Below are 51,342 nucleotides of genomic sequence, written 5' to 3'. Positions count from 1 at the left end.
GATGGGGAGGGTGGGGACGCGACCGGATCGTCCAAGCGGCCGGCTGAAGCCGGACCAATCCCAATCCTAGTTGGACACGCTACTGACAGTCGTCACGCGCGTGTCTGCAATACCTGTCCACTGCACGGGCGAGCTGGCGGACTGACGCTTGATGTAACGGTAGGGTGTCGAATACCAGGGCAGCACCGCCTCGATCTGGTTGTCGAGGATCATGTCGCCATGGTCCGTACGTACCGTCAGAACGGCATGACCCGAGTTCTGGGTATCTTTTGCAACAGTGATCAGAAGGGCGCTTTTCGGCCAGCCGGCTTCGATCAGGACCCGCTGCTTTTCAAGGACGTATTCTTCGCAGTCACCGTATCCGTTTACCGGATAGGTCCAGTATTCTTCCTGGCCGAACAGGTCCTGGTCGGTCATAGGATGAATCCGGCGATTGACTTCCTTGTTGATTGCAATGAGTTCGTTCCAGCGGGCTTCGTCCAGCTTCACGACAACCGGCTTGTATGTTTCCTTCGGACAAGCCGAGACGTTGTCACGGCAGAACTGGTCATAGCCGACGGGTGCCTTGACAACCATTTGCATGTCCATGAAGCGACCGGGTTCTGCCTGTGCAACCGATCCCATGACGGTGCAAGACAGCAACATTGCAGATGCGAGTAGAGTTCTGTGAAGTAATTTCATCGTAACGCCCTCCCCAAGGCTGACGCAACGATGACCCAATGATTTTTACTTGGAGAAAATCTCCAAAGTAAAACTGTATTTGTATTTTATGTGTGTTTGAGTTTCTTTTTATCGTTATTTGAATTTACTTTAATTCAAGTTGGAGGAAAATTTTCGTAAAATTTGATGCATCCTCCAGAAGTCATTGAATTAGCGAGAAATTGGGGTTTTTCGAGTGGTGCGAAATCGGTTTTCAATCGCCTGGTTTTCGGTTTGGAGCGGGTCTTGTGCCCGTCCTCGAGGGTGAGAAAAGGGCACGAAAGTTTTTGATTTTTTTGGTTCTGGCCACCAGAAAAGAAACGCGACTACCCGGAAAATTGCGCAGAAACGAAAAGACCCGGCAAAAAGCCGGGCCTGTCTGAATGGTTCTAAGCACTTGCGATTGATGAGAAAGCTAAAGTCAGCTTTCCTCTGGTGCCGATATGTGATGTTCCAGCAATTCGCGGCTTTGAACAGCAGCAAATTCGACGGCTATGCCACCTTCGATGCGGCGAATGACACGTGCATGCATCTTGCCGAGCGTGATGGCGTCGCCCATCTCCGGCACGATGTCCGTGGCGATGGCCGCGCCGGACAGGGATACGTCTATGATGCGGCAGACATGTTCCGAGCCGTCCGGCAGGATCATCTTCGTCATCGGGTTTTTGGGCACGAAGCGGTCGTGGCGGCGGTCTTCGGGAAGATTGAGTTCGTCCCGGTTCGCAAGCCACGTCAAAACATTGGCGATCTTGTCGCGTTTGCGGACCGTATTGCGCAGCTCAACCGCAAAGCCACCATCGATCAGGCGGGAAATCCTGCCTTCGACGCGGCTCAGGTGGTCTAGATAGGCAATCACGCGTTCGCCGACCCTGCCGGTGACCGGTGTAATCATGGCCATGCCGCCCGGCGACATGTCGATAACCTGACAAGGATATTCGCGCCGATCTTCAAGCATGAAGCGGCCCAGTATATTGACCTGGACCCGTTGATGGCGCCGGCGGTCAGTGACTTGAAGCGATCTGCTTCCTTCGGTTGCTGTTGCCACTCCGGCGCTCATGCCTGTTCTATCCAAAACGGTGCGCAAATCGCATTGTCCCCGGCTGAGATGCGATTCAAAAGACGTCTTTCAAAGCACTTTAGGTAGCTGGGGTTAACGATGTGTAAGAGTGTAGCTCAGAAGGCGCACAGGTCCAGACTTGTGATCGATAAAAATGCGGGTACGGCCGTGATGTTCGGAATTCGAGCGTCCTCTGGCGAGAAAGCACAATAACGCGAGAGTAAAAATCCGGAAGGAAGGACTTCTTTTCAGCTGAATATAGGCTGCAAAACAGCCGGTACCGGACATGAATTCGGGCCAGCTGATTCTCGGCCGGCCCGAATTCGCAGGTGAACAGGGATGTTACCAGACTTGCTATGTTGTGCGGATCAGGTCTTGCCGCCGGAATAGACGGTCAGATGTCCGACCTTGCGCTCCGCACCGCTCGGCAGGGGCGGTGTCGGCATGGCGATGCCCTCGGCGGTGAAGCGCGGCAGGATCGGGTTGAGCGTGGAAGCAGGGGAATCCACGAAATAGGGGCGCTCGTCCGGCCAGACCAGGCGCAGGCTGCTGATCGACTGGCTCAAAATGGGATGCAGGCCGATCCAATAGGGTTTTTCCATCGGAGTACAGCTTCCCAGGACACGGATCCTGCCTTCACCTGGAACATTCAGCGGTACCAGCAGCATTTCCATCTGCAGGATCTGTCCGCGTTCCGTATGGCCGTTGATGCCGATCACGGCCGCGGCCGCATCTTCGGTGATGGCGGCGATCAGGCTTTCCAGGGCTTCACGGTCTTTCACGCTCCAGCCGCGCAGGAAGTTGCGGCCCTTGAGTTCACGGCAATGTGCAGAACACAGACGTGTGCCGGCGAGGCGGTAGCGCACATCCCTCGAACCGTTCGTCTCCAGAATGAAGGTGTCACCAAGAAGGCCGCGGATCTCACCCGGATCGACTTCGCTGCGGTTCGGTGCAGGACGGGCGCCGCGAAGATTGTCCCAGTAGTTGTAAAGAGTTTGCGTTACGCCGTGTTTCATCTGGTTCGCCTCTTTGCCATTCTTGCGCCCGGTGTTTCGTCTCAAGACAGTTCTTGTTTCAAAACGGGACGAAAATGCTTCCCTGTTGGTTTTTGACCTTTACAAAGCAGGGCGCGTGCCAAGTGCTTGTTGGCGCGAAAGCTTGAGAGGCGCTCAGAAATTAAGGTTAATTTTCGGTAAAGCTTGTATTGGGGGCGGTTGCCTGTCAGCTTAACACTCAGTTCACATAGACAGCGGGTGGGAGGAACCTGTTGTTGCAGGTCAGGCCGCGGGCCGATAGGTACAGCCGCCAAGAGCTGCCTCGGTAAAACAAGCGCCGGCCAGAGTGAACAACTGTCCTGAACGGGCGTCGTGGGGACGCGACCGGTTTTGGGGGGCATCGCAAAGCGCTGGTCACCTTTAGGTGGCCGGCGCTTTGTATTTTCAGGCTTTTTGGGGATTGTGACCGGTGAAGTCGGAGTCACTAATTCCCGGTTTCGGATGTTCTGGCGGTCGAACCACTCTTGTTTTGTCTTCGATCTGGCTTAGAAGAAAGACAGGAAAGGCAGAGGGTCCATGAACGTTTACCGCATTGATGAAGAACGCGCCCGGCGCGAAAAAGCCCAGAAGGAACAACCTCCCCAACGGCCGTCCGGTCCGCCCGTGTTCAATCTGCCCGGGATCATCGTCTGGCTTGGCGGTATCCTGATTGCGATCCACGTTCTGCGTGTGATGGTCCTTCCGGCAAACCTGGACAATCTGATCATCGAACTTTTTGCATTCTGGCCGGTAAAATATGCCTATCTCGGCAGTCTCCCGCCTTTTGATCTTCTCTCCAGCCTCTGGGCCTTCGTCACTTACAGCCTGCTGCATGGTGGCGCCATGCACATTATCTTCAACCTGCTCTGGATGGCGATTTTCGGCAGTGCGGTTGCCAGGCGGTTTGGCGTGGGCCGGTTTCTGTTGTTTTCAGCGGCCTGTTCCGTTGGCGGGGCGCTGGCTCATCTTGCCACCCACTGGGGGGAAGGGGCGCCGATGATCGGTGCATCCGCCGCCATTTCCGGCCAGATGGCTGCGGCCATTCGTTTCGTTTTCGAGCGTGGTGGCCCGCTGGGTGCGATCCGCAGCAACGATCCGACAGCCTATTTCGTACCGGCGCAGCCGCTTGCGGAATGCCTTCGCAATCAACAGGTTCTGGTTTTTGTCGCGGTATGGTTCGGGCTCAATCTGTTCTTCGGTCTGATGAGCGGTCCCGTTGCGGGACAGCCGGCAAGTGTTGCCTGGCAAGCTCATATTGGTGGATTTGTCGCCGGACTTGCCCTGTTCCCGCTGTTTGACCCCATGCCGCAGCGGCGGAATTCCTGACGCGGAGCGAAAGTGCGTTCAAGACGCAAGGTCAACAGTTTGCGCGATCTGATTTTTTTGCCATGATACCTGACGACTGGAGGTCGTCCTGTCGGATTCGAATGGACGTCCGGCCCCAGTCGGTGCGAAAGTGGTCGAGCAGCAGGAACATCTCCTTCCGGAGACCGGCTGGCAGACTACATTAAGGTCGATCAACTATTGACGTTTGATCGCTTCCGATTGAGCGTCGGTTGATCTGGTCCGGTAAAACGGACCGATTGATGCCATGGGAGGTGATTGAATGACCGTAGCCGCTATCCTGAGTGGGAAAGGCCACGATATTATCACAGCGCGCAGCGACGCGTTGCTCAGCGAAATTTGTGAAACCCTGGCAAAACACAAGATCGGTGCCGTGGTCGTTTCCGACAAGGAAGGTGCCGTTGACGGCATTGTGTCAGAGCGGGACATCGTTCGCGTGGTCGGTACGCAAGGCGTGTCGGCGCTGAAAACACCGGTTTCCGGTGTCATGACCAAGAACGTGGTTACCTGCTCCGAAGAGAACAACATCAACGAAGTCATGGCTCGCATGACACAGGGCAGGTTCCGCCATATGCCGGTCGTGAAGGACGGCAAGCTGACCGGTGTGATCTCCATCGGCGACGTCGTGAAGTTCAAGATTGCGCAGGTTGAACTCGAAGCCGAGCAGATGCGCAGCTACATTACGATGGCCTGACATGAAAAAGGCTGGCTTGTAGGCCAGCCTTTTTGTTTCGACGTGTGATTTATCAATCTTGCCGTGTTGCCAGAAACGCGGTGGCTTCCTTCAGCATTTTTTCGGGTTTTTCCCCGTGCCATGCCGACTGGGACATGTCCGGCAAGCGATGCGCAATGCCCTTGTGGCAATCGATGCAGGTCTTTTCACCCGTGAACAGGAAGCGTTGGTGTGCCTCAGAGGCCCTTCCGCTCTGACGGGTGATGTCCATGGAATCGGCGGAATGGCAGTTGCGGCATTCCAGCGAATTGTTCGCCTTGAGCCGGGCCCATTCGTGCTGGGCCAGTTCAAGCCGGTGTTCCAGAAACTTTTCTCGCGTATTGATCGTCCCGAAGATCTTGCCCCAGACCTCTTTTGAGGCCTGCATCTTGCGGGCGATCTTGTCTGTCCATTCATGGGGGACGTGACAATCCGGGCACGTGGCTCTCACGCCCGAGCGGTTGGAGTAGTGGATTGTCGTTTTAAGCTCGGCAAAGACGTTGTCGCGCATCTCGTGACAGCCCGTGCAGAACTTCTCGGTATTGGTCAACTCCAGCGCGGTGTTGAAACCACCCCAGAAAATTATGCCCATGATGAAGCCGCCGAGGGTCAGAAAGCCGAGGCTGTAGTGCACGCTCGGGCGGCGGATGGTGGTCCAGAGCCTTTTGAGGAAGGCCAGCATCATTTGGCCCCCTCTTTGGATTTCACATATTCGAGCACTTCATCGACATCGACAAAGTCGTTCTCGACCAGAGGCCGGGCGTCGGTCTGCGGCACGTGGCACTGATTGCAGAAGTACCGCCGGGGTGTGACGGACGCCAGGAACTGGTTGTCCCGGTTCATGAAATGCGTGATCGACACCATTGGCGCCTGGCTGACTTCAATGGCTGTACGGGAATGACAGCTCAGGCACTTGTTGGAGTTCTTGTCGATCTGATAGCCCTCGATCGTGTGAGGGATCAGCGGTGGCTGCTCGGGATAGTTACGCACCTGGCGAATGTCGGAGTTCACCGGCTTTGGCATGGGGGCAGGCGTCCCGTTTTCCGCCAACGGCGTTGCGGGGCGCATGGTGGCGATGTGTTCCTGGGCGGCTGCGGCAGCTGCGGCAACCAACAGGGCGGCGCAGGCAAGGCCGATTGCAAAGCGTTTCATGGCTCACCTCACACTGCTTCTACGCGCACGGCGCATTTCTTGAAATCGGTCTGCTTCGACAGCGGATCGGTCGCGTCCAGCGTGACCTTGTTGATCAACTGGCGGGCATCGAACCAGGGCACGAAAATCAGCCCCTTGGGCGGTTTGTTGCGGCCTCTGGTTTCGACGCGGGTGAGAATTTCCCCACGTCTGGATTTGATGCGCACTTCCGCACCGCGCCTCAGGCCTAGAGCCTCGGCATCGTCCGGATGCATGTAGCAGAGGGCATCGGGCACGGCCTTGTAGAGTTCAGGCACGCGCTGCGTCATCGATCCGGAGTGCCAGTGCTCCAGAACCCGGCCGGTGGACAGCCAGAAGGGATACTCCTCATCCGGGCTTTCCGCGGGCGGTTCAAAGGGCAGGGCGAAGGCGACAGCCTTGCCGTCCGGTTTCCCATAGAAGTCGAACGCGGCTCCCTCTTTCACATAAGGGTCGTATTTGCCGTTGTAGCGCCAGCGGGTTTCCTTGCCGTCCACCACGGGCCAACGGAGCCCGCGCACCTGGTGGTAGGTGTCGAAATCCGCCAGATCGTGGCCGTGTCCGCGGCCGAACTGGGCGTATTCCTCAAACAGGCCTTTCTGGATGTAGAAGCCGAACTCGTCGGATTCGCGGTTTTCGTAGTCTTCCGCCCGCTCGCTGTTGGGGAAGGCGTTGACGTTGCCGTTTTCGAACAGAACTTCGTACAGCGTCTTTCCCTTGTAATCGGGATTGTCGGCCAGAAGCTCGGGCGGCCAGACTTCGTCCGTTGTGAAACGTTTGGAAAATTCAACCAGCTGCCACAGGTCGGACATTGCCCCTTCCGGTGCGTCGACGAGCTGGTGCCAGAACTGGGTGCGGCGCTCGGCGTTGCCGTAGGCACCTTCCTTTTCCACCCACATCGCGGTTGGCAGCACAAGGTCGGCGGCTTCTGCCGTCACAGTCGGGTAGGCATCGGAAACGACGATGAAGTTTTCCGGATTGCGATATCCGGGCAGGCCTTCTTCCATCATGTTCGGGGCGGCCTGCATGTTGTTGTTGACCTGCACCCAGTAGCAGTTGATTTCGCCGTCCTTGAGTTTCCGGTTCTGCAGAACGGCATGTGCACCGATCCATTCAGGAACGGTTCCTGCCGGCAGTTTCCAGATCTTTTCGGCTGTTGCCCGGTGCTCCGGATTTGAAACCACGAGGTCGGCAGGCAGGCGGTGAGCGAAGGTGCCGACTTCGCGGGCGGTGCCGCAGGCAGACGGCTGGCCGGTCAGGGAGAAGGGGGAATTGCCGGGTTGGGCAATTTTACCGGTCAACAGGTGGATGTTGTAGATGAGGTTGTTCATCCACACACCGCGGGTATGCTGGTTGACGCCCATGGTCCAAAGGGACATCACCTTGGTGTCCGGATCTGCGTAAAGCTCAGCGATCTGCTGAAGCCGCTCCTTTGAAATGCCGGACTTCTCCGCGGCGAAATCCAGTGTGTAGGGTTTCACGAATTCGGCGAATTCCTCGAGAGACATCGGCTCGGAATCGCCGCTGCCGGCATTCGCTGCAGCGGCTTCAAGCGGATTTTCCGGTCGCAAGCCATAGCCGATGTCCTGTGCGCCCTTCCGGAAATTGACGTGGTTTGACACGAACTCCTCGTTGACCGCGCCGGACTGGATGATGTGGTTCGCAATATAGTTGGCGATGATCAGGTCCGTCTGGGGAACGAATACGCCGGGAATGTCCGCCAGATCGAAGCTGCGATGTTCGAAGGTGGAAAGCACGGCAACCTTGACATGGGGATGGCTGAGGCGCCGGTCGGCGATCCTGGTCCACAGGATCGGGTGCATCTCGGCCATGTTGGAGCCCCAGAGAACAAAGGCGTCGGCGTTTTCAAAGTCGTCGTAGCAGCCCATGGGCTCGTCAATGCCGAAGGCACGGATGAACCCGACGACCGCAGACGCCATGCAGTGGCGAGCATTGGGGTCGATATTGTTGGATCGGAAGCCGGCCTTCATCAGCTTGGAAGCCGCATACCCCTCCCAGACCGTCCATTGGCCCGAACCGAACATGCCGACAGCCTTTGGGCCCTTGGCCTTCAGTGTCGCCTTCCATTTCTCGGCCATGATGTCGAAGGCCTCGTCCCAGGACACCGGTTCGAAGTCTCCGTCCTTGTCGAACTTGCCGTTCTTCTTGCGCAGGAGAGGTGTCGTCAGCCGGTCCTTGCCGTACATGATCTTCGACAGGAAGTAGCCCTTGACGCAGTTGAGGCCCCGGTTCACCTCCGCTTCAGCGTCGCCGTGGGTTGCAACCACGCGTCCTGCCTTGGTCGCGACCATGATGGAGCAGCCGGTGCCGCAGAAGCGGCAGGCAGCCTTGGACCACTTCAGGTCGGTCAGATGCGCATGGGTAACAAGGTTCTGTGCGGCCGCAGGCACGGGGAGTCCCGCTGCCGCGGCGGCGGCCGCCACAGCCTGCGCCTTGATGACATCACGTCTGCTTATTCCGCTCATTGTGTGTCTCCTTGAAGGGAGGTCGGTGCCGCCTCGGGCGCACCGTCTGTCTGGTGGTAAACAAGGGATGCGCTCACAACGCCTGTGAGCAGCTGGATATCCGTGAGAGCCTGTACGATTTCCGCTTCGTTCGCGGTTTCCAGTGTCACGATCAGGCGTCCCTGATCATCGGAATGGGCGATCTCGGCGCCGCCGAGTGCAAGAATGTCCCGCTCGACATCGGATATCGCTTCGGTCCGCGCATGAACGAGAAGACTGGCTATGTGGACTGTTGTGCTCATGCTGTCTGGGCATCCTCTTTGGGATGGACAATGGCCAGTGCATCCTGCGGACAGACTGGGAGACAGGCTCCACAGCCCGTGCAGGCATCTGTTTCGATGCGAAGCCGGCCAAAGGGGCGTTTGGTGAGATCTATGCGGATTGCCGAAGTGGGGCAGATATCCCGGCACACCTGGCAGGCAATGCCATGATCCTGCAGGCAACCCGGCTGAAATTCAGCCTTCATCGGCCAGGCCGGCGTGCGCTTCGTGTCAAAGACGTCCTGTGCGCAGGCTTCTGCGCATTTGCCGCAGAAAGTACATTCGCCGCCGTCGAAGACAACTTCCGGCCGCCCGGTGTCGTCCGGCCTCAAGATGGATTCGGGGCAAGCTTCGCTGCAGGCGTTACAGCTTGTGCAACGCGCGGCAACAAGAGGTTCGTCCGTCCAGGGTGGGCGAAGTCTCTGGATCTCCGGTTGGCTGGGCAGTTTCAGGAATGCTCTGCGGCTGGCCGAAAAATGAGGGTCGGGAGACATGGCTTCAGCCCGTCGGCGGCCCAAGGACCAGCTGTGACATCCAGATGATAAAGCCGTAGCCGCCAACAATTGCGACGGAAAGCGCCGGGGCAAGCAAAACGGCCAACAGGATGAACGCAATCCGTTCGTCCCGTTTGCTTGGAACAGTGTTGTCCGCCATAGCCTCTCCCTCAGCTTGCGGTCGATAGGGAATCAGGCACGGGATTTTGATCTTGTTGTTCGCGCCTAGTGGAAACTTAGGCACAAGAGAGAGGGTGGAGATATACGGGATACTACTTAAAATTTTGTTTCAAGAATTCGAAAATTAATATGTTTCAATGGCTTGCGGATAAGCCCCGCTCAAGGCTGGAGGCTCTACTGCCGGGCTCAACCCTTGCCGTAAACTTCGTCGGGATCATAGACCCTCTCGGTTTCCACGCGCTCCAGACGCACAGACCCGTCGTCACCTTTGATGGTTTTACGATAAAAACAAGAGCGATATCCCACATGGCAGGTTGCGCCATTGCCGGCAACCGAAACCTTCAGGACCAGGGCATCCTGGTCGCAATCGGTCAGGATTTCATGCACGGTCTGGATCTGGCCGGAGGTTTCGCCCTTCTTCCAGAAGCTCTGGCGCGAACGGCTCCAGTACCAGGCCTCGCCGGTCTCGATCGTCCGCTTCAGGGCCTCGGCGTTCATGTAGCCAACCATGAGCACTTCGCCTGACGCCACATCGGTGACGACAGCCACAATCAGGCCGTCCCGGTCAAACTTCGGCATCATCAGATCGCCGTTTTCGACCGTTGCCTTGTCGCCGCGCTCAGTCAGGTGGGTATTGCACATGGGAGGAAAGCCCTTGTCGTCATTGATAACGCAAGGGCTGAAAAGTCAGAGACCCTTGCCGCGTACCAGAGACATGAATTTCGCCTGTTCGGCGGGATCGTCCTGGAATACGCCGGTAAACTGGGTGGTGATCGTGGAAACACCGGGTTTCTGGACACCGCGCATGGTCATGCACTGGTGTTCGGCTTCCAGCATCACGGCCAGGCCACGCGGGGCCAGAGCGTCGTCAATGACCGATGCGATCTGCGCAGTCAAGTTTTCCTGCGTTTGCAGACGCTTGGCGTAGATGTCGACAACACGTGCCAGTTTGGAAAGACCAACGACGCCTTCTGCCGGGTAATAGGCGATATGAGCTTCGCCGATGAAAGGCAGCATGTGGTGTTCGCAATGGGAATGGAACGGGATGCCGCGCACAAGGACGATATCCTTATAGCCGCCAACATCTTCGAACGTCCTTGCAAGATGCTCTGCCGGATCTTCGAAGTAGCCACTGTAAAGCTGGCTCAGCGCCTTGACCACGCGCTTCGGTGTTTCCACCAGACCTTCGCGGTCCGGGTCGTCGCCGGTCCAGGCCAGAAGCGTGCGCACTGCAGCTTCCGCTTCTTCACGGCTTGGCCGATGCAACTGATCCGGTGACTTTCTTTCGAAGGTTTTTTCTACCGGCTTGAGGACAGCGTCCATGGGGATCCTCGCAATTTTACCCTTGTCACTCGTCATACGGCGCCCGCTGGTGCACAGATCAGATGGTTCGGGCTTTTCAAGCCGCGGACCCTTATCATACTCCAGGCAAAAAGCGAACGCACAGTTTCTGAGCGGGAGGAGCCGGTTTCTAGCGTGCAAACGTCATGCGAAAGACCAACTGCGACCACTCTGCCCCTTGCGAATTTGCCGTGGCGTCTGATGTATATATATGAAAGCAGTGCGCCATCAATGTGTCGCGCATCACAGGCATTCACGAAGAGGCGAGTTATGCTCGACGACATTTATAACGCGAAGATCCTTGAATTCGCCGGAAATATCCCGCGGATCGGCCGTCTCGAGCATCCGGACGCAAGCGCAAAAGCTCATTCCAAATTGTGTGGCTCCACCGTCATTGTCGACCTTTCCATGAAGGACGGCGTCGTCACGGATTTTGCTCACGACGTCAAAGCCTGCGCGCTTGGCCAGGCGTCTTCGTCAATCATGGCTCGAAATATCATCGGCGCGCGCGCAGATGAGTTGCGCGAAGTGCAGCAGACCATGCGCGCCATGTTGAAGGAAGGCGGCGAGGCCCCCACAGGCCGCTTCGAAGACCTGAAGTTTCTGGAACCGGTTCGCGAATACAAGGCGCGCCATGCCTCGACGCTATTGACCTTTGATGCCGTTGTCGACGCGCTTAACCAGATCGAGGCAAAAGCCAAGGAAGACAGTGCGGTCGCGTGACCGCAGTTCTGCGTCCCATGTGTTCTTGCCATAACGAACCGCGAAAGCCGGATAGCCGATTGTCACCAATCGGATATGCAGCGATAGGGCTTATCTGGCTTTACCGCCATTCCCTGTCGCTCTTCATGGGGCGCACCTGCCGCTACGCGCCGACTTGCTCCGATTACACCGAGCAATCCATTCGCCGCTTCGGCTTTTGGGCCGGGGGGTGGGTTGGCTTGTCCCGGGTTCTTCGGTGTAACCCCTGGGGCTCCTCTGGTTTTGACCCGGTTCCCGATACCTTGCCGCCAGATGCGCACTGGTTTTTGCCCTGGCGTTACGGTCATTGGACCGGCAAGCACATACCGCCGGAACATCGTCTGGACTAATCGCTCCTCTGATCTGTTATTGACCCAACGTCAGGTTGGTGCAACGCTTGCCTCTCATGCCAGAAGGCGGAGGGAAGAATGAGCGGACGCGACTTCCATTTCGTGATGATCAAGCCGACCCATTACGACGACGACGGTTATCCGATCCAGTGGCTTCGCTCTGCAATTCCTTCCAACACGCTCGCCAGCCTGAACGGGCTCGCAGAAGCGGCCCGCAACCGTCAGGTTCTCGGGAAGGATGTCCGCATCCATCTTCATACCTACGATGAAACCAACAAGCGGGTTCGTCCGGAAAAGATTGCCCGGGATATCCGAAAAGCAGGCGGAAAGGCCCTGATCGCGCTGGTCGGGGTTCAGTCAAACCAGTTTCCCCGGGCGACCGACCTTGCCCGCAGGTTTCTCGGTCTTGGTCTGCCGGTTGCCATCGGCGGATTTCATGTCTCCGGCTGCATATCCATGCTGGATGAAATGCCGGAAGAGATGGTTCGGTTGCAAAAGGAAGGTGTCGTCTATTTTGCCGGCGAGGCCGAGGACGGGCGGCTGGACGATGTCTTCCGCGATGCCTTTTCCGACGATCTGAAGCCGCTTTACAATTTCATGGCGGACTTGCCGTCGCTGGAGGGCGAGCCGACCCCGATCCTGCCCACCCAGCACATTCGCTTCACGGCCGGATCGCATTCCAGCTTCGATCTTGGCCGCGGTTGCCCTTTCCAGTGTTCCTTCTGCACCATCATCAACGTGCAAGGTCGCAAGAGCCGGTTTCGTTCCGCCGAAGATCTGGAGCAGATCATTCGCGATAACGTTGCACAGGGGATCGACCGTTTTTTCATCACCGACGACAATTTCGCCCGCAACCGGGAATGGGAGCCGCTGTTCGACCGCTTGATCCAGCTTAGGGAGCAGGAGAGTTTCGACATCAAGTTCATCATCCAGGTGGACACGCTCTGTCACCGAATTGACGGTTTCATCGAGAAAGCGACGCGGGCAGGGGTCAACCGGGTCTTCATCGGGCTGGAAAACATCAATCCGGACAATCTCATGGCGGCAAAGAAGCGGCAGAACAAGATCACCGAATACCGGGAGATGCTGCAGAAATGGCGGGCCCACGGGGCAACCACCTATGCCGGTTACATCATCGGTTTTCCGGGGGATACCAAGGAGTCGGTCCTGCATGATGTCGAGATCATCAAAAAGGAGCTTCCGCTCGATCTGCTCGAGTTCTTTTATCTGACGCCGCTTCCGGGATCCGAAGATCACAAGGTGCTTCTAAGCAAAGGCATCTGGATGGATCCAGACCTCAACAAGTACGATCTCAATCACCGGGTGAGCCATCACCCGAAAATGAGCGATGAGGATTGGGAGGAGGCCTACCGGCAAGCCTGGGCAAGCTATTATTCGGATGGCCACATCGAAACGGTGTTGCGCAGAGCCGCGGCGCATCGCAAGGGGCGTCCGGGCAACAAATTGTTCCTGATGATGTGGTTCAAGCTGATGGTCGAATGCGAAGGCGTTCATCCGCTTGAGGGCGGATATTTCCGCCTGAAATTCCGAACAGACCGACGCGGTGGGCTGCCGCTTGAAAATCCGCTGATGTTCTATCCGCGGTATCTTGCCGAAATCGTCGCCAAACATTGGGTCTATCTATCTGCCGTCTGGCGGGTTTACCGGATCTACCGGAGGGTAAAGGCATCGCCTGGCAGGCGGACGTATTCCGATCTTGCCATTGCCCCCATGAACCGGAGCGAAGAAGAGGATCTGGCGATGATCCGGGAAACACGCGGCGGCGCGGAAGCGGTTGCCAAACAGCTTCGCGATGCCGCGCTTTCGAAGGCCGGAAAAGACCGGGCGAAAGCAGCTTCGGCCCTATGATGGAGAGGCCGTAGCCTTGCGCCGAAGCAGCCGCCAGCCGAAGGTCATGCCCATCGCGGCAATGATGATCGCGGCCGCTCCGACAAGCTGCAGCGGTTTCAGCTGATGGCCGAAGGCAGCATAATCGACAAGGATCGCCACCACCGGATAAATGAAGGAAAAGGCACCTTGCAGATAGGTCGGCAGCTTCTGCACGGCGCCATACATGAGGATATACATCAACCCCGTGTGAACGGCGCCAAGCGTGACAAGCGAACCCCAGGCCATTGTACCTTCCGGCAGGGCGTTCCAGCTGACGAAGGGGGCAAGCATCAGGATGCCGACACAGACCTGTACCAGCGCGATCAGCTGTGGAGGCGTTCCCGTCAGCTTCTTGGTCAGCAGGGCTGCGACAGCCCAGAAAAAGGCAGCGCCGAGCGAGAGTGCTATACCGAGTGCATAATTTGAACCGGCATATTCGACAGCGCCGGGTTTTGCCTGGACGATCAGCAGGACACCGGCAAAGGCAATGACCAGCCAGCCGAGCTTGTTGACGGTGATCCGTTCTCCCAGAAACAGAATGCCGAAGCCGACCAGGATGAACGGCTGGGTATTGTAGACAGCGGTTGCCACGCCGATGGATGCCTCGGAATAGGCAGTGAAGAGCATTGCCCAGTTCACGACGATGGCAACGCCCCCTATGGCGGCAACGGCCAGTTTCTTCCAGGTCAGGTGCCGGTGGAGTAGGTCCTGGGCAGAACAGATGACAAGCAGTGCCACCGCACCGATGGCGCAGCGCCAGAACACAACGTCGATGGCGCCCTGGCCGGAAAGGACCACGAAAAGTCCTATCGTTCCAAGAATGGTCATGGCGGCGATCATTTCGGTGGCGCCGCGCAATGTCTTGTCCATTTTTGCCTCCAAGCGTTTCAGGATGGCCTTCATTCTGCCAAGGAGATGGATGCGAGTACTTTTGATAAATCAACAGAAACTGGTATTGTTTTGTGAAATGTAAGCTTATCTGCCGATTGGTGTTTCGAAATGAAGATGGATGAGACGGATATCAAGATCGTTGAAGCCTTGATTGACGACGCGCGCATGTCGTTGAAAGACCTGGCCACTCACGTGGGATTGTCGTCGCCCGGTGTTTCGGAGCGGATCCGCCGTCTGCAGGAGCGCGGCGTCATTCGCGGTTTTACCGTGGATATTGATCCGAAGGTGCTTGGATACAGTCTGCAGGCGATCGTGCGCATTCGACCACTGCCTGGAAAGCTGCACATCGTGCAGCAACTCATTCAGGAAATTCCCGAGTTTTGCGAGTGCGACAAGGTCACGGGAGAAGACTGTTTCGTCGCCCGACTTGCCATTCCTTCCATCGATCAGCTCGACGGAATTCTGGACCGGATTTCGGACAAGGCGGAAACCAGCACCTCGATTGTCAAATCCCAGCCGATCCGCCGCCGTCCGCCGCCCTTGGCTGTGCCTGAGAAGGCCTCTTGAGGCCCGCATTTCCGGGCCGTTAAGGCCTGAATGCAAAATGTGTTGCCGCAACGAAAATTCTCAAAGACAGCACCTGCAAATCGGTGTATTCCGCAAAGGCCGCCGACCGGTCCGTGCAGTCTCTAAACTGCCTCAGGGCCGTCGCCAATGTTGGATGGAGACCGGGTGCGGCGCACCGGCCTTTGGGTCTTTCAAGGCACCATGGACAAGGCTTCGCCCCAGGCCGAAACCGGGGATATTCTCATTCGCACTGCCGAGCCCGGCGATCTCGCCGAGCTGTTTCGCATTGAAAACGCCGCCTTCGCCGGAGATCGCATTTCCCGGCGAAGCTTCAGGCGATTTCTGGAGAGCCCTCGCGCACGCCTTTTGGTCGCAATCGGCGCAGACGGACTGGTTGGGTACGCGCTGCTGCTCTTGCGCCAGGCAACCGCGCTGGCGCGGCTCTATTCGCTTGCTGTGGATCCGGCCTGCCGGGGGCAGGGGCTTGGCGCAAAGCTGCTGGAAGCGTCCGAAGTTGCCGCTTTCGACAGCGATCGCATTGTGCTGCGGCTTGAAGTGCGTGCAGACAATGAGGCGGCCATCGCACTCTATCAGCGCAGCGGCTACCGGATGCTGGGCAGGGTAGAAGCCTATTACGAGGATGGCTGCGCAGCGTTGCGCATGGAAAAGCTGCTCCATGGTCCGGTGCTGGGCACCGGCAACGCGCCTTATTACTCGCAGACAACCGAATTCACCTGCGGCCCGGCCTGTGCATTGATGGCGGCCCGGCATTTCGACCGCTCGGTTCCAGCAGAGCCCTTGACGGAACTCACCCTCTGGCGGGAGGCAACGACGATCTATCTCGCCTCCGGTCATGGCGGCTGCGGTCCCTTCGGCCTGGCCAATGCGCTTGCGCGGCGCGGGCTTTCGGTCGAGGTCAGGCTGTTTCCCGACGAACTCCTGTTTCTCAACTCCGTTCGGAACCCGGAAAAGCGCAAGGTTCTGACCCTGGTACAGGAAGGCTACCGATCGGAAGCCGCACAGCTTGGTGTTGCCCGTTCGGAAACCCCCTTGGAAGCAACAGCACTGGCGACCGAGATATCAGCCGGTACGCTCGCGATCGTGCTCATTTCCGGCTACCGCATGTTCGGCCAGAAAGTGCCACATTGGGTGCTTGTGCATGATGCGGACGATCGCCACCTCATCATTCATGACCCGTGGCTTGAGCGCGAGCGCCATGAAAGTCCGGCAGATGCTGCCAATCTTCCCATTCCCTTTGCCGAATTCGACCGCATGGCCCGCTGGGGCCGCAGCGCGGTACGTGCCCAAATCCTGATACGAAAGGACGCCTGATCCAATGTCTTCCTGGGTCATTCTGGTCGACAACCTCAAAGACCTCTCCAACACGGAAACGCCGCACAAGGTCATGACCGTGCGGGAGTATCTGACGCACCCGAAACTGTTTACCGGTGCCAAGCCGACCATTCTCAATCTGTCGCGCTCCTACGCTTACCAGGGGGCAGGCTATTACGCGTCGCTTCTGGCTGAAGCACGCCAGCACCGCGTGGTGCCGGTTGTCGAGACGATGATCGAACTGTCCCGCAAGCAACTCTATCAGCATGCCTTGCCGGAGCTTGAAGATCGGTTGAACCGCTGCCTTCGCAAGATGGCACCGGAGGCTGCTGGTGCGGTCTCTCGGCTGCTGATCTATCTCGGTCAGGTTGGCGACCCTGCACTTGAACCATTCGCGCGGCTTCTGTTCGACTGGTTCCGGGCACCTGTGCTGGAGGTTCTGCTGGAAGAGGGCGAATGGCGCAGCATCAAGCGCATCCGCGTGCTGGCGGTAAATGACCTCGAAGCGGAAGAGCGCGCGCAATTTCTGGCAGCGGTGGAAAGCTATACGACACGTCCCTGGCGGGCGCCGAAACAGCGCGCACTGATGAAGTACGCGATGGCTGTTCTGTCCGATCCCAAGGAAGAGTTGCCGCCATCCTCCATCGCCTCTTTGAAGCACATGGCCAAGGTGGCGGCGCGCTACGGGGTTGAAGTCGTGCCGATCGGCAAGGGTGATCTCGACAAGCTGGCGCAGTATGATGCGCTGTTCATTCGCGAGACCACCAACATCGACAATCACACCTACCGTTTTGCCCGGCGCGCCGTGCAGGAAGGCATGCCGGTGATCGACGATCCGGTGTCGATGATCCGCTGTACCAACAAGGTCTATCTGACCGAGCTTCTGGCAAGTCATGGCATCGCGACGCCCAAGACCATCGTCCTGTCTTCCCTGAAGGAGGCGGGTGACCTGGAAGCCAAACTCGGCTCTCCAATCGTTCTGAAGATCCCTGACGGTTCCTTCAGCCGTGGCGTGTTCCGGGTGACGGGCGCCGAACCCATCAAGGAGAAGCTGAAAGAGCTTTTCCAGGAAAGCGCCATCCTGCTTGCGCAGGAATACTGCCCGACGGACTTCGACTGGCGCATCGGTGTGCTGGACGGAGAACCACTGTTCGCCTGCCAGTATCTGATGGCCAAAAAACACTGGCAGATCGTGCGGCACGAGACCGGCAAGAAAGCCGTCGAGGGCGGGTTCAAGACCGTTTCCATGGCTGAAACGCCACCGGCGGTGATCGACATCGCGGTTCGCGCGGCGCGGCTTATCGGTGATGGTCTTTACGGCGTCGATCTGAAAGTGATCGGCGAGCGGGTGGTGGTCATCGAGATCAACGACAATCCCAATCTTGATCACGGGGTTGAGGATCTTGCCGAAAAGGACGCTGTCTGGGATCAGCTTATCCGCTGGTTCGTACGCCGCCTGGAGGCGCGCTAGGGCAACATCGCCGGCCAAATCAAGGGAAATGCTTCGGAAAAGGTTGCCGGATTAGTTTGAATCCCGTATGCCCGGCCCGTTCCATTTCCTTTGAACAGCTTACCTGCCTTGTCTGCAGGAGTGAGCAGGAGAAAACCGATGATTGAACTTACTTTCCCCGACAATTCCGTGCGCGAATACGCGGCAGGCACCACCGGTCTCGCCGTCGCCGAAGGCATTTCCAAGTCGCTGGCCAAAAAGGCCGTGGCAATGGCTCTCGACGGGGAACTGAAAGATCTCACCGACCCGATCAGCGGCAATCACCAGATCGAGATTGTCACCCGCGACGACCCGCGCGCCCTTGAACTGATCCGTCACGATGCGGCCCACGTCATGGCCGAAGCCGTGCAGGAACTTTGGCCCGGTACCCAGGTGACCATCGGTCCGGTGATCGAAAACGGCTTTTACTACGACTTCAAGCGCGTTCACCCGGACACGGGCGCCGACTGGCCATTCACGCCGGAAGAGCTGCCAGTTATCGAAAAGAAGATGCGCGAGATCATCGGCCGCGGTGCGCAGTTCACCAAGGAAGTGTGGAGCCGCGACGAAGCGAAGCGCTATTTCGCAGCCAAGGGCGAGGACTACAAGGTCGAGCTCGTTGATGCGATTCCGGAAGATCAGGAACTCAAGATCTACAAGCAGGGCCAGTGGCTGGACCTGTGCCGGGGGCCGCATATGGTCTCCACCCGGCAGATCGGCGATGCCTTCAAGCTGATGAAGGTGGCCGGTGCCTACTGGCGCGGCGACAGCAACAACGAAATGCTGACGCGCATCTACGCAACGGCCTGGCACAGCGAGAAGGAGCTCAAAGCCTACCTTCATATGCTGGAAGAGGCCGAAAAGCGGGACCACCGCAAGCTGGGCCGGGAAATGGACCTGTTCCACTTCCAGGAAGAAGGCCCGGGTGTAGTCTTCTGGCACCCGAAGGGCTGGGACATGTTCCAGAGCCTGATCGCCTACAAGCGCCGGGTTCTGAAGGACACCTACAAGGAAGTGAACGCACCGCAGGTGCTGCACACGTCACTTTGGGAAACTTCCGGTCACTGGACTTGGTACAAGGAGAACATGTTCTCCGTGCAGTGTGCCGATCCGGAAGCCGAGGACGAGCGTGTCTTCGCGCTGAAGCCGATGAACTGCCCCGGGCACGTACAGATCTTCAAGCACGGGCTGAAGAGCTACCGCGATCTGCCGATGCGCCTTGCCGAGTTCGGTGCGGTGCACCGCTACGAACCGTCTGGTGCTCTTCACGGTCTTATGCGCGTGCGCGGCTTCACCCAGGACGATGCCCATGTGTTCTGTACCGAAGAGCAGATGGCGGATGAGTGTCTCAAGATCAACGACCTGATCCTGTCTGTGTATGAAGACTTCGGCTTCGACGAGATCGTGGTGAAACTGTCCACCCGTCCGGAAAAGCGCGTCGGCACCGACGAGGCATGGGATCATGCCGAAGCGATCATGTCCGATGTGCTGAAGCAGATCGAAGCCCAGTCGGGCGGCCGGGTGAAGACCGACATCCTGCCGGGCGAGGGTGCTTTCTACGGTCCGAAGTTCGAGTACACCCTGCGCGATGCCATCGGCCGTGAATGGCAGTGCGGCACGACGCAGGTCGACTTCAACCTGCCGGAACGCTTTGGTGCCTTCTACGTCGACAAGGACGGCGAGAAGAAGACACCGGTGATGATCCACCGCGCGATCTGCGGGTCCATGGAACGGTTCCTGGGTATCCTGATCGAGAACTTCGCCGGTCACTTCCCGCTGTGGTTTGCGCCGCTGCAGATCGTGGTGGCAACGATCACTTCGGAAGCCGACGATTACGGCCAGGAAGTGGCGGATCTGCTCAAGGCGAAAGGTCTCAAGGTCGAGACCGATTTCCGCAATGAGAAGATCAACTACAAGGTCCGTGAACATTCGCTGGCCAAGGTTCCGGTGATCATCGTGTGCGGTATGCGTGAAGCCGAAGAGCGGACCGTGAACGTGCGCCGCCTGGGGTCCAAGGACCAGACCCCGATGGGCCTCGACGAGGCGATTGCAGCGTTCGTTGAAGAAGCGACGCCGCCAGACCTGAAGTAAGGTTTTCCCTGGCATTAAGGGAAAATCTGACAGCTTGCACATTGCCCTGGCATCAGGGCAATGTGCTGTCACAATCATGAAACAGGGTGTCTGGTATTGGGTTCCGGATTTGCCACCGTTTCATCAGGGTCAAGACGACTGCCGTGAACTACGCTGAATTCAGTTATGCCAATCCTGAGCATCCACCGCTGAAGCGTTGGACCATCCGCACCATTGAAGGTCTCTCCGGCCGGCGAAAGCTGGTCAACATCTACGAGGTGTGGAAGGAAACGATGGTCGGCACGTCCGACTATATCTGGAATGACCTTCTCGGCCTGATCAACCTCAACGTTTCGGTTGCAGATGGCGAATGGCCGCCGAAGGATCTGCCGGAAGGTCCACTGGTGCTTATCGCCAATCATCCCTACGGCATTGGCGATGGTCTAGCGATCCTGGCACTCGCGGAACAGCTTGGCCGCCCGTTCAAGATCCTGATCAACAACGAGTTGCTGAAGGTGCCGGAAGTCCGGCCGTTTTCGCTGCCGGTCGATTTCGAGGAAACCAAGGAAGCGCTCAAGACCAATATGGCCACTCGCAAGGAGGCTTTGCGCCTGCTGCAGGAAGGCACGACCATTATCGTTTTTCCAGGTGGTGGCGTGGCAACGGCTGCCAAGCCATTCGGCCGTGCGGAAGAACTGCCCTGGAAGACTTTCACGGCAAAAATGATCCGGTCTTCGAGAGCAACCGTCCTTCCGCTTTATTTCGACGGGCAGAATTCCTGGCTGTTCCACCTGGTCAGCAAATACTCGCTGACCCTTCGTCTTGCGCTGCTTGTGCGTGAGTTCCGCCGTATCCTCGGGTCTGTGATGACCGCACGCGCGGGCAGGGCAATCCCGTTCGAAACGCTGTCGGGATTTGGCGATCAGAAGGAGATCATGGATTTCCTGCAGACCAAGGTCATGGAGATGGCGCCACCCACACGGACCCGGCGTTTGCTCGGCCGGCGGCGTTAGACGTCGCTACCCGGTCAGATCGTAAAGTCGCCGGGAACACGGCGCAGGTCAGTTGTTGATGCTGGACTGCTGCTGGCTGGCCAGTTCGCTGATGGAAGTGACCACTTCAACTTCCCGGTCTTCACCCGGTTCCACCTGGAATGTGTGCAGGTAGGTGCGGCCATTGTTGCGGGCGAGGGCTTCATATTCGCCTTCTGCCAGCACGAAATCAGGGAAGGCACCTGTCGCTTCGACCACGACGTCCCCCCCCGGGCTCAGGACGGACCACGTCGTGTTGGCAATTGCTTCGCCGCCACGTTCGTTGACCAGTTTGAGCGTGATACCGGCGGCCTTGTGGAAGATTGTCGCTTCAGTGAGCTTGCCCGGCAGCACCTGGATATCCGCCCGGACGACCGCGTTCACATCGCCGTATTTGCTGACAACATGATAGGTGTTGGCGCTGAGACGGAGAATGGAGCCCGGCTTGACGTTGCTGGCAATCAGGTTGCGTTCACCGCGCTGATTGAACTCCATGCCATAAAGATCGAAGGCCACGGCACGCCCGTCGAGGTCTTCACCATCCTTGAGTGCCGCACCGAATTTGATGCCGCCCGCATTGAGCGTCACCATTTTCGACTGGACTTCCTTGCCGATGACGATGCGGTTGGTCGCCTGGGAGAACCCGTAGGCGGTGTGAATCAGGTAGGTGCCCGGGTCGAGCCGGAATTCGGCATCACCACCTTGCGACGTTGCAACAAGTTGCAGGCGCCCGTCGGCATTGGTCGTTTCCGAATAGATCCGCCAGATGAGACCTTCGTTCAGCGGAGGGCTGTCGGGCGTCAGCTTTGCCATCAGGTAGAGAGCGCCCTGCCGCAAGCCACCCTTGATACCGGGGGATGATGCCCTGGCCGGCGCGTAGGGGACAAGCGTATCGGAAAAGAGGGGTTCCGGCTCGCGGTCGAGCAGGTTGATGATGGGTTCTTCAGGGGCAGCAGACGGTGCGTTCGGGTCCGGTTTTTCCGCAGGGGCCGGCGGTACGTCAGATGTCTGCGCCAAGGTCGCAGGAGCAAGGCCCATCGAAAGGACGGCGCTCAGCATTATCGAAAATGCAGTGCATCTGACTGCACGCTTCAAAGCCGATTGGCCGGAGAGGGGGGCTGAATTCACCATGCCTACGTCGTTATCATTTTGACTCGCAGACTTTTACCAGTCTTTTGAGGCATTCGTCACCCGAAACTGACCTTGGAGATCCGGTCCGGTTTGCCTGGTGCAAGTGCACCGGATGCAGGGTAACGGCTATGTTTCTGTTTCCAGTGCGTTTTTTTGAATTCTCGGTGCAATCTGACCGATCACGGGCCAAGGACGATTTTCCCGAGATTCACCGCACTGCAGCGTTGTTCCTTAATGCGCCCGGAAATTGGGCAAATTCAAGACGCCGCGATCAAAGTTGACAATTACGGTCAATGAATTAGGTGGATCGTACGATTGCAACAGGCCGACAGGATCTTTTCATGCCGAGTAACAGCGCCGGATCGCCGGCAACTCTGGACTTTCTGCGACAGCGGCGCTCCCACCCCTCTGTTACCATGACAGCCCCGGGGCCGAACGAAGAACAGATCAACGACATTCTGACCGTTGCAGCGCGTGTGCCAGACCATGGCAAACTGGCGCCCTGGCGTTTCGTTCTCTACAGGCCGGAACAGGGACGCACGATCGGTTCCTGGCTGGCGGACCGGTATGAAGCACTCAACGGACCGCTCGACGGCGAGCAACGCCAGAAGGAACTGACCCGCTTCACCCGTGCGCCATTGGTGATCGGTGTTCTCAGCCAGGCGGCCGAGCATCCGAAAATTCCGGTCTGGGAACAGGAGCTTTCCGCCGGCGCCGTCTGCATGAACCTTCTGACAGCCGCGGCAGCTTCAGGATTCGCGTCGCAGTGGCTGTCCGAATGGTTTGCCTTTGATGAAGATGCAGCCCGTTACCTTGGCGCGCGAGACGGAGAACGGTTTGCGGGGTTCGTACATATCGGAACTCCGACACAGCCACCTTTCGAGCGTCCGCGCCCCGACCTTGCCGATATTGTATCCACCTGGACAGAGACCGACTGACCCATGTTCTACGAAACGGAAAAAAACGACCACGGCCTGCCGCATAACCCGTTCAAGGCTATTGTCGCACCCCGGCCGATTGGCTGGATCTCCACACTCGACAAGGACGGCAAGGCCAACCTTGCACCCTACAGTTTCTTCAACGCGGTCTGCGATACACCGCCGATCGTGATGTTTTCTTCCACCGGGTACAAGGACAGCGTCTCCAACATCGACGCGACAGGGGAGTTCGTCTGCAACATGGCGAACCTCGGCCTCAAGGACGAGATGAACCAGTCCTCCGCCTCCGTCGCGCATGAGATCTCCGAGTTTGATCTGGCCGGGTTGGAGATGGCTGCCTCAAGACTGGTGAAAGCGCCTCGCGTTGCAAAGGCCGTCACTGCGCTGGAGTGCAAGCACCTTCAAACCCTGCGATTGAAGACGCTGACAGGAGACGACACCGACAGCTACGTCGTTTTCGGTCAGGTTGTCGGTGTCCACATCGATGAAAGCGTCATTGTCGACGGCAAGGTGGATGTAACGCTCTACAAGCCGCTATCCCGACTTGGCTACATGGACTACGCCGTGGTGAACGAGGTGTTCCAGATGGGCCGGCCCAAAGTTTAACGATTATCCGAACGATCATGACCGAAAAGGGCGCCGGCAAAGTCGGCGCCCTTTTATTGTGACTTGCCGACTCATGGAAAACGGCGTTATTCGAATGCAGTAGTCGATGTTTTTCCTGGTGCGTTTTTCCAAAGGAAATGGCCGGTAGCCTCTTGTCTGTCCACATAACCGGCTTTCGACATAAGTAGTTCTGACCAGGCACAAAAGAAAAAAGACTCGCCTGTAGTTGCTTAGATCCCCACCTGTGTGTTGTTAAGGTTTTGTTAACCTTTTGGGCGTGAAAGTTAACGCTGAAAGTTAACGAAGTGATAATTTGGTTCCGTCGAGGAGACAGGGTCATGCGAGTTGCTGACACCGCCTCGATCGCGTCTAGGATCGAGCTTGCGTTTCAGTCTGCGAGTACTTCAACAGGGACGTCATTCGACTACCTGGTGAAGACAGCTGCGCGGGAATCGTCATTCAACCCAACGGCAAAGGCCAGAACATCCAGCGCCACCGGGTTGTTCCAATTCATTGAATCCACCTGGCTGGAGACAATGAAGGAAGCTGGTCCGAAACACGGTCTTGAAAAATACTCCGATCAGATTCAACGCTCCAAGAGCGGAAAGTTCTATGTAAGCGACCCGCAAATGCGGCGGGAGATTCTCGACCTTCGGAAGGATCCGGAAATCTCGTCCATGATGGCAGGGGCGCTCACGCAGAAGAATTCCCAGTACCTGGAACGCAGAATCGGGCGCGAACCGAGCGACGGCGAGCTCTATATGGCTCATTTTCTTGGTGCCAACGGCGCAAGCAGATTGATTGATGCGGCCGGCGCCAGCCCGGACATGCGAGCCGACAAGGTTTTTTCCGCCCAGGCACGCGCCAACAAACCGATCTTCTATCATTCGAACGGCAAGGCCCGCTCGATGCAGGAAGTTTACGAGGTTATCGTCTCCAAGCACGATGCCGTCACGATGATTGCCCAGGCCAGTACCAACAAGGACCTGCGGACATCGGGAGAACTCACGCAGGTCGCGACGCTGCCGAATGCAAAGCCTGCGGACGGTGCTGCGACGATCAACCAGAAATCCTTCGATCATCTGGCAGGAGATCCGGCAGCCGCCTTCGCAATGCGGACGAAACCCGCCGGCCCGGGCCAGATCGCGAGAGCTGACAACACAGGCCCTCAATTGCCTCAGGGCGAACTGTTTCAATTGGCAAAGACGGATGTGCCGCTGCCTGAGCGCACGGCAGAGCAGGGGGCAACCACAACGGCAAGCGCAGCTTTCCTGGAAGAAAGTGTCGGGTCTGTGACCCCGGACCGTCCGGTGCCGCAAAACACACGCGAAGCAGCCATTGATGGTGATGATTTCGACGCAAGCAACAGGGTTCTGTCGGCCTTCCAGGCGACGGAAACAGCCAATCCGTTCGAGGCTCTGTTCCGCAATGACGCGGCTTCGAACCAGGCAGGCGTCAACCCGCGCTTTGCGTCGGCTTTCGCCGCTGTGGAAGAAGCGGCCCTTGTCAGCGCCCTGTCCGGAGCTTCCAACCAGGTGCAGGCACAGGAACTGGCGCTGGTGAATCAGGGCGGACCGCTGGACCTGACGCGTTTCCTGCGCCTGAAGGCAGAAGAGGAACAAAAGGACCTGCTGCCACCGGCTTGAGCATGGGCAGTTGAAAGACCCGGCTGAAAGCTTCAAGTCTCATGTCCGCCACCATCGGGAAAGGCGGGCATTCGCCAGAGAACCTGGCAAAATTATGGTGAACCGATCGTTAAGCCTTTGATGTCAGACTCACACTCGACTCTTGGGAAGATTGTTTTACCGCCATGAACGCACATGACTTTCACCCTCTGAACGAAGTTGACGAGCGCACCTTGGATATACGGGCCGCGGAAGAATTCGCGGAACGTTATTTGGCAGCCGAACCTGGCAGCCAGGAACAGACCAGCATGGCTGCAGCCTTGACGATTCTTCTCGACGATCCCAGCCGCGCCGTCCGCAAGGCGATAGCGAGCCTGCTTGCGCCAAGCGCCTACGCTCCCGGTCACGTCGTCCGCTGCCTCGCAAGTGATGTCGACGAAGTGGCTTTGCCGGTTCTCAAGCACTCTCCCATATTGACGGATGTCGAACTGGTCGACCTTCTTGCCGAAGGCAGCGATGCCGTTCAATGCGCCATCGCCTCGCGTGAGGGATTGCCGGCTTCTGTCTGCGCCGCCATCTGCGAGGTTGGCTGCGAGCAGGCCTGCAGGCAGCTTCTGGAAAACAGAAGCGCCCGCATCCTGCAGTCCTCCCTCCTGCGTATCGCGCAAAGATTCGAAGACCGGCCGGACCTCTGCGACCAGCTTCTGAAAACCCGGGACCTGCCGCTGACCACGCGCTATCAGTTGCTGATGCGTCTCGCGCAGAACCTTGACGATCATCCGATCGTGCTGGAGCGCGTTCCGGAAAACCAGCGTCATACTTTCCTGAGCGATGCAGAAGACAAGGTCGTGCTGCGGCTGGCTCTCGAAGCCGGTGCAGACGATCTGCCGGAATTCGTCGAGCATCTTCGTGTCAATGGCAAGCTGACCACCCGGTTGCTGCTGCGCGCGGTCTGCTGTGGACGCTTGCGGTTTTTCGCTGCCGCTCTTGCCAACCTTGGCCAGGTGCCACTGCCGAGGCTGTGCAAGCTTCTGGTGACGGTTCGCCGGTCAGCTCTGCAGGCCATGCTCCGCAAGGCCGGTCTGCCGCTACGGGCTCACCAGGCCTTTCTGCTGGCCATTGACATTGCCCGGCAGGCGGATGCCGACTTCACCTATGATCTGGCGCTGGACGAAGCCCGCATGCTAACGGAAACACTGCTTTCCGAAATGCAGGACGGCGCCCTGGGAGCGGACGAAGACGTGACTGCGTTCCTGCGCCGTTTCGCCATCGACGTTGCACGTCTCGAGGCTCGGCTATTGGTGAAGAACAGCGGCCTTCAGGTGACAGCCGCTGCTTAGGCCGCAGTCCACCTCTTAGCGGATTACTTCCAGAAACATTTGAACGGATGAACGTTGCTCTGCGGCTTGTTGCAAATCACCTGCCGACCGCACGGATGTGTCGCAACAGCGGTGATCTGCCTATAGTTGAAACTGACCAGCCTTCTGGACGAGGCTGTTGGATCAGCCGGGCAAGCGCCGCTAGATTGTGCCGTCTTAGTGGAGTTGGACTTCTCGTTCGATTTGGAGGGTGTCTCCTGCCGAACGGCGATGCACTTGCCGTTCTTCAGTTCCTGATTTCGGCCACATGTCAGCGGGCACACTCGGCCTGTCGATTGCTTCAGACGGTCTAGAATTGAAGGGTCCGGGTCGAGCGAGGCAAGATCGACACCTGCTTCGCGGCTGAAAGTCCTCAAAGCCTGCCGGCTACGGTTGCCCCAATCACCATCAACACGACCAACCGAACACCCAAGGCGGTTCAATTCGGTTTGCATTGCAGTGGCGAGTTCTTCAGGCGAGAGTGACCGGCTGCTTGTTGATGGAACAATTGCTGGAGCAGGTTCGGTTGATACTGTTTCCTGCTGCGGCAGGGCAGCAACGGTTATCTCCTGCGCAGGGGACGTGCTGTTGGAGGCGTCCGCAGCCTTGGCTGCCTTTGCCGCAGCGGCGGCAGTAGCTGCCGCTTCCGCCTGCTGTTGCAGTGAAGATATATTCAGCCTTGCCAGCTTGGCGTAGATCCCGTCCGGATATTGCTCCAGATAGGTTTCATACATTTCCGGCCGGGTGGCGTTCTGGATTGATTGCCAGAAAGCGATTTCAGCGGAGGTGTCGGGCTTCGCGTTGCGGGCTGCTTCTGCCTCGCTACGGTTCTTGAGTTCATCGATCCGGATCTTGGCGATATCCGCGAACTGGCCCTCGGGATATCGGGTCAGGTAGGTTTCGAAATAGGCAATAGATTCGCCGGACTTGATCGAATCCCAGTAGGCCAGCTCGATTTGCGGGTTGATCGCGGGCTTCTCCGGTTCGACGGGCTGTACCATCTCAAGCTGCTTGAGAATGACTTCGCCAGTCAGTGAGGAATTGTCCCAGGGAACCTGCTGGCCCTTGGTGGCTTCCAGAACGTCCCGGCGCACCATTACCAGGTCGCGGGTGATGTCCTGACCGGGCGTGCCGAGATGCTTGATCAGGGCAGTTGTAAACGGGCTGTTCTCGCCATCGCCGTCAAGCGCGACATTGCCCGGCTGGGTGGCGAAGGAAACCAGGGAGCCGACACCGGAGCCGACCTTCGCAAGGCCACGACCGACTGCGCTTGAACGCGTCCCCATGGACCGGGCGAGGTTTTCCGTAAACGGGTTGTTCCGGCAGGCATCCAGAAAGACCAGGTTGACCTTCGTGCTCTGCTCCATGGCATTGAGCACGAGATTTGCGGGCAGGGCCTCGAAATCAAGGTCGAGATGGGTGCTGAGTTCGGCGTCGACCGGGACGAGATAATTCTCGCCGTTCACCTGGATGCCATGGCCGGCATAGAAGAACAGGGCAAGGTCTGCGTTGTCGAGCTTCTTGATGAACTCGCGCACGGTCTGGCGCATGTCCCTCAAGCTCAGGTCGAGACCTGTGACAACATCGAATCCGAGGTCCGTCAGCTTGTCCGACATGCCCTTGGCATCATTGTAGGGGTTCTTCAGCTCCGCGACATTCGCGTAGCCGGAATTACCGATCACGAGCGCCACACGGCGTTCGGCATGTGCCGCGCTTGCGGCAAACACAAGTAGCAACAGGCATGCGATTATCTGCTTCACAGGCGGTTCTCCAAACCTACCGGCCCTCGGGAGCTGCCGGGGAAAACTGTTCCGGGTACTCAGCTGCAGGGCGCTCCGACGGGCAATGATCATCATTCTGATCACGGATACGCCGGAACATCTCAACTTCGAAAGTCTAAAATTCAGGCCTGAGCCAAGTGCTTAAAGCCAGTTACAGGTCAGAACCCAACTGGAATGGTTGCCCACACAGGAGAGCTTTCTGCCACAGGGATGGGTTAATGTCTGGCGGCCCAGGCCGTGAGATTTTCCAATTATCTTGTTGCCATAAGAGCTCGGGTTATTCGGGCAACTGTCGGCGGTCTTCGCCTGTGTGCTCGGTTTTGTGCTGTTGCCGGAAGGTTCAGGCGTTCTGGTCGCGACACAGCGACCGTTCTTCAGTTCCTGGTTCCGTCCACAGGTGAGTGGGCAAACGCGTCCGGTCGACTTCTTGAGCTGATCCAGAATGGAAGGATCCGGGTCAAGTGAGGCAAGATCGATCCCGGCTTCGCGGCCATAGGTTCTCAGTGCCTGCCGGCTTCTGTTGCCCCAGTCACCATCAACACGGCCGACCGAACAGCCAACCCGGTTGAGTTCTGTCTGGAGAGCCGTTGCAAGCTCTTCAGGCGATAACAACGATACCGGGGACGGCGAGGCCGTTGACGGCGCTTGATCAGGCGTCAGGGCGGCAACGGTGATTTCGTCTGCAGGCTTGGCTGTCGTTCTTTCTGGCGATGCATTCGCTGCTGCCGAAGCGATGGCTTGGGCTTCTGCCTCTGCCTTGCGGCGCGCATCCGCTTCCGCCTGGCTCTTGATCGACTGGATTTTCAGCTGGGCAAGGTCGGCATAGATCCCGTTCGGGTATCTGCCGAGATAACTCTCGAACATCTCCGGCCGGGTCGAATTCTGGATTGTCTGCCAATAGGTGATTTCAGCCGTGGCATCCGGTTTTGCCTGCTTGGCCTTGTCGCTTTCGGCCTTTGCCTTGATCTCGTCCAGGCGGATCCGGGCGATGTCGGCGAACTGGCCTTCCGGATACCGAGACAGATAGGTCTCGAAGTAGGCCGCATTCTGTCCGGACTTGATCGAGTCCCAATAGGTCAGCTCGATCTGCGGATTGATCGCGGGTTTTTCCGGTTCGACGGGCTGCACCATCTCAAGCTGTTTGAGAATGACTTCGCCAGTCAGCGAGGAATTGTCCCAGGGAACCTGCTGTCCCTTGGTCGCTTCCAGAACGTCACGTCGCACCATTACCAGGTCGCGGGTGATGTCCTGACCGGGCGTGCCGAGATGCTTGATCAGGGCAGTTGTAAACGGGCTGTTCTCGCCATCGCCGTCAAGCGCGACATTGCCCGGCTGGGTGGCGAAGGAAACCAGGGAGCCGACACCGGAGCCGATCTTCGCAAGGCCACGACCGACTGCGCTTGAGCGCGTCCCCATGGACCGGGCGAGGTTTTCCGTAAACGGGTTGTTTCGGCAGGCATCCAGAAAGACAAGGTTGACCTTCGTGCTCTGCTCCATGGCATTGAGCACGAGATTTGCGGGCAGGGCCTCGAAATCAAGGTCGAGATGAGTGCTGAGTTCGGCATCGACCGGGACGAGATAATTCTCGCCGTTCACCTGGATGCCATGACCGGCATAGAAGAACAGGGCAAGGTCTGCGTTGTCGAGCTTCTTGATGAACTCGCGCACGGTCTGGCGCATGTCCCTCAAGCTGAGGTCGAGACCTGTGACAACATCGAATCCGAGGTCCGTCAGCTTGTCCGACATGCCCTTGGCATCATTGTAGGGGTTCTTCAGCTCCGCGACATTCGCGTAGCCGGAATTACCTATTACGAGAGCTACCCTTCGTTCGGCATGTGCCGCGCTTGCGGCAAACACAAGTAGCAACAGGCATGCGATTATCTGCTTCACAGGCGGTTCTCCAAACCTACCAGCTCTCGGGAGCTGCCGTGCAAAACTATTCCGGTTACTCTGCTGTAGGGCACTCCGGCAGGCCGGGATCATAATTCAGATCGCGGCTCGCCGGCACACTTCAACTTTAAACGTACTTAAATCTGGCTTTAACCGTGTGGCTAAATCCAGTTGCAGCTCAATATCCAGCTGGCCTTTGAACCTTTGCAAGCGAGCTTCCTGCCGCACGGGTGTGTCAACGTCTGTCGTCCGACACCGGGCACTCTGCCGATGATCTTGTTGCCGTAAATAGTCGGGTTTTTCGGGCAACTGTCGGCGGTCTTGGACTTGGTGCTCGGCTTGGAGCCGTTGCCGGAAGGTTCAGGTTTTCTGGTTGCGACACAGCGACCGTTCTTCAGTTCCTGGTTCCGTCCACAGGTGAGCGGGCAAACGCGTCCGGTTGATTTCTTGAGCTGATCCAGAATGGAAGGATCCGGGTCAAGTGAGGCAAGATCGATGCCCGCTTCGCGTCCATAGGTCCTCAGTGCCCGACGGCTCTTGTTGCCCCAATCGCCATCAACCCTGCCAACCGAACAACCGACGCGGTTGAGTTCAGTCTGCAGAGCCGTAGCCAGTTCTTCAGCGGAGAGCGGTGTGATTGGCGAAGGAATGTCGCCTGCCGGTGTTTCGTCAGGTGTCAACGCGGCAACGGTGATTTCCTCGTCGCGTTTGGTAGCAGCTCTTTCAGGCACCGGGTTGGGCGCGGCCGCTGAGGCCTGGGCCTTGCGGAGGCTTTCTGCTTCAGCCTGGCGTTTGATCGATTCAATCTTCAACCGCGCAAGGTCGGCGTAGATCCCTCTTGGATACCGGGTAATGTAACTTTCGAACATCTCCGGCCGGGTCGAATTCTGGATTGTTTGCCAGTAGGTGATCTCAGCCGTTGCATCCGGCTTGTTCTACTGGGCCTTGTCACGTTCGGCCTTTGCCTTGAGCTCATCGATCCGGATCCGGGCGATGTCGGCAAACTGGCCGTCGGGGTAACGGCTCAGGTAGGTTTCAAAATAGGCAATGGATTCGCCGGACTTGATCGAATCCCAGTAAGCCAGCTCGATCTGCGGGTTGATCGCTGGCTTTTCCGGTTCAATGGGCTCCACCATCTCAAGCTGCTTGAGGATGACTTCGCCAGTCAGCGAGGAATTGTCCCAGGGAACCTGCTGACCTTTGGTTGCCTCCAGCACATCCCGGCGGACCATCACGAGATCCCGGGTAATATCCTGTCCGGGTGTGCCGAGATGTTTCAGCAGGGCCGTGGTGAAGGGGCTGTTCTTGCCATCACCATCAAGTGCGACGTTACCTGGCTGGGTGGCGAAGGAAATCAGGGAGCCAACCCCGGAGCCGATCTTGGCAAGGCCCCTGCCGACTGAGCCGGAACGGGTGCCCATGGACCGTGCGAGGTTTTCAGCCAGCGGATTGTTCCGGCAGGCGTCCAGAAACACCAGATTGACCTTGGTGGAATGCTCCATGGCATTGAGAACAAGGTTCGCCGGCATCGCCTCGAATTCAAGATCGACGTAGGAATTCAGCTCGGCATCAATCGGCACCAGATAGTTCTCGCCACTTACCTGAAGGCCATGCCCTGCGTAGAAGAACAGGGCTATATCAGCACCTTCGAGCTTGGCGATGAACTCCCGAACGGTCTTTCGCATATCACGAAGCGACAGGTTGGTGCCGGTCACGACCTCGAAATCCAGACTGGCCAGTTTTTCGGCCATGCCTTTGGCGTCGTTGTCCGGATTGGTGAGCTGAGTGACGTGCTCATAACCGGAATTACCGATCACGAGTGCTACTCGGCGTTCGGCATGTGCCGCGCTTGCGGCAAACGCAAGAAGCAAAAGGGATACGAGGATCTGCTTCACAATCGATTCTCCAGAGCTACCTGATCTCGGGAGCAATCGGGCAATAAACCGGCTGCTCCCCCGAAGGGTAATCCGGCGATTCGGGATCGGAAATCAGATCGCGGGCTCACCAGAAAAATTCAACTTCAAACATTCATAAATCGGACTTCAGCCGAACAGCTAAAGCCAGGTGCAGGTCTTTACCCAGCTGGCCCTAGAACCTCTGCATGCAAGCTTCCTGCCGCAGGGGTGTGTAAGGGTCTGGCGGCCGAGGCCATGAGATTTTCCAATTACCTTGTTTCCATAGGCTGACGGGTTTTTCGGGCAGCTGTCAGTTGTCTTGGTTTGTGCGCTCGGTTTTGTGCTGTTGCCGGAAGGTTCAGGCTTTCTGGTCGCGACACAGCGACCGTTCTTCAGTTCCTGGTTCCGCCCACAGGTCAGCGGGCAAACGCGTCCGGTCGACTTCTTGAGCTGTTCCAGAATGGAAGGATCCGGGTCGAGCGAGGCAAGATCGATCCCGGCTTCGCGGCCATAGGTTCTCAATGCCTGACGGCTTCTGTTGCCCCAGTCGCCGTCAACACGGCCAACCGAACAGCCAACCCGGTTGAGTTCTGTCTGGAGAGCCGTTGCAAGCTCTTCAGGCGATAACAACGATACCGGGGATGTCGAGGTCGTTGACGGCGCCTGATCAGGCGTCAGGGCGGCAACGGTGATTTCGTCTGCAGGCTTGGACGTCGTTCTTTCAGGCGATGCATTCGCTGCTGCCGTAGCGATGGCTTGGGCTTCTGCCTCTGCCTGAGCCTTGCGGCGCGCATCCGCTTCCGCCTGGCTCTTGATCGACTGGATTTTCAGCTGGGCAAGGTCGGCATAGATCCCGTTCGGGTATCTGCCGAGATAACTCTCGAACATCTCCGGCCGGGTCGAGTTCTGGATCGTCTGCCAATAGGTGATTTCAGCCGTGGCGTCCGGTTTTGCCTGCTTGGCCTTGTCGCTTTCTGCCTTTGCCTTGATCTCGTCCAGACGGATCCGGGCGATGTCGGCGAACTGGCCTTCCGGGTAGCGAGACAGATAGGTTTCGAAGTAGGCCGCATTCTGTCCGGACTTGATCGAGTCCCAATAGGTCAGCTCGATCTGCGGATTGATCGCGGGCTTCTCCGGCTCGACGGGCTGCACCATCTCAAGCTGTTTGAGGATGACTTCGCCAGTCAGCGAGGAATTGTCCCAGGGAACCTGCTGACCCTTGGTGGCTTCCAGAACGTCACGTCGCACCATTACCAGGTCGCGGGTGATGTCCTGACCGGGCGTGCCGAGATGCTTGATCAGGGCAGTTGTAAACGGGCTGTTCTCGCCATCGCCGTCAAGCGCGACATTGCCCGGCTGGGTGGCGAAGGACACCAGGGAACCGACACCGGAGCCGATCTTCGCAAGTCCACGACCGACTGCGCTTGAGCGCGTCCCCATGGACCGGGCGAGGTTTTCCGTAAACGGGTTGTTTCGGCAGGCATCCAGAAAGACAAGGTTGACCTTCGTGCTTTGCTCCATGGCATTGAGCACGAGATTTGCGGGCAGGGCCTCGAAATCAAGGTCGAGATGGGTGCTGAGTTCAGCGTCGACCGGGACGAGATAATTCTCGCCGTTCACCTGGATGCCATGGCCGGCATAGAAGAACAGGGCAAGGTCAGCGTTGTCGAGCTTCTTGATGAACTCGCGCACGGTCTGGCGCATGTCCCTCAAGCTCAGGTCGAGACCTGTGACAACATCGAATCCGAGGTCCGTCAGCTTGTCCGACATGCCCTTGGCATCATTGTAGGGGTTCTTCAGCTCCGCGACATTTGCGTAGCCGGAATTCCCTATTACGAGAGCTACCCTTCGTTCGGCATGTGCGGAAGTCAAAGACAGCAATAAAAGAAAAAAGAAACAAAAAAAATGTTTCACGGCCATTCTCCATGAATAGGCCGGATGCTATGCGCGCTTGAAACCTGAGTCAATCAACTCTTTGACGTTGCGGCATAAACCTTGTTGGCATTTGGTCTACTGGTCCGTCAGACGTCATCAGGTTTCGGCGGAAATTGCGCCAGATATTCTTCCGTCACGCCTTGCAGGGTTTTCAGAAGTTCGACGCCGGTCTTGTTCGCTTCGTCCTTTGCACCTTCGGCGACCATTGCGCGAATGGCTTCGACGTAGCGTTCGACGAGGGACAGGGGCAACTTGTCGGGAGACGGCACGGTTTCGATCAGGTGACAGAAGCTGGCGGCGACTTCGCCAACCAATGGAAAACCAAGTGTCAGGGCCTGTCCCTTGATGTTGTGAGCAGCCTGAAACAGGGCGGCGAGGGTGTCGTCGTTCAATCCCTGTGCGCGAACAGCTTCCCACGCGTGAAGCAGTGTGGCGCTCTCGTTGTTCATCCAGGTTCCGAAATGGGAGGACAAGCGCTCGAGTGCTGCTTCAGCCGCCTTGACCGGATCGAATTTCTTGGCCTCGCGAGGTGTCAGTTCCCGCACCTTGCTGCGCAGGTCCGATGGCGGGGACAAGATTTCATATTCCTGGTCCTTGGCAGTGTCGGCCATGACGGCAAATGTCCTCGTTATCCTCGATCGGTCCTGACTTCAGAACACCTCGGTGGCAAAGCCTTCGGGCATTCGGCCGGAGCCTGTGGCTGGCAGTATCGGCAATCATACTTAACAGGGTGTTTCCGCCAGGATGTTTCGAAACTAATAGCGGAACATTTCAGTGAGGATGCGTTCGTCCCAACCGTGATCGGAATCAAACATGATCACGCCTTCCGCTTCGGCCGCCTCCCGGACTGCGACATGGGTGACGTGTCGGATTTCGGTGTGGTCGGCCGACGCGCTGACAGGGCGTTTGCCGGGATCCAGTATCTCGATATCGACCTTGGCGCCGTTCGGCAGGATCGCGCCGCGCCAACGCCGTGGCCGGAAGGCGCTGATGGGGGTCAGCGCGAGCAGTTGTGCGGTGATTGGCAGGATCGGGCCATGCGCAGATAGATTGTAGGCAGTGCTGCCTGCCGGTGTCGCAACTATGATGCCATCGCACACAAGTTCTTCCAGCCGAACGCGTCCATCGACCGAGATGCGCAGCCGGGCGGCCTGCGATGTCTGGCGCAGGAGTGACACCTCGTTGATGGCAAGGGCGTGGTGAATGCCTTCGGAGGTCGTTGCCGTCATTTCCAAAGGCCGGATCGTCGTGATGTCGGCCAGCGCTAGCCGGTCCTTCAGGTCGTTTTCCCGGTATTCGTTCATCAGGAAGCCGACCGAACCACGGTTCATGCCGTAGATCGGCTTGTTGCTGCCCATGTGCTTGTGAAGGGTCTGCAGCATCAGGCCATCGCCGCCGAGAGCCACGATGACATCGGCTTCAGCCACTGGAACATTGCCGTAGCGGGCGGACAGGTCTTCCTGAGCCTTGAGTGCTTCCTCCGTGTCGCTGGCGACAAAGGCGAGCTTGTCGGTGGAAACCGGCCGGAAGTGTTCAGCACTGGAAGGAGGCGCAGATTGGTACATGAGCCAAGGGGTCTTTGCGTCTGGCAGTCTGCCGGCCAAAAAGCTGCATGGGTTGCGAAGCTGCTCCGGGCCGAATTCAGGGAATAGCACCATAACCGGGCAACCGGCGTTGGTGCAGAGAAAATTTGTCTTTCGGTTCAGATTATGCCCGTCGGCTGGATTGTCGTCAGTTGTCCGTATCAAACGATGACCGGAGTGGCGGGGTTGCCGGAGCACTGTCACCGCTGCAGCTCGGATTGGCCAAAAGGTCCTGCCATTCCAGGAAAGGCACGATGGCTGAGCGGACGGCGTCGATCTTGGCCGACATGATGCCGGCAACACGGAGCCCGTTCGGCGTTTCCACCAGGAGCGGGCCGCCCGATGCGCCGGCTTCCGAGGCGCAATCCGTTACCCAGCTGTCCTCGGCGGTTCCCATGACCCTGCACGCGGGCACGACGGTTGGCAGAAACCGGCGGCTGCGGCGGTAGCCTGCGGATTGAAACCGTGTGTCCTTGGTCAGAACTGTTGCCTCATCCAGCGAAAGCACCGGAACGGGCGGTAATGTGCTGGGTTCCTTCAGCAAAATGATCCCGACATCCTTGTGTACCTCCCGCAACCTGGGTTTCTGCCGTGGCTCGTATCCTGCAGCGGTGATGGTGCAGGCAGGTTCCAGGCGGGCGGAATATTCGTCCCGCCGAACACCGGCCATGAACAGAAGGTCTTCGATCGGAAAGGGCCTGCGGGTCGTCTTGTTGTAGAGGCAATGGGCGGCTGTGAGCACGATATCGGGTGCGATCAAGGTGCCGGTACACATGGCAGTCGACCTGAAGCCGGCAACATTTACCCGTCCTATGGACGGCCAGGGTGGATCGATCGAGTCAATGACCTTGAGCTCAATCGGGGCCGCGGACACATGCTGGTGCGAGAGCAGGGCGACGAGAGCCAGGCCCATGGTCCGGAGAACACTCCGTCCAATCCCGGTGAAAAGCCGATTTTTCCGCAAAGTCTGACGCATTCTTCAGAGCCCCTATGGAGGGTTCATTCTGTCGTTCGACGCTTAACGTCACGCTAAGCGGACCTGCTAAAGTCCATGCTATTCCCGATAGTAGTCCCAGACCAGGGTGCGGGCCAGGGTCTCGTCGTTGTGGCGCATCCGGGTTGCCACAAGGGCATCAAGGTTGGCGATCACCAGGTCCGGGTGACTGGCCGCCTCGTTGACCGGCGCGGTGGACGTGCAGGTGGCCTTCATCAGAATGTTGGGCATTCCGGAGAAATGCACGAACTGCCATTCCGGCCCGAGGCGGCAAAGTGCTGTGGAGGATCCTTCATGGGCAGATGCCGGGAACTTCTCCGGCCATTTCTTCAGAAATTGCCTGTAATCGAACTCCCAAAGGGCAGCATCTCGCCAGGACAGAGGCGTTTGTCCGCTGAGGTACGGCAGCAGGCTGGCTCCGTCCGGGGTATGTTCGGGTTCGATATCCAGCAGATCCAGGAGCGTCGGGAAGAGATCGGTCGAGGACGTGAAGGCGGAGACCCGGTTCGCTGCACCGCCACCCGGTGCCCGTATCATGAGGGGGATGTGGTAGCTTTCGCGGTAGAACCCGCTTTTGCCGAGCATCCAGTGATCGCCCATCATCTCCGCATGATCGGAAGTGAAAATAACCAACGTGTTTTCGAGTGGTTCCAGCGCCTCGAAGATCCGGCCGAGCTGTGCGTCAACTTCGGTGATCATGCCGTAATAAAGTGCTCGCAACCGCCTGAGATCGCGCTCAGTCAGATCACGCACGAAGTCAGTGGTCCCCGGTAGATGGGAGGCCAGCTGCTGATAGTCCTGCAGGGCTTCCATTAGGGGATGAAACGCAGCTTCCTCCGCCGCAGTTGGTGCCCCGGAGAAACCCGGCCCGTCATCCGGATGGTAGAGGGTGTTATAGGGGACAGGAGCGGCAATCGGCGGATGCGGTCGCAGGAAGGAAACATGCGCCATCCATGGCCGGTCTTCTTCCTGTTCTCCAAGCCAGGTGAGGAAGGCATCCGTCATGAAGGCGGTCTGGGTTTCGTCCTTCGAATACCTGACTGCCTTGAGGCTGACTTTTTCACCTTCTTCGGGTTCCACGTGATGGATGGTAGGCAAACCTGCGGGATCGTGGCCGCGTGAGACCATCCAGGAAAGCCATTGCTTTTCGTCCTCGGCAAGAGGCTGGCGTACCCAGAAGCCGGGCAGAACACCTTCATAGGAAGTCAGGACGGGATCGTTCGGGTGATGCAGGCGCGGATCGGGTGAGGTATCGGTGTAGCCGAACAACGTTGGCGTATACCCGGCCCGGCGGGCAGCACGGGCGATATTGTCGAACCGGTCATCGAGTGGTGCCCCGTTCCACACGACCCGGTGGTTCATCTGGTAAAGTCCGGTATAGAGCGAGGCCCGTGCAGGAGAGCACGGAGCCGTTGCTGCATAATGCTGCTCGAAAACTGTTGCCGTTTCGGCGAAGGCATCAAGGTTCGGCGTCCTGACAACAGGGTGTCCAACTGTGCCGAGACAATCGCCCCGCCACTGGTCAGCGGTGATCAGCAGGATATTCGGACGTGTCATGCCACTTCCAGTTTCTCGATCAGGGCTGGCAGATCCGCGACCGTATCAATCACGTAATCGGCGCCGGCTTTTTTCAGCTCTACCGTTGCATGCTGGCGCAGGACGTCAACCTGATCTTTCGAAAGTGCAGCGAGTTCCTCCGGTGTCTTGCCTGCATAGTTGCCTGACAGCGCAAGACCAACAGTCAGGCAGCCGGCTGCAACACCCTCGGCAATGCCCGGTTCAGTGTCGTCCACCTTTATGACCGCGCTCGGCGGGTAGGCCACCAGATCGACGAAGCACTGATACATGCCGAGCGGACCGGGACGGCCTTCCGGCAGGTCGTCGGCACAGATGAGATTGTCCGGTTCATAACCCTGTTCGGCGGCTTTCGGCAGCACGCGTTCCATGATCGAGCGGGTATAGCCGGTGGTCGAGCCGATTTTCATGCCCTTGGCGCGAAGCAATCTGACAACCTCGGCAGCACCTGGAACGAGATCGGAGAAATCGGCGACGACTTCCTCGTTCATTGGAACGAAGACCTTGTAGACCTTGTCCACATCGGCATCAGTTGGTGCGTGGCCGTATTTGGCGATCCATTGGGCGCAGATGTCCGGATCATCCATCATGGAGCGGATGTGGTCCCACTTCGGTTTGCCCATCGGGCCGCGTGCCTGGTCGATGGTTGCGGTAATGCCGAAGGTCTCGAAGGCCTTTACGAAGACACCCATCGGGGCAAAGGATCCGAAGTCGATCATGGTGCCGGCCCAGTCGAAGACCACGGCTTTGAATTTGCTCATCTTGTTTCCTCACGCATAGAGATCGGCAATGGTTTCCTCGCCGATGGCGAAGGCGGTGGAGGCACCGCAGCCGGCCGTGACGACGACAATGCGGGTACTATCGTCCGGCGCATCGGTGAAGCGCCAGCGGTCCGGGGCAGAGGCATAGGTGCCGATCCAGGTTTCAGAAATGTCATAGGGGCCGAGATCGAGGATCGTCTCCATCTCGCCCAGGATCAGGTCGTTCACGGTCTTGTCGATGAACGGATCGGGTGTCGCGCTGTAATGATGGCTGTCGCCGACAACGAGACTGCCGTCTTCGGACTGGACAACGATCAGGTGAATGCCGTTTTCTCGATGATCAGCCATCTCCCTATCCAGCCGGGCTTTCAAAGGCTCTGCTTGGGGGAGTTCGGCATAGCCAAGATATCGCGCAAGGCCGAGGTCAGACATGACTGCGGTGCCAAGGTCGATACGATTGCGAGGGGCGACGCGCAACATCTGCAGTTTGCAGCGTGTGACTTTGTAAGTGGCGATCCGGTCAGAAAAAAGCGTCGTGCCATCGTCGCCGGGGCAGACGATCACGGTCTCCGCGTGCACCGTCCCGCGCGAGGTTTGAAGCTTCGGCGCCTCGACAGAATTGACGCTTGTCTGCCAGAGGAAGTCGACGGCATGGGCTTCTTTCAGCCAATTGGCGATCCGGGGCAGGGCATCTTTCGATTCCACGCGCACTTCCAGCGGCGAATAGAGCGCGCAGCTGATCTTCTCCTGTCGCAAACAGGGAACCTTGAGGGCGGCCTCAGCGGGTGTAAGGAGCCGACACTCCGCACCCATTTCTGTCTTCAGAAACGCGTCGATAACAGCTTCCGACTCCGGGAGCCTTGCGGACATGGTCAGACCTTCGTGCAGCAGCGGTATGCGGGCGGCTTTCGCAACTTCTGCCCACACCTGTCGGCTGCGCGACGCTTTCTGCCAGCATTCGCCTGCCTGTTGGCCGGTAACAGTCACAAAGCCGAAGTTGCGGATCGAGGCGCCATTTGCCTGGCTGTCGCGATCAATGACGACAACTTTCTTGCCGCGCCTGACTGCTGCGAGGGCATGCGCAAGCCCAACGATCCCGGCACCGACGATCGCAAGGTCATAAGATCTCTGTTTCATTCAGGCGGTCTCTGGAAATGTGCTGGAGCCGTTCGAAGTCAGTATCACGCTTTTGTCGCGGGCGATGAAATCGACTCTGGTGCAGTGGTTTTGAAAGCGTCAGGCACCAGTAATCACGGAAGTGCCTTTCGGTCTATCAAAGATCAGAATGTATAGGTTTTAATTATCAAATGACGGGTGACTTCTATTTGTCATGAAGCGGGCAAACCGGCTCGAAATGCCTCTATGGCGGCAACCGTACCCATGTCTTTTTGCCAGACTGCAAAGTGGTTTGCGTTGAGGTTCGCGTCTTCGATCCTGACACCGACACAACCGTCGCGCTCGGTGATTTCCGCTTCCAGCGCGACACCGATACCCGAGCCGGATCTGACCAGCGTTGCGATCGACCCCCACGAGCCAAGAGCGAGTGCGGTCTTGGGTCTTGTCCCGGCAAGCGTGGCAGCGGCTTCGAACAGCCTGCGGGTACCGGAACTTCCTTCGCGTTGGAGGAGGGGGAGCTCGGCGACGTCTTTCCAGGAAGCGCTCTCCTTTTTCGCCAGCGGGTGTTCGGGAGGAACCGCCAGGACAATGCGTGTCTTCAGGATCAATTCGCCTTCGAGGCCTGCCGGAATTTCGCGCCCGGTAATGAAGCCGATATCGAGAGAGCCTGTTTCGATCAGGTTGATGATGTCCTGGCTTGCAAGGGCGCGGGCCTCGATCGAGATGGTCGGGTGTTTCGCCATGAAGGCCGAGATGATCGGGATGGCAAGCTGATAGGTTGAATAGCCAATCCTGAGTTCACCAGCCGCCAAGGCGCGGTGGTGAGACAGCTCGGTTTCCAGATCACCTGCCAATGCCAGCAAGGCCCTGATGCGGGGTAATAGAGCGACCAGAGCCGGCGTCGCGGAAACTGAATATCCGGACTTTACCAGCAGTTTTGTCTTGAAGCGGCTTTCCAGACCCTGAATGTGATTGGAGATGGAGGGTTGGGAGACGCCGATTTCCTTCGCCGCATCTGTGAAGCTTCCGGTGCGCACCACAGCTTCCAGCGCTCGCAGTTGCGCCAGGCTGAGGTTTCCTGTGGTGCGGGCCTGTTCCCTTTTCACCGGGCTTCAGGCCGTCAAATTGGCGACGGGCGCGCGGCAGATACCTGTCTGTTCCAGGTGGTGAGCGACACGAAGCGCCAGATCCTCGCGCCAGGCAGGGGCGATCACCTGAACACCGATCGGCAATGTCGCCCCTTCCTGCCAGACCGGTACCGTCACCGCGGGAAGGCCGATGAAGGAGATTGGCTGGGTAAACAGGCCGATGTTGGGCCGGGCCGGCATGGTCTCGCCGCCGATCGTGAAGGTCTTGGTACCTGACGGCAGGGCCGGGAAGGGGGTCGCCGGGGCCAGAAGAACATCGACATTCTCGAAGATCTTGCGGAAGAGGTCGCGAAACCAGCTCCGGAAGCGTTGGGCCTGCTGGACCCAGATTGCCGGTACCATGGTTCCCGCCAGGAAGCGGTCACGCGTTTCCGGGTCAAAGTCCTGCGGCCGTTCCAGGATACGGCCGAGATGCAGGGTAGAGCCTTCGGCCGCCGTGATGACATAGGCAGCGGCGCGGGCCCGGGCAGCTTCCGGAATGTCAATCTCAAGGCTTGCCCCAAGCGCCTTGGCGACAAGATCCACTGCATTCAGGGCGTCCGGCAGGGCCTTGTCGCGGAAATAGCCACCTGCCACGGCAATGCGCAGCGGGCCGATATCTTCCTGCAGCCGGTTATGGGTCTCGATTTCCGGATGGTTTGCCTGGGCCGGGTCCGCGGGGTCGTGGCCCTGCAGGACGTCAAAGATCAGGGCAAGATCTTCTGCCGATCGTGTGAGTGGGCCTAGGTGATCGAGACTGCCGACAAACGGATATGTGCCTGCACGGCTGAGACGGCCATAGGTCGGTTTCAAGCCGAACAGGCCGCAGAACGAGGCCGGCACGCGGATGGAGCCATTGGTATCGGAGCCCATTGCCAGCGGCACCATGCCGGCAGCCGTTGCCGCGGCAGATCCGGAGGAAGACCCCCCGGTCATATGACCCGTATCATGAGGATTGCGGCAGATGCCGTCGTGTGCGCTTTCTCCGGTAAAATCATAGGCGTATTCGCCCATGTGGGTCGCGCCGACCAGAACTGCGCCAGCGTCCTTCAGCTTGCGGACCAAAGTCGCATCGGCAGAAGCAGGCGGGTTTTCGCGATTGATCTTCGCGCCGGCGCGGGTTGTCAGGCCTTCGACATCATACAGGTTCTTGACCGCATATGGGACACCGGCGAGTGGCAGTGTTCGGCCCTCTGTAATCGCGTCATCGACAGCGCGCGCTTCAAGAAGTGCACGCTCCCCCAGAACGTCGGTAAAGGCGTTGACCGTCGGATTGAGACGTTCAATGGTCTCGAGAGATGCGTAGGCAACTTCCAGAGCCTTGATGTCGCCGCTGTTGACGGCTGTGGCCGTCTGAGCCGCCGAGCGGGTGTTCAGTTTGCTGTTGTCCTGGCTCATGGAACAAAGACCGGTGCGGCTTCGGCGTGGTCTTCCAGCGGAAAATCCAGGACGGCTTCGGCAGCTTTCTCGATCGCGGCGATATGCATTTCCACAACAGGGCGCCAATCTTCTTCGATCGTCAGCCCCAACATCTTTTCCATGTGGGCCACATGCGCCTTCGGCTCAAACGTGTCCGCCATCCCGCTTTCCTTCATCCTGAATTTTCCCGGTGCATCATTCTAAGGCTGTGGGGTTCTGTCCAGAGGAGAAATCTTCTTTTGGTTCCGTCTTTCGCAAGTCCGGTTTCAAGCGCTCCAGGGTGACTTCCGAATGTCTCCACAGGACGGCGTTGTTGCGGCGCAGCATTTTTGTTGCATAAAAAATAGCCCTGCGCATAATGGCGGCATGAGCGGCGGGCTTTCCATTCTGGTTATAGATGACAACAAGATCCGTGCCTCGATCATCGAGCAGGGATTGCACGATGCCGGGCACGATAGGGTCATTCTTGTTCACCAGATGGAAGGTCTGGTTCGTCAGATCGCCGACATCAATCCGGATGTGATTGTCATCGATCTGGAAAACCCGAATCGCGACCAGCTGGAACACATGTTTCAGGTGTCGCGTGCGGTGCGGCGACCGATTGCGATGTTCGTCGACAAGTCGGACAGCCATTCCATAGAGGCCGCCGTCGATGCGGGGGTGTCGGCCTATATCGTCGACGGGCTCAAGCGGGAGCGGGTCAAATCGATCCTTGATATGGCGATCAGCCGCTTTCGTGCGTTTTCCAGGCTGACAGAGGAGCTGGAGGAAGTGCGCTCTGAACTTGCAGACCGGAAAACCATCGATCGGGCCAAGGGCATCCTGATGAAATCCAAGGGGCTCAGCGAGCAGGAGGCCTATGACCTGTTGCGTCGTACGGCCATGAACCAGAGCCGGAAGATCATTGATGTGGCGCAGAGCCTGGTGATCGCCAGCGGACTTCTGGGAGACTGACGCGATGACAACAAAAAACACCGAGTGGGGAGAAGCGGCCAACCAGGGGACAGGAAGATCATGGATACGAACTTGAAGCCTGTTATCGCCGGATTTATCCCGCTTCTGGACAGTGCCGTTGTCGTGGCTGCTGCCGAACTCGGTTTTGCCGAGCAGGAAGGCATCGCGCTGAAGCTGATCCGCGAAACATCCTGGGCCAATATTCGAGACAGGATTTCGGTCGGTCATTTCGACGTGGCGCATATGCTCGCCCCGATGCCGATTGCATCCAGCCTCAACCTGACCAGTCTAGCCGTGCCCATGCTGGCGCCCATGCTTCTGGGGCTAGGTGGCAACGCAATTACGGTTTCCAACGCACTCTGGGCGGACATGTCGGCTGTCGGAGCCGATCCGGAAGGCGATCCGACGTCGACTGGTGCGGCGCTCGCGCGGGTGATTGCCGACCAGCAGGAGGCGGATGCGCCGCTGCTTCATTTCGGGGTCGTGCACCCGTTTTCAGGCCATGCCTATGAATTGCGCTACTGGCTAGCCGCCGCCGGAATTGATCCAGACCGGGATGTCGAGATTACCGTACTGGCGCCGCAGGTCATGGCGGATGCCCTGGCCGCCGGCCAGCTCGATGGATATTGCGTTGGCGAGCCCTGGAACACGGCTGCGGTCGACGCCGGAACGGGGCGCATAGCAACCTACAAACAGGCCATCTGGCCGGACAGTCCGGAAAAAGTGCTGGGCGTGACGCGCAAATGGGCCGAAGCCAACCCGGAAACGCTGGCCGCGCTGATGCGTGCCTTTTCGGCAGCCGCCGACTGGTGCGCCGATCCGAAGAACAATGCCGAGCTGGCCGACATGCTCGCAAGGCCGGACCTTCTGGCTTGCCCCGCTGAAATCTGCCTTGCAGCGCTATCGGGCCGCATCAGGCTGGGCCCGGTCTCGGTGAAGAACGTTCCGGACTTCCTGACCTTCTCGGGTGGGCTCAAGGCAGCGCCAATGCCGGTTCATGGCAAATGGTTCTACGAGCAGATGGTTCGCTGGGGGCAGGTGGAGCGTTCGCGAGAGGCGGAAAGCGAAGTTGAAAAGGTCTTTTCTCCGACCGCCTATCTGGAGGCTCTGGAGCTGACCGGCGAAGCGACAGACATGACCATCGAAATGTTTGACGGCGCCCGTTTTTGACTTCCGAGACAGCTCGCCTGGCGCCGGGGCAGTCTGGTTGCGTTGCACAAAATTCGTTCAGTTGCCTGCAAGCTTCGATGATCAAATATGCAGCTTGAGCATATGGTCAAAATTTTCACAAAGAATAAGTATCTGTAAATAAAGAGAAAAGCCAATTTCTTCAAATTGGCACAGTTCGTGCTTTTAAGCAGGTGAGGCCGACGCTGGCCTACCAGATATCGCACCCACTGCCGGGTGCACAGGCAAAGCCGCCGATCTGAACCGCATGGGAATTCCTCCCGTCATGCGGTTCGGTCGGCGGCTTTTTTATTGCTCCTGTGCCCGGCTGAAGAGGGCGCAGGACGAACGAGGGACAGGACGCGACAATGAAAAAGACCCTGAATATTACCCGCCGGACCGCATTTGGCGCCCTGATGGCAGCCACGGCACTTGTGTCCGCATCCAGCGCCTATGCCGAGATGCTGGATGTCGAAAAGGACGAACTCACCTTCGGCTTCATCAAGCTGACGGACATGGCTCCGCTCGCGGTTGCCTATGAGCTCGGCTATTTCGAAGAAGAAGGCCTTTTCGTCACCCTGGAGCCGCAGGCCAACTGGAAGGTTCTGCTCGACCGGGTCATCACGGGCGAACTGGATGGGGCGCACATGCTGGCCGGACAGCCGCTGGCGGCCACCATCGGTTTCGGCACGAAGGCACACATCGTGACGCCGTTCTCCATGGATCTCAACGGCAACGGCATCACCGTTTCCAACGAGATCTTCGAGATGATGAAGCCGCACCTGGAAATGCAGGACGACGGCAAGCCGGTTCACCCGATCAAGGCAACCGCCTTGAAGCCGGTCGTCGACAAGTTCAAGTCCGAAGGCAAGCCGTTCAACATGGGCATGGTCTTCCCCGTCTCCACCCATAACTACGAACTGCGCTACTGGCTGGCATCCGGCGATATCAACCCGGGCTTCTATTCCAGTTCGGATATCTCCGGCCAGATCCAGGCAGACGCTCTGCTGTCGGTCACTCCGCCTCCGCAGATGCCTTCAACGCTGGAGGCCGGCACCATCTATGGCTATTGCGTCGGCGAACCCTGGAACCAGCAGGCAGTCTTCAAGGGCATCGGCGTTCCGGTCATCACCGATTACGAGATCTGGAAGAACAATCCGGAGAAGGTCTTCGGTCTGACGCAGGAATTTACCGAAGAATATCCGAACACCACGCTTGCGCTTACCAAGGCGTTGATCCGCGCGGCCAAGTGGCTGGACGAGAACGACAACGCCAATCGTATGGAAGCCGTCGAGATCCTGTCCCGCTCGGAGTATGTCGGTGCGGACGCTGAAGTGATCGCCAACTCCATGACCGGCACCTTCGAATATGAGAAGGGCGACAAGCGAGACGTTCCCGACTTCAACGTCTTCTACCGCTACTTCGCCACCTATCCCTACTATTCCGACGCCGTCTGGTACCTGACCCAGATGCGCCGCTGGGGGCAGATTTCCGAGTACAAACCCGATAGCTGGTACGACGAAGTCGCGCGGTCGGTATATCGCCCGGACATCTATCTGAAAGCCGCAGAAATGCTGGTCGAGGAAGGGCATGTGGCCAAGGAAGACTTCCCCTGGGAAACGGACGGCTACCGCGCTCCAACCCCGTCGGCGGACATCATCGACGGCATTCCCTACGACGGCAAGCAGCCGAACGCCTACATCGACAGCCTTCCGATCGGCCTGAAAGGCAAGCAGGTGGTCGACGGCAACCAGGTCGTGGGCGGCTGATCTTCCCCAAACTTGAGCGGCGGTCTGCAGCCCCGCCGCTCGTTTTTCTCATTCGACACGAACCGACAGAATTCGAACAAGGATTGACGACATGGCCAATGCCGATACCGCAGGCAGTCAGGACCTTGCCCGTGCCGCACGCCGGGAAAAGCTCTTCACACGGATCAACAAGGCCGCCGGCTGGCTGGATGCGCTCGGTCTTTCCTGGACCGTGCCGCTCCTGAAAATTGCCGCAGGCGACAGCCCGAAGGAGCAGCTGGGGGAACTCAAACGCGTTCTCGTGATTCCTCTTCTGGGCATCATCGCCTTTCTCGTCCTCTGGGGAGCGCTGGCGCCCCAGGTGCAGACATCCCTGGGCGCAGTTCCCGGGCCGGCGGCCGTCTGGAGCCAGGCGGTCAACCTCTGGGACGATCATGAGCGCGAGCGTGACAAGGCCGCTGCCTTCTACGATCGCCAGGAACAACGCAACGCCAAATACGAAGCTGAAGGCAAGACCGACAAGATCAAGTGGCGCGACTATACCGGCAAGCCGACCTATATCGACCAGATCGGCACCTCGCTGAAAACCGTCGGCCTCGGGTTCCTGATCGCAACGCTGATTGCCGTGCCGCTTGGCATTGCCTCCGGTCTGTCGCGCTCCTTCAACGGCGCTATCAATCCGCTGATCCAGATCTTCAAGCCGGTGTCGCCGCTGGCATGGTTGCCGATCGTCACGATGATCGTTTCGGCAACCTATGCCGATCCTGTCGACTGGCTGTCTAAATCCCTGTTGATCTCCGCCGTCACCGTGACGCTCTGTTCCATGTGGCCGACCCTGATCAACACCGCGCTGGGTGTGGCCTCGGTCGACAAGGACCTGATGAATGTCGGCCGTGTTCTGCAGCTGCCGACCTGGAAGACCGTTACCAAGCTGGTTCTGCCGTCCTCTCTGCCGCTGATCTTCACCGGGCTGCGCCTGTCGCTGGGTGTGGGCTGGATGGTGCTTATTGCGGCAGAAATGCTGGCGCAAAACCCGGGGCTCGGGAAATTCGTCTGGGACGAATTCCAGAACGGTTCTTCCCAGTCGCTCGCAAAGATCATGGTCGCAGTCCTGACCATCGGCATCATCGGCTTCATGCTCGACCGGCTGATGTTTGCCCTGCAGCGCGCCTTCACATTCTCGGCCAATCGCTAAGGAGACGGATATGTCCTTTCTGGAAATTTCCGGCGTCTCCAAATCCTATGGCGAAAATGCCACCCGGACGGATGTGCTGGACGATATCAATCTGAAAGTGGAAGAGGGCGAGTTCATTGCCATCGTCGGGTTTTCCGGCACCGGCAAGACCACGCTGATCTCCCTGCTGGCCGGTCTCATCGAGCCGGACAAGGGCGGCATCATCTTCAAGAACAAGGAAATTGACGGGCCGCACCAGGATCGGGGCGTCGTGTTCCAGTCCTATTCGCTGATGCCGTGGTTGTCGGTGTTCGGCAATGTGGCGCTGGCCGTCGACAGCGTTTTCAAGAAGAAGAGCACCGCAGAGCGCAAGGCGATCTGCGACAAGTACATCGAGATGGTCGGTCTGGGGCATGCCAGGGACCGCAAGCCGTCGGAACTTTCCGGTGGCATGCGTCAGCGCGTTGCCGTGGCACGGGCCCTTGCCATGCAGCCGGAACTTCTGTTGCTGGATGAGCCGCTGTCCGCTCTTGATGCCTTGACCCGCGCGAAGCTGCAGGACGAATTCGCCGCGATCTGCGACGAAGAGAAGAAGACCATCATTCTCATCACAAACGATGTCGATGAGGCAATCCTTCTAGCAGACCGGATCATACCCCTGAAGCCCGGCACACCGGCAACGCTCGGTCCGGAGTTCAAGGTGTCGTTTCAGCGGCCACGCGATCGCGGTGAACTCAATCACGATGACGACTTCATTCGGCTGCGTGCCGAAGTCACCGAATACCTGATGGAAGCAGGTGCCGAGCGTGGCGCTGATCTGGAACGGGAAATCGTTCTGCCGGACATCGTTCCGATTACCCAGCGTCCGAAGCCTGCCGACAAGCTTCCGGCGGCCTATGAGCGGGCATCGGAATCCGCGGTTCAGGACCGTTATCTCGACTTCTCTCAGCTCAAGAAGGTCTACCCGACGCCGAAGGGGCCGCTGACGGTTGTCGACGGTTTCGATCTGAAAATGAAGAAGGGCGAGTTCATCACCCTGATCGGCCATTCCGGCTGCGGAAAGTCGACGGTCCTGTCCATGGTGGCCGGTCTCAACAAGATCACCGAAGGTGCCATCGTACTGGACGGCACTCATGTGACGCAGGCCGGTCCGGACCGTGCCGTCGTTTTCCAGGCGCCGAGCCTGATGCCTTGGCTGACAGCTTACGAGAATGTCGAGCTTGGGGTCGACAAGGTCTATCCGGATGCGTCCAGGGCCGAAAAGCGGGACGTGATTGAATATTACCTCGGCAAGGTCGGTCTGTCGGACGCCATGCAAAAGGCTGCTTCGGAGCTTTCCAACGGCATGAAGCAACGCGTCGGCATTGCACGGGCCTTTGCCCTGTCGCCGAAGCTTCTGCTGCTGGACGAACCCTTCGGCATGCTCGACAGCCTGACCCGCTGGGAGCTGCAGGACGTCCTGATGGACGTCTGGAAACGCACCCAGGTGACGGCCGTCTGCGTCACGCATGATGTCGACGAGGCCATCCTGCTCGCCGACCGGGTGGTGATGATGTCGAACGGGCCCAATGCCCGCATCGGCAACATCATGGAAGTGGACCTGCCACGGCCGAGGTCGCGCAAGGAGCTGCTCGCCCACCCGGATTACTACGCCTACCGCGAGGAGCTTCTGGACTTCCTGGAAGCCTATGAAGGCGGCGCGGACCCGAGCGAAGACCAGTTGAAATCCATTCAGGAAAAGCGGGCCGCACGGATGGCCCGTCAAACCGCGGCAGCCGAAGCAGCCGAATGAAAGTCTGGAGAAAAGCCATGACAAAACAGAAACTTGTCATCGTCGGCAACGGCATGGCACCCGGGCGGATGCTCGAAAACCTGTTCGAAAAAGACAGGGATGCTTATGACGTCACCATTTTCAATGCAGAGCCGCGGGTCAACTACAACAGGCTGATGCTGTCGCCCGTACTGTCAGGCGAGAAGTCATACGAGGACATCATCACCCATGGCGACGACTGGTATGCCGAACATGGCGTGACGCTTCACAAGGGAGCCCGGGTTGCCGAGATCGACCGGGACGCGAAAACGGTGACCTCGGAAAACGGCGTCACCGCCTCTTACGACAAGCTGGTGATCGCGACGGGATCTTCCCCCTTCATCATTCCGCTTCCTGGCAAGGACCTGGACGGGGTTCTGACCTATCGTGATCTGGACGACGTGGAAAAGATGCTGGATGCGGCCAAACGCGGCGGTCGCGCTGTTGTTATTGGTGGCGGGCTCCTGGGTCTTGAAGCGGCGGCCGGTCTCAAGATGCAGGGCATGGACGTAACCGTTCTGCACCTGATGCCGACCCTGATGGAGCGCCAGCTCGACCCGGCTGCGGGGTTCCTGCTCGAAGCGGAATTCAAACGCCGCGGCATCGACGTGCGCACAAAGGCAAACAGTCATGAAATCCTGGGTGATGATGCAGGCAAGGTGAGGGGCATCCGCCTTGACGACGGCACCGAGATCGAAGCCTCGATCATCGTCATGGCCGTTGGCATCCGCCCGTCGGCCGACCTTGCCAGGGAGGTCGGGCTGGACGTCAATCGCGGTGTGCTGGTTAGCGATGACATGCGCACCAGCGATGCGGACATCTTCTCGCTCGGTGAATGCGTCGAACACCGTGGCATGTGTTACGGGCTTGTCGCGCCGCTTTATGAAATGGCGGGGGTGATTGCCGACAATCTGCTTGGTGCCTCTTCCGAATACACGGGCTCGGTCACCGCGACGAAGCTCAAGGTGACAGGTGTCGATCTCTATTCGGCAGGCGATTTTTCCGAAGGCGACGACCGGGAAGAGATCGTGCTGCGTGATGCGTCGGCCGGCGTCTATAAGCGCATCGTGCTGAAAGACAACAAGATCGTCGGTGCCGTTCTTTACGGAGAGACCTCCGACGGTCCGTGGTTCTTCGACCTCCTCAAAAAAGGTGCCGACGTCTCGGACATGCGCGAGACGCTGATCTTTGGTCAGGCTTACCAGGGAGGGTCCCCGCTGGACCCTACGGCGGCCGTTGCAGCCTTGCCGGATGATGCGGAAATCTGCGGCTGCAACGGCGTATGCAAGGGCAAGATCGTTACGACGATCAAGGAGAAGGGCCTGACGACCCTGGACGGTGTTCGGGCCCACACAAAGGCCTCGAACTCCTGCGGCACCTGCACGGGGCTGGTCGAGCAACTGATGCAGGTGACCTTGGGCGATGCCTATAACCCGGCGGCCGTGACGCCGATGTGCGGTTGCACGCAACTGGGCCATGACGAGGTCCGCCGCCTGATCAAGTCCAAGGAGCTGAAATCCATTCCGGCAGTGATGCAGGAACTGGAATGGACCACGTCCGGCGGCTGTGCCAAGTGCC

Annotated in this window: 47 protein-coding genes (1 of these 47 running past the window's edge); 20 read left to right on the top strand and 27 right to left on the bottom strand. The window is 58.4% G+C overall.

What is annotated here, in order from left to right; all coding sequences use genetic code 11:
• Window positions 1-66: 66 nt before the first annotated feature.
• The 3 genes from J7447_RS28890 to J7447_RS28880 form a co-directional block, all read right to left on the bottom strand.
• Entirely contained in the window at window positions 67-576 is a 510-nt protein-coding gene (locus J7447_RS28890) for a transglutaminase-like cysteine peptidase (protein ID WP_208993515.1), read from the bottom strand.
• Window positions 577-1,120: 544 nt separating this feature from the next.
• Entirely contained in the window at window positions 1,121-1,756 is a 636-nt protein-coding gene (locus J7447_RS28885) for a PilZ domain-containing protein (protein ID WP_055654833.1), read from the bottom strand.
• A 368-nt stretch (window positions 1,757-2,124) separates the two neighbouring features.
• A complete protein-coding gene (locus J7447_RS28880; protein WP_075282469.1) occupies window positions 2,125-2,772 on the bottom strand; it encodes a PAS domain-containing protein in 648 nt (215 codons plus the stop codon).
• A 555-nt stretch (window positions 2,773-3,327) separates the two neighbouring features.
• Between J7447_RS28880 and J7447_RS28875 the strand changes: the two genes are divergently transcribed.
• Window positions 3,328-4,116 carry a rhomboid family intramembrane serine protease gene (locus J7447_RS28875; RefSeq protein ID WP_209171619.1) on the top strand — a complete coding sequence of 263 codons (789 nt, stop codon included), beginning with the start codon at window positions 3,328-3,330 and terminating at the stop codon, window positions 4,114-4,116.
• A gap of 280 nt (window positions 4,117-4,396) precedes the next feature.
• Window positions 4,397-4,828 (top strand): CBS domain-containing protein, encoded by a 432-nt coding sequence (locus J7447_RS28870; protein WP_023001082.1) that lies wholly within the window; start codon window positions 4,397-4,399, stop codon window positions 4,826-4,828.
• Window positions 4,829-4,880: 52 nt separating this feature from the next.
• On the opposite strand, the gene J7447_RS28865 is transcribed toward J7447_RS28870, so the two are convergent.
• From J7447_RS28865 to folE, 8 genes are all read right to left on the bottom strand, one after another.
• Entirely contained in the window at window positions 4,881-5,528 is a 648-nt protein-coding gene (locus J7447_RS28865; protein ID WP_031269311.1) for a cytochrome c3 family protein, read from the bottom strand.
• On the bottom strand, window positions 5,528-5,998 hold the full coding sequence (locus tag J7447_RS28860) for a nitrate reductase cytochrome c-type subunit (RefSeq protein ID WP_023001084.1): 471 nt from the start codon (window positions 5,996-5,998) through the stop codon (window positions 5,528-5,530). The genes J7447_RS28865 and J7447_RS28860 overlap by 1 nt, the downstream gene beginning before the upstream one ends.
• Window positions 5,999-6,006: 8 nt before the next feature.
• The gene (napA, locus tag J7447_RS28855; RefSeq protein ID WP_206907679.1) at window positions 6,007-8,502 is read right to left on the bottom strand and encodes a periplasmic nitrate reductase subunit alpha; all 2,496 of its coding nucleotides are present in this window, start codon (window positions 8,500-8,502) and stop codon (window positions 6,007-6,009) included.
• Window positions 8,499-8,783, bottom strand: a complete 285-nt coding sequence (locus tag J7447_RS28850; RefSeq protein WP_023001086.1) for a chaperone NapD — start codon at window positions 8,781-8,783, stop codon at window positions 8,499-8,501. Before J7447_RS28850 ends, napA begins: the two co-directional genes overlap by 4 nt.
• Complete coding sequence (napF, locus tag J7447_RS28845; protein WP_209171618.1) at window positions 8,780-9,295, bottom strand: ferredoxin-type protein NapF; 516 nt, start codon at window positions 9,293-9,295, stop codon at window positions 8,780-8,782. The genes J7447_RS28850 and napF overlap by 4 nt, the downstream gene beginning before the upstream one ends.
• A 4-nt stretch (window positions 9,296-9,299) precedes the next feature.
• Entirely contained in the window at window positions 9,300-9,455 is a 156-nt protein-coding gene (gene napE / locus J7447_RS28840; protein WP_023001088.1) for a periplasmic nitrate reductase, NapE protein, read from the bottom strand.
• A 206-nt stretch (window positions 9,456-9,661) separates the two neighbouring features.
• Window positions 9,662-10,117 (bottom strand): phosphoribosyl-AMP cyclohydrolase, encoded by a 456-nt coding sequence (gene hisI / locus J7447_RS28835; protein WP_031269315.1) that lies wholly within the window; start codon window positions 10,115-10,117, stop codon window positions 9,662-9,664.
• A 45-nt stretch (window positions 10,118-10,162) separates the two neighbouring features.
• Window positions 10,163-10,798, bottom strand: coding sequence for a GTP cyclohydrolase I FolE (gene folE, locus J7447_RS28830; RefSeq protein WP_023001090.1), 636 nt, complete (start codon window positions 10,796-10,798; stop codon window positions 10,163-10,165).
• Between the two features lie 288 nt (window positions 10,799-11,086).
• Here folE and J7447_RS28825 point away from each other — a divergent pair, with 288 nt between their 5' ends.
• From J7447_RS28825 to J7447_RS28815, 3 genes are all read left to right on the top strand, one after another.
• Window positions 11,087-11,539 carry an iron-sulfur cluster assembly scaffold protein gene (locus J7447_RS28825; protein WP_209171617.1) on the top strand — a complete coding sequence of 151 codons (453 nt, stop codon included), beginning with the start codon at window positions 11,087-11,089 and terminating at the stop codon, window positions 11,537-11,539.
• Window positions 11,540-11,598: 59 nt separating this feature from the next.
• Window positions 11,599-11,907: a membrane protein insertion efficiency factor YidD gene (yidD, locus tag J7447_RS28820; protein ID WP_082444447.1), complete on the top strand. Its 309-nt coding sequence runs from the start codon at window positions 11,599-11,601 to the stop codon at window positions 11,905-11,907.
• 78 nt (window positions 11,908-11,985) lie between these two features.
• A complete protein-coding gene (locus J7447_RS28815; RefSeq protein ID WP_209171616.1) occupies window positions 11,986-13,776 on the top strand; it encodes a radical SAM protein in 1,791 nt (596 codons plus the stop codon).
• On the opposite strand, the gene J7447_RS28810 is transcribed toward J7447_RS28815, so the two are convergent.
• The gene (locus tag J7447_RS28810; RefSeq protein WP_209171615.1) at window positions 13,771-14,667 is read right to left on the bottom strand and encodes a DMT family transporter; all 897 of its coding nucleotides are present in this window, start codon (window positions 14,665-14,667) and stop codon (window positions 13,771-13,773) included. The genes J7447_RS28815 and J7447_RS28810 overlap by 6 nt on opposite strands.
• Before the next feature lie 135 nt (window positions 14,668-14,802).
• On the opposite strand from J7447_RS28810, the gene J7447_RS28805 reads away from it, so the two are divergent.
• The 5 genes from J7447_RS28805 (at window position 14,803) to J7447_RS28785 (ending at window position 21,159) form a co-directional block, all read left to right on the top strand.
• The gene (locus J7447_RS28805) at window positions 14,803-15,255 is read left to right on the top strand and encodes an Lrp/AsnC family transcriptional regulator (protein ID WP_209171614.1); all 453 of its coding nucleotides are present in this window, start codon (window positions 14,803-14,805) and stop codon (window positions 15,253-15,255) included.
• 147 nt (window positions 15,256-15,402) lie between these two features.
• On the top strand, window positions 15,403-16,587 hold the full coding sequence (locus J7447_RS28800) for a peptidase C39 family protein (protein WP_209171613.1): 1,185 nt from the start codon (window positions 15,403-15,405) through the stop codon (window positions 16,585-16,587).
• Between the two features lie 4 nt (window positions 16,588-16,591).
• Window positions 16,592-18,058, top strand: coding sequence for a RimK family protein (locus J7447_RS28795; RefSeq protein WP_209171612.1), 1,467 nt, complete (start codon window positions 16,592-16,594; stop codon window positions 18,056-18,058).
• A gap of 138 nt (window positions 18,059-18,196) precedes the next feature.
• The gene (gene thrS / locus J7447_RS28790; protein ID WP_023001097.1) at window positions 18,197-20,167 is read left to right on the top strand and encodes a threonine--tRNA ligase; all 1,971 of its coding nucleotides are present in this window, start codon (window positions 18,197-18,199) and stop codon (window positions 20,165-20,167) included.
• 143 nt (window positions 20,168-20,310) lie between these two features.
• Entirely contained in the window at window positions 20,311-21,159 is an 849-nt protein-coding gene (locus J7447_RS28785; protein ID WP_023001098.1) for a lysophospholipid acyltransferase family protein, read from the top strand.
• Window positions 21,160-21,207: 48 nt separating this feature from the next.
• On the opposite strand, the gene J7447_RS28780 is transcribed toward J7447_RS28785, so the two are convergent.
• Window positions 21,208-22,236, bottom strand: coding sequence for a hypothetical protein (locus J7447_RS28780; RefSeq protein ID WP_023001099.1), 1,029 nt, complete (start codon window positions 22,234-22,236; stop codon window positions 21,208-21,210).
• 413 nt (window positions 22,237-22,649) lie between these two features.
• Here J7447_RS28780 and J7447_RS28775 point away from each other — a divergent pair, with 413 nt between their 5' ends.
• From J7447_RS28775 to J7447_RS28760, 4 genes are all read left to right on the top strand, one after another.
• Window positions 22,650-23,246 (top strand): nitroreductase, encoded by a 597-nt coding sequence (locus tag J7447_RS28775; RefSeq protein WP_209171611.1) that lies wholly within the window; start codon window positions 22,650-22,652, stop codon window positions 23,244-23,246.
• Window positions 23,247-23,249: 3 nt separating this feature from the next.
• Window positions 23,250-23,852, top strand: a complete 603-nt coding sequence (locus J7447_RS28770; protein WP_023001101.1) for a flavin reductase family protein — start codon at window positions 23,250-23,252, stop codon at window positions 23,850-23,852.
• Between the two features lie 338 nt (window positions 23,853-24,190).
• Window positions 24,191-25,498: a transglycosylase SLT domain-containing protein gene (locus tag J7447_RS28765; protein ID WP_152506360.1), complete on the top strand. Its 1,308-nt coding sequence runs from the start codon at window positions 24,191-24,193 to the stop codon at window positions 25,496-25,498.
• A 164-nt stretch (window positions 25,499-25,662) separates the two neighbouring features.
• Window positions 25,663-26,817 (top strand): DUF2336 domain-containing protein, encoded by a 1,155-nt coding sequence (locus J7447_RS28760; protein ID WP_023001104.1) that lies wholly within the window; start codon window positions 25,663-25,665, stop codon window positions 26,815-26,817.
• Between the two features lie 23 nt (window positions 26,818-26,840).
• Here J7447_RS28760 and J7447_RS28755 read toward each other — a convergent pair whose 3' ends face one another.
• The 14 genes from J7447_RS28755 to J7447_RS28690 all read right to left on the bottom strand — a co-directional run bounded on the left by J7447_RS28755 (window position 26,841) and on the right by J7447_RS28690 (window position 43,072).
• Window positions 26,841-28,595: a caspase family protein gene (locus J7447_RS28755; protein ID WP_209171610.1), complete on the bottom strand. Its 1,755-nt coding sequence runs from the start codon at window positions 28,593-28,595 to the stop codon at window positions 26,841-26,843.
• 162 nt (window positions 28,596-28,757) lie between these two features.
• The gene (locus J7447_RS28750) at window positions 28,758-30,506 is read right to left on the bottom strand and encodes a caspase domain-containing protein (protein ID WP_209171609.1); all 1,749 of its coding nucleotides are present in this window, start codon (window positions 30,504-30,506) and stop codon (window positions 28,758-28,760) included.
• A 161-nt stretch (window positions 30,507-30,667) separates the two neighbouring features.
• Complete coding sequence (locus J7447_RS28745) at window positions 30,668-31,375, bottom strand: hypothetical protein (RefSeq protein WP_209171608.1); 708 nt, start codon at window positions 31,373-31,375, stop codon at window positions 30,668-30,670.
• Window positions 31,376-31,441: 66 nt separating this feature from the next.
• Entirely contained in the window at window positions 31,442-32,401 is a 960-nt protein-coding gene (locus J7447_RS28740) for a caspase domain-containing protein (RefSeq protein WP_209171607.1), read from the bottom strand.
• A 159-nt stretch (window positions 32,402-32,560) separates the two neighbouring features.
• Complete coding sequence (locus tag J7447_RS28735; protein WP_209171606.1) at window positions 32,561-34,315, bottom strand: caspase domain-containing protein; 1,755 nt, start codon at window positions 34,313-34,315, stop codon at window positions 32,561-32,563.
• A 107-nt stretch (window positions 34,316-34,422) separates the two neighbouring features.
• Window positions 34,423-34,947: an Hpt domain-containing protein gene (locus J7447_RS28730; protein ID WP_023001108.1), complete on the bottom strand. Its 525-nt coding sequence runs from the start codon at window positions 34,945-34,947 to the stop codon at window positions 34,423-34,425.
• Between the two features lie 144 nt (window positions 34,948-35,091).
• Window positions 35,092-35,901: an NAD kinase gene (locus J7447_RS28725; protein ID WP_031269325.1), complete on the bottom strand. Its 810-nt coding sequence runs from the start codon at window positions 35,899-35,901 to the stop codon at window positions 35,092-35,094.
• Between the two features lie 166 nt (window positions 35,902-36,067).
• A complete protein-coding gene (locus tag J7447_RS28720; RefSeq protein WP_209171605.1) occupies window positions 36,068-36,832 on the bottom strand; it encodes a trypsin-like serine protease in 765 nt (254 codons plus the stop codon).
• A 141-nt stretch (window positions 36,833-36,973) separates the two neighbouring features.
• A complete protein-coding gene (locus tag J7447_RS28715) occupies window positions 36,974-38,470 on the bottom strand; it encodes a sulfatase-like hydrolase/transferase (protein WP_209171604.1) in 1,497 nt (498 codons plus the stop codon).
• Window positions 38,467-39,249 carry a phosphonoacetaldehyde hydrolase gene (gene phnX, locus J7447_RS28710; RefSeq protein ID WP_075284215.1) on the bottom strand — a complete coding sequence of 261 codons (783 nt, stop codon included), beginning with the start codon at window positions 39,247-39,249 and terminating at the stop codon, window positions 38,467-38,469. The genes J7447_RS28715 and phnX overlap by 4 nt, the downstream gene beginning before the upstream one ends.
• A 9-nt stretch (window positions 39,250-39,258) precedes the next feature.
• On the bottom strand, window positions 39,259-40,386 hold the full coding sequence (locus tag J7447_RS28705) for a TIGR03364 family FAD-dependent oxidoreductase (protein WP_209171603.1): 1,128 nt from the start codon (window positions 40,384-40,386) through the stop codon (window positions 39,259-39,261).
• Between the two features lie 191 nt (window positions 40,387-40,577).
• Window positions 40,578-41,471, bottom strand: a complete 894-nt coding sequence (locus J7447_RS28700; protein WP_209171602.1) for a LysR substrate-binding domain-containing protein — start codon at window positions 41,469-41,471, stop codon at window positions 40,578-40,580.
• Window positions 41,472-41,477: 6 nt separating this feature from the next.
• Window positions 41,478-42,890, bottom strand: a complete 1,413-nt coding sequence (locus J7447_RS28695; protein ID WP_209171601.1) for an AtzE family amidohydrolase — start codon at window positions 42,888-42,890, stop codon at window positions 41,478-41,480.
• Window positions 42,887-43,072: a DUF4089 domain-containing protein gene (locus J7447_RS28690; protein ID WP_200863770.1), complete on the bottom strand. Its 186-nt coding sequence runs from the start codon at window positions 43,070-43,072 to the stop codon at window positions 42,887-42,889. Before J7447_RS28690 ends, J7447_RS28695 begins: the two co-directional genes overlap by 4 nt.
• 205 nt (window positions 43,073-43,277) lie before the next feature.
• Here J7447_RS28690 and J7447_RS28685 point away from each other — a divergent pair, with 205 nt between their 5' ends.
• From J7447_RS28685 to nirB, 6 genes are all read left to right on the top strand, one after another.
• Window positions 43,278-43,865 (top strand): ANTAR domain-containing protein, encoded by a 588-nt coding sequence (locus J7447_RS28685; RefSeq protein ID WP_023001117.1) that lies wholly within the window; start codon window positions 43,278-43,280, stop codon window positions 43,863-43,865.
• 60 nt (window positions 43,866-43,925) lie between these two features.
• Window positions 43,926-45,035, top strand: a complete 1,110-nt coding sequence (locus J7447_RS28680) for a CmpA/NrtA family ABC transporter substrate-binding protein (RefSeq protein ID WP_023001118.1) — start codon at window positions 43,926-43,928, stop codon at window positions 45,033-45,035.
• Between the two features lie 365 nt (window positions 45,036-45,400).
• Window positions 45,401-46,801, top strand: a complete 1,401-nt coding sequence (locus J7447_RS28675) for a CmpA/NrtA family ABC transporter substrate-binding protein (RefSeq protein WP_023001119.1) — start codon at window positions 45,401-45,403, stop codon at window positions 46,799-46,801.
• 91 nt (window positions 46,802-46,892) lie between these two features.
• Window positions 46,893-47,975 (top strand): ABC transporter permease, encoded by a 1,083-nt coding sequence (locus J7447_RS28670; protein WP_023001120.1) that lies wholly within the window; start codon window positions 46,893-46,895, stop codon window positions 47,973-47,975.
• Window positions 47,976-47,985: 10 nt separating this feature from the next.
• Window positions 47,986-49,746, top strand: a complete 1,761-nt coding sequence (locus tag J7447_RS28665) for a nitrate ABC transporter ATP-binding protein (RefSeq protein WP_152506372.1) — start codon at window positions 47,986-47,988, stop codon at window positions 49,744-49,746.
• A 17-nt stretch (window positions 49,747-49,763) separates the two neighbouring features.
• On the top strand, window positions 49,764-51,342 hold the 5' portion of the coding sequence (nirB, locus tag J7447_RS28660) for a nitrite reductase large subunit NirB (protein ID WP_209171600.1). It continues 875 nt past the right edge of the window; 1,579 of the gene's 2,454 nt are visible here — the first part of the coding sequence; its start codon is at window positions 49,764-49,766; its stop codon lies beyond the right edge, outside the window.

The sequence above is a fragment of the Labrenzia sp. R5_0 genome (genome assembly GCF_017743835.1).
Taxonomy (GTDB): Bacteria; Pseudomonadota; Alphaproteobacteria; order Rhizobiales; family Stappiaceae; genus Roseibium; species Roseibium algicola.
Note: the sequence above shows the minus strand (reverse complement) of the source record. Positions and strands in the feature narration are given on the sequence as shown.

Coding starts and splice junctions, on each gene's coding strand:
- J7447_RS28890 (WP_208993515.1), bottom strand. CDS start 576: ATGGTTGTCAAGGCACCCGTCGGCTATGACCAGTTCTGCCGTGACAAC.
- J7447_RS28885 (WP_055654833.1), bottom strand. CDS start 1,756: ATGAGCGCCGGAGTGGCAACAGCAACCGAAGGAAGCAGATCGCTTCAA.
- J7447_RS28880 (WP_075282469.1), bottom strand. CDS start 2,772: ATGAAACACGGCGTAACGCAAACTCTTTACAACTACTGGGACAATCTT.
- J7447_RS28875 (WP_209171619.1), top strand. CDS start 3,328: ATGAACGTTTACCGCATTGATGAAGAACGCGCCCGGCGCGAAAAAGCC.
- J7447_RS28870 (WP_023001082.1), top strand. CDS start 4,397: ATGACCGTAGCCGCTATCCTGAGTGGGAAAGGCCACGATATTATCACA.
- J7447_RS28865 (WP_031269311.1), bottom strand. CDS start 5,528: ATGCTGGCCTTCCTCAAAAGGCTCTGGACCACCATCCGCCGCCCGAGC.
- J7447_RS28860 (WP_023001084.1), bottom strand. CDS start 5,998: ATGAAACGCTTTGCAATCGGCCTTGCCTGCGCCGCCCTGTTGGTTGCC.
- napA (WP_206907679.1), bottom strand. CDS start 8,502: ATGAGCGGAATAAGCAGACGTGATGTCATCAAGGCGCAGGCTGTGGCG.
- J7447_RS28850 (WP_023001086.1), bottom strand. CDS start 8,783: ATGAGCACAACAGTCCACATAGCCAGTCTTCTCGTTCATGCGCGGACC.
- napF (WP_209171618.1), bottom strand. CDS start 9,295: ATGTCTCCCGACCCTCATTTTTCGGCCAGCCGCAGAGCATTCCTGAAA.
- napE (WP_023001088.1), bottom strand. CDS start 9,455: ATGGCGGACAACACTGTTCCAAGCAAACGGGACGAACGGATTGCGTTC.
- hisI (WP_031269315.1), bottom strand. CDS start 10,117: ATGTGCAATACCCACCTGACTGAGCGCGGCGACAAGGCAACGGTCGAA.
- folE (WP_023001090.1), bottom strand. CDS start 10,798: ATGGACGCTGTCCTCAAGCCGGTAGAAAAAACCTTCGAAAGAAAGTCA.
- J7447_RS28825 (WP_209171617.1), top strand. CDS start 11,087: ATGCTCGACGACATTTATAACGCGAAGATCCTTGAATTCGCCGGAAAT.
- J7447_RS28815 (WP_209171616.1), top strand. CDS start 11,986: ATGAGCGGACGCGACTTCCATTTCGTGATGATCAAGCCGACCCATTAC.
- J7447_RS28810 (WP_209171615.1), bottom strand. CDS start 14,667: ATGGACAAGACATTGCGCGGCGCCACCGAAATGATCGCCGCCATGACC.
- J7447_RS28805 (WP_209171614.1), top strand. CDS start 14,803: ATGGATGAGACGGATATCAAGATCGTTGAAGCCTTGATTGACGACGCG.
- J7447_RS28800 (WP_209171613.1), top strand. CDS start 15,403: ATGTTGGATGGAGACCGGGTGCGGCGCACCGGCCTTTGGGTCTTTCAA.
- J7447_RS28795 (WP_209171612.1), top strand. CDS start 16,592: ATGTCTTCCTGGGTCATTCTGGTCGACAACCTCAAAGACCTCTCCAAC.
- thrS (WP_023001097.1), top strand. CDS start 18,197: ATGATTGAACTTACTTTCCCCGACAATTCCGTGCGCGAATACGCGGCA.
- J7447_RS28780 (WP_023001099.1), bottom strand. CDS start 22,236: ATGCTGAGCGCCGTCCTTTCGATGGGCCTTGCTCCTGCGACCTTGGCG.
- J7447_RS28775 (WP_209171611.1), top strand. CDS start 22,650: ATGCCGAGTAACAGCGCCGGATCGCCGGCAACTCTGGACTTTCTGCGA.
- J7447_RS28770 (WP_023001101.1), top strand. CDS start 23,250: ATGTTCTACGAAACGGAAAAAAACGACCACGGCCTGCCGCATAACCCG.
- J7447_RS28765 (WP_152506360.1), top strand. CDS start 24,191: ATGCGAGTTGCTGACACCGCCTCGATCGCGTCTAGGATCGAGCTTGCG.
- J7447_RS28760 (WP_023001104.1), top strand. CDS start 25,663: ATGAACGCACATGACTTTCACCCTCTGAACGAAGTTGACGAGCGCACC.
- J7447_RS28745 (WP_209171608.1), bottom strand. CDS start 31,375: ATGTTCGAAAGTTACATTACCCGGTATCCAAGAGGGATCTACGCCGAC.
- J7447_RS28730 (WP_023001108.1), bottom strand. CDS start 34,947: ATGGCCGACACTGCCAAGGACCAGGAATATGAAATCTTGTCCCCGCCA.
- J7447_RS28725 (WP_031269325.1), bottom strand. CDS start 35,901: ATGTACCAATCTGCGCCTCCTTCCAGTGCTGAACACTTCCGGCCGGTT.
- J7447_RS28720 (WP_209171605.1), bottom strand. CDS start 36,832: ATGGGCCTGGCTCTCGTCGCCCTGCTCTCGCACCAGCATGTGTCCGCG.
- J7447_RS28715 (WP_209171604.1), bottom strand. CDS start 38,470: ATGACACGTCCGAATATCCTGCTGATCACCGCTGACCAGTGGCGGGGC.
- phnX (WP_075284215.1), bottom strand. CDS start 39,249: ATGAGCAAATTCAAAGCCGTGGTCTTCGACTGGGCCGGCACCATGATC.
- J7447_RS28705 (WP_209171603.1), bottom strand. CDS start 40,386: ATGAAACAGAGATCTTATGACCTTGCGATCGTCGGTGCCGGGATCGTT.
- J7447_RS28695 (WP_209171601.1), bottom strand. CDS start 42,890: ATGAGCCAGGACAACAGCAAACTGAACACCCGCTCGGCGGCTCAGACG.
- J7447_RS28690 (WP_200863770.1), bottom strand. CDS start 43,072: ATGGCGGACACGTTTGAGCCGAAGGCGCATGTGGCCCACATGGAAAAG.
- J7447_RS28685 (WP_023001117.1), top strand. CDS start 43,278: ATGAGCGGCGGGCTTTCCATTCTGGTTATAGATGACAACAAGATCCGT.
- J7447_RS28680 (WP_023001118.1), top strand. CDS start 43,926: ATGGATACGAACTTGAAGCCTGTTATCGCCGGATTTATCCCGCTTCTG.
- J7447_RS28675 (WP_023001119.1), top strand. CDS start 45,401: ATGAAAAAGACCCTGAATATTACCCGCCGGACCGCATTTGGCGCCCTG.
- J7447_RS28670 (WP_023001120.1), top strand. CDS start 46,893: ATGGCCAATGCCGATACCGCAGGCAGTCAGGACCTTGCCCGTGCCGCA.
- J7447_RS28665 (WP_152506372.1), top strand. CDS start 47,986: ATGTCCTTTCTGGAAATTTCCGGCGTCTCCAAATCCTATGGCGAAAAT.